The organism is Bacillus cereus group sp. BfR-BA-01380, from assembly GCF_022663535.1.
Taxonomy (GTDB): Bacteria; Bacillota; Bacilli; order Bacillales; family Bacillaceae_G; genus Bacillus_A; species Bacillus_A cereus_BB.
This window is the reverse complement of record NZ_JAKUFS010000033.1, coordinates 1-51,278: the sequence shown is the minus strand read 5'-3', so window position 1 is coordinate 51,278 and position 51,278 is coordinate 1. Positions and strand designations below refer to the sequence as shown.

Genomic DNA, 51,278 nt, shown 5'->3' with positions numbered 1-51,278 from the left:
GCCAGCGTTCATCCTGAGCCAGGATCAAACTCTCCAATAAAGTGTTTGTCTAGCATCATAAATAAAAATTGACGTTTCACGTTGTTTGTTTCGTTCAGTTTTCAAAGAACTCATCTGCCGCTCGAAGCGACCTTAATAATATAACATTTTGTTTTTTCTCTGTCAACAACTTTTTTCATTTCCAAGTTGTTAACCTCGTTGCCGTTCGTGACAACGAATATAAATATACCAGTTCATAAATTAAAATGCAATAGTTTTTTTATATTTTTTTCACCTTATAAAATAGTATAAAAAGAAAAGCTTTGGAGAAAACTCCAAAGCTTAGTCTTGTTTATGTCTCATTGCCGGGAATAATAATATGTCACGAATAGACGGCGCATTCGTTAATAACATAACAAGACGATCAATACCGATTCCTAATCCACCTGTAGGAGGCATACCATACTCAAGCGCTTCAATATAATCATCATCCATCATGTGCGCTTCATCGTTACCTTGTTCACGCTCTTTTAACTGCGCTTCGAAACGTTCTTTTTGATCGATTGGATCATTTAATTCTGTAAATGCATTCGCATGTTCACGAGCGACAATAAATAACTCAAAACGATCTGTAAAGCGTGGATCTTCTTCATTCTTTTTCGCAAGGGGAGAAATTTCCACCGGATGACCATAAATAAATGTAGGTTGAATTAAATGTTCTTCTACTTTTTGCTCGAAGAACTCATTAATAATATGACCAACTTCCATTGTATCTTTAATTTCTACACCATGTTCCTTCGCTAACGCACGAGCTTCTTCTACACTCATCGGTTTCCAGAAGTCTGCTCCTGAATATTCTTTAATTGCATCTACCATGTGAAGCCTTGTCCACTCTGGCTCTAAATTAATTTCATATTCACCATATTGAACTGTTGTTGTACCTAAAACCTCTTTCGCAATATGAGCAACCATGTTTTCCGTTAGCTTCATAATATCCTTATAATCTGCATATGCTTCATATAATTCAATCATCGTAAATTCAGGATTATGGCGAGTTGATACACCTTCATTACGGAATACACGACCAATTTCGTACACTTTCTCTAATCCACCCACAATTAGGCGTTTTAAATGTAGCTCAATTGCAATACGCATATAGAATTCCATATCTAACGCATTATGATGTGTAATAAACGGACGCGCAGATGCTCCGCCTGCAATCGCATGCAACATCGGTGTTTCTACTTCTAAATAACCGTTGTTATCTAAATATCTTCTCATCTCACGAATGATTTTACTACGAGTTACAAACGTTTCACGACTTTCCATACTCGTAATTAAATCTAAATAGCGTTGACGATAACGTTGTTCAACATCTTTTAATCCATGGTATTTATCAGGAAGTGGACGAAGAGATTTTGTTAATAAAGTAAAACTAGTTGCTTTAACCGAAAGTTCTCCAACTTTTGTTTTAAATACTTTCCCTTCAATTCCTACTAAGTCACCTAAATCAGCTGTATTAAATAGTTCATACTGCTCATCACCAACCGTATCTTTACGAACGTAAATTTGAACTTGGCCATGTAAATCTTGAATATGTGCAAAGCCTGCTTTTCCTTTACCGCGCTTTGTCATAATACGACCGGCAATCGAAATAGCAATTTCTTTCTCTTCTAATTCTTCTTTAGAAAGTTCTCCATACAAGTTTAATAATTCTTTCGTTGAATGCGTACGCTCAAAACGTTTACCAAATGGATCGATTCCTTGTTCACGTAAGTTATGTAGCTTCTCGCGACGAACGAGCAATTGGTCATTTAATTCTCCGTGGTTCATGTTATCCATGGTATTGATATCACTCCAGCTCTATTAAAATTTACAATATATACAGTATATCATTTTCTATCCAACTAGAAAAACTGCCAGCAACACGCTGGCAGTTCTTATTTCTTAGACGTAATTATAGGTAGTAAAAACGGGAATGTCAAACACTCCTTCTATCTCTTACTATTATCCAACCTGAATAGATTTTTGTTTCGCTTCTACCTCTTCTACAAACGCCATCAATAAAGAAGCAAGATCCACACGTGTATTACAACCGTTAATTTCATTGCGCACCTTCGCATTACCGCGAACACCCTTTAAGTACCAAGCCGCATGTTTGCGCATTTCTCGAACGGCGACGTCTTCATTTTTTAAATCAATAAGACGATCTAAATGCAACATACATACGTCAATTTTTTCACGTACAGATGGCTCCGGCATTAATTCACCAGTCTCTAAATATTTTACCGTACGGTAAATCATCCATGGATCACCAAGCGCTGCACGACCAATCATTACACCATCTACACCAATTTCATCAAGCATACGTTTAGCATCTTGCGGCGTTTCTACATCACCATTTCCGATAACAGGAATATTAACAGCTTGTTTTACTTGCTTAATAATATTCCAGTCCGCTTTCCCTTCATACATTTGAACACGAGTACGACCGTGAACGACAACAGCCTGACCACCCGCGCGCTCAACTGCCTGAGCGTTTTCAATCGCAAAAATGTGATCTTCATCCCAGCCGATACGCATTTTTACTGTTACCGGCTTCTCAACTGCATCTACTACCGCCGCTACCATTTCGTACACTTTATTCGGATCAAGTAACCACTTTGCACCCGCATCACATTTTGTGATTTTCGGCACCGGGCAGCCCATATTAATATCGATAATATCCGCTGTTGTATTTTTATCTACATATTTTGCAGCTTCTACAAGTGTTTCTTTTTCCCCGCCGAAAATTTGCAAACTTAATGGCTTCTCTCTCTCATCAATATATAGCATATCTAACGTTTTTTGATTGTTAAATAAAATCGCCTTATCACTTACCATTTCCGCACATACTAATCCTGCACCAAATTCTTTTACCGTTAAACGGAACGCAGAGTTACACACTCCTGCCATCGGCGCTAGTACAACCGGATTTTTCATTTCAATGTTTGCAATCTTTAACACTTGATTGCCTCCCTTCACGATCCCTACTTCGGCATTAATTCTTCTATTGAAACGTTTAACGTCTTTGCAACCTCTACAATAAAATCCCGAGACGGAACTCGATTCCCTCTCTCAACTTCACCTAAAACCGATACAGATACCCCTAATTCTTTCGCGAATCCTTCTTGTGTATAGCCCTTTAATTTACGAAAAGCGCGAATGCGTCTTCCCCATTTTTCTGCTTCCATACCGTTACTCCCTCTCGCCTTTTCATTTCGTCTACTTGTGAACGTGAAATGTTTCGGTTAATTTCTTGATTAATCTCCATCAACGGAACGATAACAAAAGCTCTTTCAAACATCCGCGGATGCGGAACAATAAGATTCTCTGCTTCAATATTTTCGTGATTATAAAGCAAAATGTCAAGGTCAATGGTACGAGGTCCCCATTTGATTTCCCTTTTTCTTCCTAGCTCATTCTCCACCTTTTGTGTCACCATCAATAATTCTTGAGGCAATAAATTGGTAGAAATTTTTATAACTAAATTTAAAAAACAGTCTTGTTCTGTAAACCCAACCGGATCTGTTTCATAAACAGATGATACATCCTCAATTTCAATAGCTGGATGCGCACCCAACAGCTCTATCGCTTGTGATAAATACATATAGCGCTCACCCATATTCGAACCTAAAGCAATATAAACTACATTATTCATGAGCGCCCTCTCTCAATCTCAACCGCCACCGCACGGTAATGTCCTGGAATTGGCGGATCTGGTTTAATAACTTTTACAATACAATTCATAATACAATCGTAACGTTCTAATATATCCGCTGCAATATTTTCTGCAATACTTTCCACAAGCTTATACGTTTTCTCTTCTACAACACATCTACATAACTCATATAACTCTCCGTAATTCACGGAATGCTCTAAGTTATCACTCATTCCCGCCCGCTTTAAATCTAGCTCTACAGTTAAATCCACTTTAAATCGCTGCCCTAATTTATTTTCTTCAGGAAATACACCATGATAACCGTAAAACTCCATATCATGAACAAAAATTTTATCCAAACTATTTACCCCCTTAACATAGCGTCCATCATCTTCGCCATGCGGGACATCTCTTTCACATCATGAACGCGTACAATTTCACAACCTTTTTGAATACCAAGACAAACGGTCGCACCAGTTCCTTCTAAGCGTTCTTCTACTGGCAAATCTAACGCATGACCAATAAATGATTTTCGAGAGGTTCCAAGAAGAAGTGGATATCCTAATACTTTCAACTGCTCTAGATTTCGCATTACTTCTAAATTTTGCTCAAATGTTTTTGCAAACCCTATACCTGGATCTAAAATAATATTCTCATCACGTACACCTGCACGTTTCGCAATTGTAATACTTTCATACAAATCAGCAATCATATCCGCCATCAGATTTCGATAATTTGTATTCTCACGGTTATGCATTAGAATAATCGGTACATCGTAATGCGCCGCTACTTTTGCAATTTTCGGTTCTGCTTTCGCTCCCCAAATATCATTAATAATATGCGCGCCAGCTTCAATAGCTTGCTTTGCAACCTCTGCTTTGTACGTATCAATAGATATAGGAACATCTACCGCTTGCGATACAACTTGAATTATTGGTACAACACGTTGTAATTCTTCTTCTTCTGAGACTTTAGCAAAACCAGGGCGAGTAGACTCTCCGCCAATATCAATAATATGCGCGCCGTTCATTACCATCTCTTTCGCATGACGGACAGCTGCTTCCAGTTCATTATAATTACCACCATCAGAGAATGAATCAGGTGTAGCATTCAAAATTCCCATAATGAACGTCTTTTCATTTAAGTTCAATGTATATTTACCGCATTGCACGTTAGACATCTCCTCTCAACAATTCATTTCGGCTCCAAAGCTTTTCACGATACATTTCATATACACGCAAAAGCCTATTTGTAATTAAACCTTCTTTACCTGGAAAATGCGCTTCTCCAATGCACCAAATTGGGACAATTTCCTGAATAGAATTTGTAACAAACACTTCATCAGCTGCTAGTAACTCTTCTTGTAAGAATAACCCCTCTCTTACCTTGAGCCCTAACGTTTCAGCAGCTGCTAGTACAAAAGCACGAGTAATCCCATTTAAAATGCCCGTTTGTAGTGATGGTGTATACAATATGTTATTTTTCACAAAAAAGAGGTTCGAAACAATCCCTTCCGCAACATTCCCTTCTTTTGTAAGAAAAATCCCTTCTTTCGAAGTTGTATTCCCTATCTCACGTTTCCCCAAAATATTATTTAAATAATGATGTGACTTTAAACGAAACTCTCCTTCTGGCGTATTACGCGTTTGTCTTAAAATAACCCCTTCTTTTTCTACTACATCACTAGGCGTCGATAAAGGTTTTATAAAAACAATAACAGAGGGCTCTTCATAAAGATCTGTCTGCAAGCCAATCTCCCCACTACCTGCAGACACGTTAAAACGAACATACGCATTTTGCAAATGATTTCTTACCATCAACTCTTTTAAAATGCTTTTTACATCTTCTTTTGTCATTTCCCATGCAATATGTAATGACGAAAGAGCGGTCATAAGCCGCTCATAATGATCATCTAGTAAGAAAGGGTGCCCGTTGTAAATACGGAACGTTTCAAAGACACCAAGACCATATAAATATCCATGATCATAAGGAGAAATTTTAGCTTCACTCGCCTCTACAAATGAACCGCTCACATAAATTAACATACAAAAGTACTCCGGCTGTAATGACGAATGAAGTTTTGCAGCAATTCCTTACCATGGGAAGTCATAATAGATTCGGGATGGAATTGTACACCTTCAATCGGTAATGTTTTATGACGAAGCGCCATAATTTCTCCTTCCTCTGTCCAAGATGTTACTTCCAAGCACTCTGGTAATGTTTCTTTTTTTACAATTAGAGAATGGTAACGCGTTGCTGTAAATGGATTTGGAATATTAGCAAAGATTGTTTTCTCATCATGATGCATTAAAGACGTTTTCCCATGCATCAAACGCTCCGCACGAACAACATCCCCCCCAAATACTTGAGCGATCGATTGATGTCCTAAACAAACACCAAAAATCGGAATTCCCCCTGCAAAATAACGAATCACATCCATACTGATTCCTGCTTCATTTGGACTACACGGCCCAGGGGAAATCATTAAGAAATCAGGCTGCATTTTTTCAATATCTTCAATTGTAATTTCATCGTTACGCTTGACGATAAGTTCTTGTCCTAGCTCTCCAAGAAATTGCACTAAATTAAACGTAAAGGAATCATAATTATCAATCATTAATATCATTTCTCTCACCTAACCGTTTCTTCGCTACTTTCTTTCGCACGCCACAATGCTATTGCTTTCTTTAACGACTCTTTATACTCATTTTTCGGATTAGAATCAATAACAATTCCCGCTCCTGCCTGTACATACGCTTGTCCATCTTTCGCAAGTAACGTGCGAATGACAATATTTAATTCCATGTCCCCTGAATAGCTAATCCAACCAATTGAACCTGTATAAATACCACGGCGAACTGGTTCTAGCTCTTCAATAATTTCCATCGTACGAATTTTCGGCGCTCCGGTAATCGTCCCACCCGGAAATACAGCCTTCACACCATCAAAAGCATCTTTTCCTTGCTGTAATTCCCCGCGTACATTTGAAACAATGTGCATAACGTGGGAATATTTTTCAATTACCATAAATTCATCCACTTCTACTGTTCCATACTCACAAACACGCCCTAAATCATTTCTCTCTAAATCAACAAGCATAACGTGTTCTGCACGCTCTTTTTCATTTTCAATTAACTCTTTTGCAAGCTTTTGATCTTCTTGTTCATCTTTCCCACGAGAGCGTGTACCTGCAATCGGACGTGTACTTACTTCATTACCTTGCTTTTTAATTAATAACTCTGGTGAAGCACTTACAATTTGAAAATCTCCAAGTTCTAAATAACCCATGTATGGGGAAGGATTAATTTCACGAAGCTTCGTATAAACTTCCAGCGGATGCGTTTGCAATGTTTTTTCTTGTCTTGTAGACAAGTTCACTTGAAATACATCTCCTGCGCTAATATAATCCTGAATTCGCTCAACAGCTTCAACAAACCCTGTTTCTGTAAAAGAAACTGCTTCTTTATTTATATCAGGTCGAATAAACTTCATTGTCACTTCTGGCACATCTTGTAACCAAAGCTCTTTTAATTCATTTAAGTGCCACTTCGCTTGCTTCTCATCATTTGTATAATGCGTAATAATCCATAACATTTGATCTTTCTGATCATAAACAAATACATCATCAAACAATAAGAAAAATATATCTGGTACATTTACATCATCTTCTGCAAGAGAAGGTATTTTCTCAATATAGCGGATACAGTCATAACTGAAATAGCCAATTGCACCACCTTGAAACGGTGGGTATGCATCATTATGTTCCGTTTTCCATTGCTCCATATACTTTTGCATTAGGTGCAATGGATTCCCCTTTTCTATTGTTTCCTCTCCATTTTCCCATGTATGTAGTGTTTCATCTTTCCCACGAACAATTGCTACAGGGTCAAGCCCAACAATACTATAACGCCCCCCGCGGCCACTTTCTAAAATGATATGATGAGGTTTGTTTTGCGAAAGGAACTTATACTGTTTAAAAAAGTCTAACTGATATGGAACTGAAATAGCTAAAGATTTTCGTCGCTGCATATAAACACCTCGTCTTATTTTATCCTGTTCTAACAATCGGTTAAAAACATTGAACCGTCCACAGAAACCCGATTTTGTTCAACTAACACTTATTTTACATGAAGTTTTCTAGTCGTTCACTCTTTTCCTATTTCCAAACGGAAAAAGAAAAAGCATCCCTTTTTTGAGGAATGCTTTCCATATGTTAAACTTATGATTCAAACTGATAAAGTGGTGTACTTAAATAACGCTCACCATTACTTGGAATGATAACAAGTACTTTCTTGCCTTTTCCAAGTTTTTTTGCAACTTCTGTCGCCGCATAAATGACTGCTCCGGATGAAATACCAACTAAAACTCCTTCTTCGCGCGCTACTCTTCTTGCATATTCAAATGCTTGTTCTGCTTTTACTTGAATAACTTCATCGTATACATCTGTATCTAACGTTTCGGGAACAAATCCAGCACCGATACCTTGAATTTTATGAGAACCTGGTTTTCCACCCGATAATACCGGAGAATCAGCAGGCTCTACTGCATAAATTTTAATATCTTTATACTTCTCTTTTAATACTTCACCAGCACCCGTAATTGTTCCACCTGTACCAACACCTGAAATGAATGCATCTAATTGATCACCCATCTGCTCAACAATTTCCGGACCTGTAGTTAAACGATGAATTTCTGGATTTGCGTCATTTTGGAATTGTTGCGGCATAAAGTATCCATGTTCTTTCGATAACTCTGTTGCCTTGCGAATTGCCCCGCCCATTCCTTCTGATCCTGGCGTTAACACTAATTCCGCCCCATAGGCACGCAATAAGTTGCGACGTTCAATACTCATTGTTTCCGGCATAACTAAAATTGCTTTATACCCTTTTGCCGCCGCTACCATCGCTAAACCAATCCCTGTGTTTCCACTTGTCGGCTCAATAATCGTATCGCCTTCTTTTAATGATCCTTGTTTCTCAGCAACTTCAATCATCGCTAAGGCAATACGATCTTTTACACTGCTCCCAGGATTCATGAACTCTAGTTTTAAATAAATATCTGCACTATCCTCTTCTACAATGCGGTTTAATTTAACAATTGGCGTTTTTCCGATTAATTCCGAAATTGATTGTGCCACTCGCATCTCCGTCACTCCTAACACCGAGTATTTTCATTGGATTTATGTACATTTTGTCAAAAAGGAGGTTATTTGTCAATCTATTTAGATGATTAAAAATAGACAAATAACCTTTTTCTTCCTTACAAACCTTCTATTAGTTTTGTTATATCTTCTTTAGAAAAGTTATATCGTTCATTACAAAAATGACAATGTACTTCTGTCTCTTCTTCTTCATCACGTACTTGCGTTAATTCGGTTTTCCCTAAGCTTATTAATACGCCTTCAATACGCTCACGAGAACATGTACAATTAAATTGTACATCCATTGTCTCTAAAATTTTTACATTTTCCTTTCCTAGCAACTCATATAGTAGTTCTTCTGGAGTTAGACCTTGTTCAATAAGCTTAGAAACCGGCGGAATTTTTTGCAGGCGCTCTTCAAGAACTGAAATTGTCTCTTCTTGTGCATCAGGCATAATTTGCAAAATAAATCCACCTGCAGCTAAAATACTATCGTCACCATTAACAAGAACTCCAACACCAACAGAAGAAGGTGTTTGCTCAGAAGCAGCAAAATAATACGTGAAATCTTCCCCTAACTCGCCTGAAACAAGTGGAACTTGACCAATAAACGGCTCACGCATACCAATATCTTTAATAATTGTTAAAAACCCTTCCGTCCCTACAGCTTGATAGACACGCAGTTTTCCTTGCTCTGTCGCTTCAAAATCAACATGCGGATTCGTTACATAACCACGTACATCCCCATTCGCATGTGCATCTACTAAAATTGGGCCAAGAGGACCATTACCCTCTATCTTAATCGTAAGTTTCTGATCCCCTTTAAGCATTGCACCCATCATTGTACCCGCTGTTAAAGAACGGCCTAGTGCCGCAGAAGCAGTTCTCCACGTATCATGACGTCTTTGTGCTTCGCTCACCGTATTTGTTGTGCGTACACTATAAGCGCGAACTTCTCCGTTAAACGCTAACGCCTTTACTAAATGATCTTTCATTTTCATTTATTCACCTTTCTCATATTGTAGATTGGCATTACGCTCATATAACATATATAGACCTTTAAGCGTCAAAAATGGATCGACAATATCGATAACGTTCGATTCCTCTGCAATTAATTTTGCTAATCCACCTGTTGCAATAACAGTTGGTTCTTGTTTAGCTTCTTCTTTCATTCGCTTTACAATACCTTCTACTTGTCCAACATAGCCATATAAAATACCCGCTTGCATCGCACTTACTGTATTCTTTCCAATGATACTACTCGGTCTTGTAATTTCAATACGCGGAAGTTTCGCTGCTCTACTATATAATGCTTCTGCTGAAATCATAATACCAGGTGTAATTACTCCACCCATATAATGCTTATTCTCATTAATATAACAATATGTAGTTGCCGTCCCGAAGTCGACAATAATAAGAGGACTTCCATATAACTGAATACCAGCTACCGCATTTACAATACGATCAGCTCCCACTTCACGTGGATTTTCATACTTAATATTTAAACCAGTTTTAATCCCAGGTCCAACTACAAGAGGTTTAATTTTAAAATATTTCTCGCACATACGCTCTAAAGCAAACATAATAGGCGGTACAACTGAAGAAATAATAATTCCTTTTATATCATGAAAAGCAATTCCTTCATGTTCAAGTAATTGTTTTACGAGCATACCATATTCATCTTCTGTTTTATAACGATCTGTTTCCATACGCCAATGCTGAAGAAGTTTACCATTTTCAAACACACCAAGTACTGCATTTGTATTCCCTACATCCAATACGAAAATCATATTCTCACCACTTATCTTATTTAATGTATATTTGCGCAATATGTACAGAATTTATCCCGCTATTCGCGGGCAGTAATACTCCCACCTCAGAATTCGGCAAAAGCAAAGAAGTTATGTGGGAGATAAACTGCCCGTAAAAGCCCGATTGGTTCAACTAATAATCAGTAGGGGGATAAAGACCCCCCCACTGATTAAAGTTTCACTTTGTAAACTCATCATACCATACTTATACACATGTTCAGCTTTCCTATCCTCATCATTTTACAAAAATCTATTTCCTTTTTTCAATGTTTAAGTCCTGTTATATCACAAAGAAAAAAAGGAGCGACAATTGTCACTCCTTCGGTTCTTCTTTATTTTCTGACGCTTCATCTTCTTTTTTCATTGTGATATTTACCTTTATATCATTTTCAGAAGATGTTTTACGCTCCGGTAATGTACCGTGTTCATATAAATGATTGATTTGCTCTGCATCTAACGTTTCCACTTCAAGTAACGTTTTTGCGATAATATCAAGCTTATCACGTTTTTCAGTAAGAATTTGTTTTGCACGAGCATAACATTCTTTCATAATGTTTTGCATTTCCACATCAATTTCGTGTGCAATTGCATCACTATAGTTTTGCTCGGAATGGAAATCTCTTCCCAAGAACACTTGACCGCCTTGTGAGCTACCAAATTGCATTGGTCCAAGCTTATCACTCATACCAAACTCAGTTACCATGCGTCTAGCTATTCCAGTCGCACGTTGGAAATCATTATGAGCTCCTGTACTTACTTCGCCAAATACAACTTCTTCAGCCACTCGTCCACCAAGTAGACCCGTAATTTTATCAAGCAATTCTGGCTTTGTCATAAAGTAACGATCTTCTTTTGGAAGCATTACTGCATATCCACCAGCTTGACCGCGCGGCACAATTGTTACTTTATGAACAACATCTGCTTCATCAAGTACTACCCCAATTACAGTATGTCCTGCTTCATGGAATGCAACGATATTACGTTCTTTCTCAGAGATAACACGACTTTTCTTAGCTGGACCCGCAATAACGCGATCCGTTGCTTCATCAATATCACTCATATCGATCTTCTTCTTATCTTGTCTCGCCGCTACAAGAGCCGCTTCATTTAATAAGTTTTCAAGATCAGCACCAGAGAACCCTGGTGTACGCGTTGCAATAGCACGTAAATTAACATTTTCATCTAACGGTTTATTGCGCGCATGTACTTTAAGCACTGCCTCACGACCATTTACATCTGGACGATCGACTGTAATTTGACGGTCAAAGCGCCCTGGACGTAATAACGCTGGGTCAAGAATATCAGGTCGGTTTGTTGCAGCAATGATAATAATACCTTCATTTGCTCCGAAACCATCCATTTCTACAAGCAATTGGTTTAGTGTTTGCTCACGCTCATCGTGGCCACCACCAAGCCCTGCTCCACGCTGACGACCTACCGCATCAATTTCATCAATGAAAATGATACAAGGTGCGTTTTTCTTTGCATTTTCAAATAAGTCACGTACGCGAGAAGCACCGACACCGACGAACATCTCTACAAAGTCAGAACCACTAATAGAGAAGAACGGAACGCCAGCCTCACCTGCAACAGCACGTGCGAGTAATGTTTTACCTGTCCCTGGAGGTCCAACTAATAAAACACCCTTTGGAATACGAGCACCGATCTCCGCAAACTTACGAGGGTCTTTTAAGAATTCTACAACCTCAACAAGCTCTTGCTTTTCTTCATCCGCTCCAGCTACGTCTCTAAAACGAACCTTTTTCTTATCATCATTGTATAACTTCGCTTTACTTTTACCGAAGTTCATAACACGGCTACCGCCGCCTTGCGCTTGGTTAAGTAGAAAGAAGAATAAAATGAAGATAATTACAAAAGGAATGATGGAAGTGAAGAATGTTACCCAAGCACTTGTTTCTTCTGCTGGTTGATATTTCACTTCTGTACCTTGTGCTTTGTCATTAATTTTCTTCTGTAATTCTTCAGTGTTAGGTGCATAAGTTACAAACTGTTTATCAGCATATTGTCCTTTTACTTCGAATACACCATTTTTTGGTTGAAGTTGTACATTACGAACCTCACCCTTGTCAAGTTTAGCAATGAATTTATCGTAGCTAATTGGCGTTATGTTTTTCGTTGAACCATTAAACCAGCTCACAATACCAATTACCGCCACAAATATAAGTAAATAAAAGATGGTATTACGGAACATCCGATTCATCCCTAACCTCCTCTCACAGCATACAAACTATAATAGTAAATAGTAACATAGAAAAACTTTCCTATCCAATTCTAATGCTTAATATTATTAATTGGAATATACGCTCGGTTTTAATACACCAACATAAGGAAGGTTACGATATTGTTCCTTATAGTCTAACCCATACCCCACAACAAATTCGTGTGGAACAGTAAACCCAACATAGTCTGCTTTAAGCTCAACCTTTCGGCCAGTTGGCTTATCTAATAACGTTACAATCTTCACAGATTTTGCTTTACGATATTTAAATAAGTCTACTAAGTAGCTTAATGTAAGACCGCTGTCGATAATATCTTCTACGATTAAAATGTCGCGTCCCTCTACAGAAGTATCTAGGTCTTTTAAAATTTTTACTTCACCAGTTGAAACAGTAGAATGACCGTAGCTAGATACAGCCATAAAATCCATTTCAAGATATGTATCTGTTCGCTTTAATAAGTCTGCCATAAATGGCATTGCACCTTTTAGTACACCGATTGCAAGAGGTACTGTGTTTTTATAATCCTCTGCAAGAATTGCACCTAATTCTCTTACTTTTTCTTGTATTTGCTCTTCAGAAATTAATACTTTTTCAATATCTTGATTCATCATTTCATTATCCTCCTGGAAGACTCCTTGCTTTTGTAATGAATAATAATATATGTGTCCTTATCTACTGTTTCTTGCGAAATAGCAAATGCAGATCGTTTCAACAATGGAATCCAAATAATATTCCCACTCGCATCACAAACAATTGGCCAGTCTGCTCTTTTTTCCTTCGGTACTTTTGCCTCGATAAAAATAGACTTTACCTTCTTCGTACCATTCATGCCTTGGAGTGACATTCGATCGCCATCTTCCCTCGAACGAACAATAAGTGGAGATGTTATTCCATTATACTTTGCAACAAACATCATCTCATTCATCATACTAGGTACACAATCGCTAATCTCTACTACAAACTCATCACCATTTACTAATGTCACCTTTCCTGGCACTTGTAAAACATGAGGGAGGAAAGCATTTTTTTCTTCCCTAAACCGAAAACCACATTCTTCGTATGTACGAACGACCTCTAATCCACCGGGAAAGTGAAGCACACCAGAAGGATGAGTTCGTTTGAAAAACTCAATCACCTTGTCAATATGTACAGAAGAAAGCGAAGATGGAATTTTATATTCATAAAGATAGTTTAATATTAGTTGAATCCCTCTCCTTTGTAAAGGTATAGGCATAGATTCAAATGCAGGAATTGATAAGACCACTCTTTTTGTGTCTTTTTCCTTAATTACTTTATTCATTTTTTCGAAAGCCAATTCCTGCAAATACACTTCATCCTCGTGCATAAACTTACTAAAAGCTTGAAAACGCTCATGAACATTTGGATTCTCCTGTTTTAAATGAGGAAGAACATGTTTCCGTAATCGATTCCGTGTATAGGTTTCTTTTGTATTACTAGGGTCAATACGAGGGATAACATCCTTTCTCTTACAATAATCAAGAATCTCTTCTTTCGTTACTGCTAGCAAAGGCCGAATCAAAAAGCCTTTATCGAAAGCGCGTTTCGCAAGAATTCCAGCATAGCCTTTCGAAGTACTTCCACGCACAAGACGCATTAAAACTGTCTCAATTTGATCATCGCCATGATGGCCAAGGGCTACATACTGTGCATTATATTTCCTCATTATTCTTTCCAAAAATGCATATCGACATTCTCTCGCTGCAACTTGTGCACTCATTTGATTTTGTTTTTGATACTGCGTCACATCAATTTGTATTGTTTCACAGATAACATTAAGATTTTCGCACAAATCTTTTACAAATTGTAAATCTTCCTGTGATTCCTCACCGCGAAACATATGGTCAACATGAGCTACTACAATTTGCAATTTTTTCTCTTCACGCACCTCTAACAAATAGAAGAAAAGCGCTAAAGAATCAGGTCCTCCTGATACACCAACAACAACCGTAGAATGCGCTTCTAATAAATTATGCCTTTCTACAAAAGCATCTACCTTTTTAACAAATTCATCTTTCAATGCTGCGATCACCTTTCATTGGGCTAAAACGATAGCATACCTTGATATAATGGTACAACTTTTACAAGCTTTCTGCAAAACAAAGATGTATAAATTTCACAATTTATCTTACATATGAATTTTTTCTTTACATGCAGAAATAAACAAAAGTAAACATACATATATAACAAACAGGCCTCAGGTATATCCCTGGGCCCTGATACTTTTCTCTTTTCAATCAAAAAACAGTAAACTACTAATGTTTTCACCTCTCAAAATTATAAGAAACGAAAAGATACACGTAGGAAATAACTATCCATAATTTTTATCAAGGGAGAATGAAACTCCCTTGATGATGGAAGTTTCACTTTATTGCGCCTGTTTGCTAACAATAGGAATCGTAGCCCATTTTGGCATATTCTTTTTTACTTTTGCTACAACTATTGTCATGTCATCATTGATATATCCATTATCAGTACGAATGACATCCTCCATAATAATATCAGCAATCTCTTGTGGATCTTCCGTTTCTAATTCTTTAATCTTCCGTTTCATCCACACTTCATGATTCTCTACATGTTTTGCACCTTCAAAAATTCCATCGCTCATCATGATTAAAATATCACCAGATTTTAATTGTTCACCAACAACATCTACTTCAAAGTCTTCAATAATCCCCATTGGTAAATTACTCGCTTCTATTTTAAATACCTGATTACCACGCTTTACAAAACTTGGCGTAGAACCAATCTTTAAAAACTTAGCATTTGCATCACGCAAATCAATCATCGCTAAATCTAATGTTGTAAACATTTCTTCCGTTGTCCGCAGCGAGAGAATTGAGTTAATCGATTTAATTGCAATTTCCTCATCAATACCTGATTGCAATATTTTTTGCAACAGCTTCACCGTCTCTTTGCTTTCCATATGTGCCCGTCTTCCATTCCCCATCCCATCACTAATAGCAAGCGCATATTTCCCCACACTTAATTCCATCATGGCATAGGAGTCACCAGATACAAATCCCCCTCCTTTAGCCGCCGTAGCAAGGCCTGTATCTACAGAAAATGTTTTAGCTGAACCAAAAGATACTGTGCTATAACCATTCGGATACGCTGATTGCTCTTCATGTTTCACAACAACTGTCTCGTGTAAAATATCAGACAGCATCGGAGCAATGAGCTTTTCACATTCCCCGTGCTGATTACATGCAGCAGGAATCATCATTTCAATATCTATGTTCCCTCGATCTAAACAATAAATATCAACATGTTCAATCTCTACGCCAAAATCACGAAATGCCTGTAAAATTTGTTCTTCTTGTACTTGGTGATTCTCTCTTTCCTTTTGAATTTCTTTTGAGAAATCTGCCATTACTTTCGAAACACCCATAAGTTGTTCAGCAACAATTCTACGATTATCCCGCATTTGCTTCCTTAACTTCTGTCCTTCATAAAAATGCCCTAATTCATCTTCTATTAAACCTGTTACTTTCGTTCCTCTCACACAGTATTTTTCAAAATCACGGAGCAATTTACGATTACTTTGCAATGTACCTTCCTCTGTTTCGTTCATAAGTTGCTTCATATAATCGTACGTTTTATCAAAATTCACAACCCAACACTGATCCTTCTTAAAGCACGTCTGACATGTCTTAGCGGTAATTGTACTTAAAAACAAATCCGTCTCCGTATCCGTATCCTCATGTTCTACATATCCATATATAGAAAAGCTATTAGACAATGCTTCAAACACATTTGCAAACTGATTAATTTTATTTGCCGTTACATCACGCATTCTTCTTAAATATTGTTGTTGATCATTAGAATGTTCTTGTGTTCCTGGCATATACTTAGAAAGAAGTTCAATGATGAATTTAGGTGTTAATAAAAACAATGTAATCGCCACAACCGACTCTAATAGCGCCATTACAATACTTGTTTGTTTATCTACATATAACGTAATTAAACTTGTCCCAATTAATAAACCTAAACTTACCCCTATTCGTTTCCCTTCTTTTAGTAAGCCGCCTAACAATCCAGAAAACGCCAGTAAACTTAATTGATATAAACTCGCTACATTTGCTAAACTTAAAATCAAACCCGTTACAACACCCACAGTAGAACCTGTTGCCGCCCCCGCCACAAACGCAAACACTAATACTAAATATCTCGTAAAAATATGCTGAACCGATAAATCATAAACAAACCAATCTGTTGTACCCGTTAATACAGATGCTAGCAATATAATTAAGCAAACAATTTCTTCTGTTTCTAATGATTGTTGTTTTCCTTTTCGTTCTATTAGAAGGGGGACACTTTGCAAAAAAATCATTGTTAATACGAAGCTTAACCCCGCTTCAATTGTACTAACAAGCAAATCATACATACCAATGGTTCCTTGTGCGAAATAAACAACGATAAGATGAGCTGTTAATGCGGAAATAAATACTTGGAACGGGACAAGTCCAATCGTCTTTTTTGTAAAACGACTAAAGAAAATATTATAGATGAAGAATGTAAATATAGATGCAAAGGCAAAGAATAGATTTTCTAATGAAACCGAAAACGCACCTGCCATTACAGCGAGGAATGCAAGGGCCATCTTATCGCGTTTCATCACATATACAGCAGCGAAAAACGGCAAAGCAAAAGGTAAAATGTTCGTTAAAATATATGCTCGTCCTAAAAGAAAACCAACTAACGCAACCACAAATCCCCAACGAAAGAAAATTTGTTCCAATTTCATCCTCAATTTGCTTGTCCACTTTTCAGCTGTCATTTGCCCACGACCTATAGCAAGCGCACTAGAATTCGGATTGACAGTATTCCTTCCTGCTCTTGGCATATTTGAACACCACCTGCACATTTTATTACTTGTAATTATAAAATGTACTTCGCGGAGTTTTTGTCAAAATAACAGTTGGCAGCACAATAATTGTTCGACTTTTTATACAAAATAACATCATATATATACAGAGTTACACGTAAATCCCTTAACGGATTATTGAATATTCAAAAAATATTAGTTGTTTTTGTAGAAGAAGCGCATAACTTTACAAATCCTTAACATAAAGTGAAACTTTAATCAGTGGGGGTTTTCTTCATCCCCCACTGATTATTAGTTGAACCAATCGGGCTTTTACGGGCAGTTTATCTCCCACCTAACTTCTTAAGAAAAGCGGAAGCGGCTCGTTCAAAATTGCAGGACGTTAGAGCCCCTGACAGAGAGGCGCTTTTTGCCTCGTCCGAGGGGGCGAAACGGCCGGAGATTCTAGCCGCTAGAGCTGGACAATGCTTTCGCCGAATTTTGAGGTGGGAGTATTACTGCCCGTTAATGCGGGATAAAACGAAACTCCCATCATTTTTTCATCAATCGGGATAACTGCCCACAAATAATGGAACAAAAAAAGATCATGCAAATTATGCATGATCTTTTCAATGATGACCCGTACGGGATTCGAACCCGTGTTACCGCCGTGAAAGGGCGGTGTCTTAACCACTTGACCAACGGGCCGTTAAAATATATAGCGGCGGAGGGGATCGAACCCCCGACCTCACGGGTATGAACCGTACGCTCTAGCCAGCTGAGCTACACCGCCATGTCGTATTTAACGGACAATTAGTATATTATCTTAAATAGCATTCAAAGTCAATATGTTTTTAAATATTTTTTATTGTTTTTTCTATATGCTGTTTTCACCATAAAAAAAGCACCCTGAGTGAACACTCTGGGTGCTTCTCTTTATTTTAAAATAAACAGCAAGTTTTACCCGCGACGAGCGCCACGGCCGCCACGTTTTGACTCCGTATTACGCTTTAAAGAAGTTAAACGATCTTCACTGTCTTTTAAAAAGCGAGCCATCTTTTGCTCAAATGTTTCTTTTTGGTTACGGTTGTCACCGCCACCGCGATTATCTCTGTTAAAAGAACGATTACGCCCAGGACGTCCAGCGCGTTGATTATCGCGTTGATTATCACGTTGTTCACCTTCTGTTTTTTCACGTTCTTTTGCTTTTTTAATAGATAAACCAATTTTACCGTCTTTCTCAACGTTAATAACTTTTACTTCTACTTGATCGCCTACTTTTAAGTGATCATTAATATCTTTCACATAATTATCTGCAACTTCACTAATATGAACAAGACCAGTTAATCCTTCTGGCAGCTCTACAAAAGCCCCAAAATTCGTAATACCTGTTACTTTACCTTGTAACTTGCTGCCTACCTCAATTGACATAAAAAAAACGCTCCTCCTTAGTGGTTAAAAAGCCAAATTTTACTTCATTATATATAATCTTAAAATATAGTGTCAATACAACATCTACTACTTAGAAATGGGAAAGATTATCTCCCCAGGCTTTGAAAAGTAATAATCTCTTCTAGCAATCTCTAAAACATAACCCTCATCATGTAATTTTTGGGTTTCATCTTGCAACTGTTTTCCTTTCGTCGTTAACACATCTGTTTCTTTTTCCAGCTCTTTTACTTTTGCTTCTTGAGCGTTAATCGCACTATTTTGTTTATAGAACGTCACACTGATACTTACAATAACTATAAAAGCAACTGCAAAAAATAAAGCTAATCGACGATAAATGCGCCTTCTACTTTCGTTCGATTGTATTATATGTTCTTTAACAGGCTTTGGATTCTGTTCTAGTACATACTTTTGCTTCAGTTCCCTCATTTTCGAGGTCCCCCTAACTTCTTTGTTATAAGTTCCCAAATTAGGAATATATGCTTCTTCATTTTCTTGAAATATTTCAAAACTCCTGCTTGTCTCTTTATAAAAATTTTAACACGGTTAGGGAGAAGTTTCCATATAACAAGACAAACAAATCGAACAGGGATGAAAATAATTTTCCATACTAAACGTAATATCGCTATAATAACTTTCCATAAACTGGTTCCAATTCCAACGAAAAGACGAAATAAAAATAGCACAAATACTATAATTAAATGAATCAAAATCGTAATTGGCTTAACAATAAATAATTGGACAACACGAACACAAAAATAAAATGTTTGAACAAAAATGTAAATCAAAAGGTTTAATACTTTCATATACAATGACTTTAACAAACTTTGATATGCTGCAAAACCACAAAGTAATGCTAAAAATACATACATACGTAACTCTGCTTCATTTACAAGTAACAATACATAAAACACAACAAGAGCTTGGACAATCCAAAATAAAATATCATAAATAAATACGAGCCAACGCTTTCGCTCCCCGCGCTTCAGAAAACGATGATATGTATCTAAAGCTGCTCCAAGCGAAGCGCCCATCCCAATCATTGAAAGCATTGTATATAATTGAACCGTTAAGCTCATTTAAACAACTTGCTAAAGAACCCTTTAGCTTTCTCCCCTTGATGCTCGTCAATGTAAGCCATCTCATATATTTTCCCTTTAATGGATACAAGCCCTTTTTCAACATCAAGGTTTTTCATTTGTAGATTTTGACCGCGTATCGTTAAAAAGCCCATGACTGTTTCTAACAAAAATTCTTCACTATCAAAACTTTCTACTTGCTTGACTCCTGTAATATCAAGAACGCGTCTTCCTCTCATTACGATATCATGTTCTACAGTAACATTTTGTTGATTAGAAGACGACATTGAATATCCTTTGTTCACGTCCATCCCCCCATGACTTTTACTAGTATCAATGTATGAGGGGACAAAATTATTTAGAACAAGCTATCTTCCGCTTTTACTTCAACTTTCTCTTCGCGAACAACAGTATACAAGTTGGCAGCATCCTCTTTTTTTGTCGTTTCTTTTAATTCATTAATTTTTACCGTAACAACTTTTTGACCAAAACGAATCGTTAATTCATCTTCTACCTTTACAGTTGAGCTTGCTTTCGCAGCTTGACCATTAATCATAATTCGCCCTTGATCTGCAACTTCTTTTGCTAATGTTCTTCTTTTAATAAGACGAGACACTTTTAAAAATTTATCTAAACGCATAACGACTCCCCCTTATTCATTCTCTATTCGCTTTGCCTCTTCCCATAATGCATCAAGCTCTTTTAAAGAAAAATCTTTCATTTCCTTCTCCATACTAGCAACCTTTGCTTCCATATATAAAAAACGGCTTCTAAATTTTTCGTTTGTTTTATGAAGTGCTTCTTCCGGATTGATTTTATAATAGCGAGCAATATTCACAAATGCAAATATTAAATCTCCAAATTCCGCTAGCATTTTCTCTTCATCCATAACCGTCACTTCACGTTGAAATTCTTCCCATTCCTCATCTACTTTTTCCATCATTGGCTTAATATTGTCCCAGTCAAAACCAACCTTTGCTGCTTCTTTTTGAATTTCATAAGCGCGCATTAACTGAGGTAGACTTTTCGGAATACCTGATAAGATAGACTCTTTTACATTTCCTTTTTCTTGTTTCTTAATTTCTTCCCAATTCGTAACAACATCATCAGCGGTCTCTACACTAACATCCCCGAATACGTGAGGATGACGGCGTACCATTTTTTCAGATAGCGTACGAATGACATCATCAATTGAGAACCAACCTTCATCTTCACCAATTTGTGCATGAAGCATAACTTGCAAAAGCACATCGCCAAGCTCTTCAATAAGATGATCGTCATCTTCCTCATCGATAGCCTCTAATACCTCATATGCTTCTTCAATTAAATATTTCTTTAACGTTTGGTGCGTTTGCTTTTTATCCCACGGGCATCCGTTTGGTCCACGTAGCTCCGCAATAATATCACGTAATACAGCAAATTCTTGATACAATGATTGTCGATTTAACACCGGTGACACGTAAACACTCGTTAAATTATTAAGCTCCGCCTCATGATCCAATAAATAAAGCGGTACTCTCTTCACTTGTTCAAATGATGTTCCTGCCGCAGTCACAATACATACTTCGTAATCATCCGGAAGCATTTCCATTAATGTTAGTTTGACCTCAGATGCAATAAATGCATCATACACTTGGCAGAAAATTAAGTGCTGACGAAGCTCTAATTGTCCTCGTTCAAATGATGTCGCATCAATTAACTGAAACCCTTCAATTGGGTCAATTTTCAAACTTGTAAACATTGGGTCTAAAAAGCTTTGCCCACCCTCGATGTGCACATCAATATTCTCTTTTTCTCCTTTTTGAAGCAAAAGCTGTACAGTACGCTCTGCCACAAGCGGATGACCTGGAACTGCATATAAAATATCAGCTTCCTTGGCTTTTTCAATCAATGTGTTAGAAATTGTTTCATACACTTCTTCAAATGTATCATACGCTTCATATATAGCATCAAATGATGTGTATAATACACCTTCTTTCTCGAGTTCCTCTATAACTGGGTGCTCTTTTGTTCGAACATACATATGTGCTGCTTCTTTCACTTTTCGATACACACCCATTGTAAGCTGATCTAACTCACCAGCCCCTAATCCTACAATCGTAATTGTTCTTTTCATAAAACCCACCTCTATCCACTCTTTTTCAGCGAAGTTTGTACTTTTTCATGTTTCACAACCGTCCCAAGTTCCTGCGCTGTAAATACTTGTAGCTTTAAAATTAAAAATGCGTATAGTAAACCACCAACACCGACACATAGTAACGCTTGAATCGCCGCCAATCCTCTATGCGCCTCGTTAGCTTGTAATCCAAACCGCTCAAACATGTACATAAATCCAGCAAGCACTAACACCATACTTAATGCTCCAATTGTCACACCTACAATAGGTTTTTTCTGTATAAGTGGCTCATTAACAACTCGAATCAGTAATACGCTATTCAATATAGCAATACACAACAACGCAATTACAGTTGCAATCGCTGCACCGATTACACCAAAATACGGCGTGAATATATAATTGAGTAATAATTTCACACATGCACCAATTACAACAAACAAAGCTGGTTTTATGGTTTGTCCTAATCCTTGCAAAATAGATGCCGTTGTAATTGCTAATGAACTAAACAGAATAGAAATGGATAAAATTCCCAGAGTAGTAGCGCCGTCGCCATTTTCAAATAGCATAATATTTGTTGGACGAATAATACTCGCGAGTCCTAATGATGCAGCAAGCCCAATTACAAATGTAATTTTAATTGCTAGCTGTACTTTTTTGCGAATGAACACTTGATCTCCTCTCTCTTTTGCAGCCGAAATCATCGGAATTAAAGAAAGTGAAAACGATGTTGTTACGACCGTCCCAAGCTGCATAAGAGGAATGCTGCGATCGTATATCCCCTTTAACGTTTTTGCTATTTCTACCGGCTCTCCATTCTGAACAAGTAAGCTATAAAGTGAAATAGAATCAGCCATTTGTATAAAAATTAACACTAAGTTACTAACACAAATCGCAATCCCTTGCCAAAACAACGTATGAATAATGGCCTTTTTATTGGAAATCCCTTTAAAACTTTGCACAAAAATAGAACAAAAGTCCTTTCGTAAATAAAACAGCAATACAATCACACCAATAAAACTACCTGCTATAGAGCCAAACATAGCACCTGCTCCCACCGTATATAAATCAAACCCTTTTTTTATAAGGAATAATGATAAGAATACGATAATGGATACGCGAATCGTTTGTTCTATTACCTGTGATACAGCTGTTGGTATCATATTTCCAAACCCTTGAAAATAACCTCGTGCTACCGAGAGAAATGGCATTAATAAAAAAGAAAATGCAATAACGCAAATTAGCTTTTCCAAATTAGCATCTCCCATTAAAGATGCAATTGTATGTGCACCAAAAAACAATACGCTACATCCTATGATCCCAATAGCTAATAAAAACCAAAAAGAAATACATATAATGGACTCTGCTTCTTTCCGTTCTCCTCGCTCTAAACGTTCTGCAATCATTTTTGAAATAATGATTGGAAAACCATATGTCGCTAAAATTAAACAAAACCCGTAAAACGGGTAAATTTGCTGATAAATATAAAAACCAATATCACCAGCTATATTTTGATATGGAATACGGTAAAATGCGCTTAATACTTTTGTAACAAAGCTCGCAATTGTTAATATAATCGCTCCGCGCCAAAAAGCGTGGTACTTCTTCGTCTCCATGACCATGCAATCTCCCTTTTTTCTATACTCATCCTACGTATTATATCACAAAGAAAAAAACAGCTTTCGACTTTCAATTTGATCATATAAAAAAGGTAGCAAAATGCTACCTTTTTTATATGATTCCACGGTACATTGCAGTGTATCATGAAGCTTAGCTGCCTGTAAGAGCCCGACTGGCTCAACTAACCATCAGTGAGAAAAACACTCATTGATGGAAGTTTCGCTTTATTGTTCCATTTGTTTTGCTAGAAAGCTCGCTGCTGTTTCCACAGCTTTATGTTCTACATCACTAATGATTGCTTCTTTTGAAAAAATAATAACAGCTCCAATCGGATCACCATTTGCAATAATTGGACCGATTGTATAAGATTGTACCTTTTCAGCCACTCCATCGATAATAGAAATTTCACTTTCATCTGTCATGACAACTGATTTGCGTTCTTCCATTGCTTTCTCAACTAAATCTCCAACGCTTTTATTTAAGTATTCTTTCTTTGACACGCCAGCAACAGCGATAATTGAATCGCGGTCACAAACAAGTACGTTATGCCCTAAGCTATCATACAAAGCATCTGCATATTCTTTAGAAAAATCACCCAATTCACTAATTGGAGAATATTTCTTTAAAATAACTTCTCCATCACGATCAACAAAAATTTCTAACGGGTCACCTTCCCGGATGCGGAGAGTTCTGCGAATTTCTTTCGGGATAACAACCCTTCCTAAATCATCAATTCGACGTACAATTCCAGTTGCTTTCATTCTAATGCTGCCTCACTTTCTACTGATGATAAAAGTGGTGCTTTTACCTGTTCATGTAAAAACCACCAACTATTAAGCATAGTATTTTACACATTAGTTCTTCTATACACGCCGAATTGTATTTTTTATTCTCATTTAAGCATTTATCTCTTCTTTTTTCACATCTTTTAAACCTTTTAATAAATTTTCAGCAATTGTAAGCCACTTCGCTACTTCTATTTCACGCACATTCATCACAATTTTCAAACGGGAACCTTCCATACCAAGACCAATCATACGCCCAAAACTGCTGCCAAGCATAAATAATTTTCCACCATCAATATTTTGACTAGCCTTTTCTGAAAACAGTAGTGTCACTTCTTGTTTCGTTCGCTTAATCAATTCGATTCCCTCTTGCATTGCTAGCACTTTAATATTCGATATTTGTAATAAATATCCAACTTCTTGCGGATAGTCACCGAAGCGATCAATCATCTCTTCTTGTAATTCTTCAATATCCTCAATAGTAGAAACGCCCCTAAATTGCTTATACATCATTATTTTTTGTTTGCTATCAGAAATATACGCATCTGGTAAATATGCATCTACTTCTAGATCAATCTCAACATCAATTACTTGCTCTTCTGCCCCCGTACCTCTCCGCTGTTCAATTGCATCTTTTAACATTTGTGAATATAAATCAAAACCAACGGAATCAATAAAGCCATGCTGCTCTGCACCTAGTAGATTCCCGGCCCCACGGATAGATAAATCACGCATAGCAATTTTAAATCCAGATCCTAGCTCTGTAAATTCTTTAATGGCCTGCAAACGTTTTTCTGCCACCTCAGATAACACTTTATCACGCTTATACGTGAAATATGCATAAGCAACACGATTAGAACGCCCTACCCGACCACGCAACTGATACAACTGCGATAGTCCCATACGATCTGCATCGAATACAATTAACGTATTTACATTCGGAATATCAACACCTGTTTCAATAATCGTTGTACTTACAAGTACATCGTGTTGACCCTCTAAGAAAGAAAGCATAACGGATTCTAATTCACCCTCATTCATCTTTCCATGCGCAAAAGTTACACGTGCATCAGGAACAAGCATTGAAATTTCATCCACTTTCCGCTCAATATCTTCAACGCGATTGTATAAGAAATATACTTGCCCACCTCTTGCAAGTTCACGTTCAATTGCCTCTCTTATTAACGCTGGATTATATTCCACAACATACGTTTGCACCGGAAAACGATTTTCTGGCGGCGTTTCAATAACAGATAAATCACGAACACCTAACATAGACATATGAAGCGTACGCGGAATTGGTGTCGCTGTTAATGTTAGTACATCGATATTAGCTTTTAATTGCTTAATTTTTTCTTTGTGTGTTACACCAAAACGCTGCTCTTCATCAATAATGAGTAATCCTAAATCTTTATATATGACATCCTTTGACAGAAGACGATGTGTACCTATAACAATATCAACAGTACCATCTTTTAATCCCTTAATTGTTTCATTCTGCTGTTTTCTCGTACGGAAGCGACTTAATAACCCAATATTAATTGGATAATCTTGGAACCGCTCTCGAATTGTTTCATAATGCTGCTGTGCTAAAATTGTCGTCGGTACTAAAATCGCAACTTGCTTTTCATCCATAATCGCTTTAAAAGCAGCACGAATTGCTACTTCAGTTTTTCCATATCCAACGTCGCCACAAAGCAGACGATCCATTGGACGACCACGCTCCATATCCTTCTTAATTTCTTCAATTGAGCGTAACTGATCTTCCGTTTCTTGATAAGGGAATGATGATTCAAATTCCTGTTGCTCAGAAGTATCTGGAGTAAATGCGTATCCTTTTGATGCCTCGCGCTCTGCATACAACTTAATTAAATCATCCGCAATATCTTGAACAGATTTTTCTACCTTCGTCTTAACCTTCTTCCAATCATTTCCGCCAAGCTTGTAAATTTTCGGATCTTTCCCTTCAGATCCTACATACTTTTGCACCTGATCAATTTGTTCAATTGGAACGTATAACTTATCATTCCCTTGATATTTGATATGCAAATAATCTTTATGGACACCATTAATTTCTAATGTTTCAATTCCTAAAAATTTACCGATACCATGATTTACGTGAACAACATAATCACCAACTTTTAATTCAGAGTAGCTTTTAATTCTCTCTGCATTCGAAAGTTTTTGCTTACGCTGTGATTTTTTTACCTTTTTATTAAATAATTCTTTTTCGGTAACAATCGCAAGCTTTTGCATTGGCATTTCAAACCCTGCATGTAAGTCACCCACCGCAATTTGAATACGACCCGGAAGCAATACATCTGTTCCTTCAATAATATCTGCTTCAATATCATAATCATTTAAAATGTGCTGCAATTTCTTCGTTCGTTCTTCATTTGCACCTAATACAACCGTTGTAAAACGACTTTTCGCCCATCTATCAATTTCTGTTTTTAACAAATTCATTTGACCGTGAAAGTCTTGCATCGTTTTACATGTCAAATTCACAATATTTTGTGGCTGTGTATGCGGAATATGACGTAAAAACAAAGTTAAGTACAAGAATTTTCGTTTTTTATGGTTCAAAAATTGTGTAAAATTATGAGAAAAAGTTAAATCTTGAACAATTGCCCCTTCTCCAAGAAGCGATATATACCATTCCGCTTCTTCCGTTTCTAAATGCTCTGCTGTTTCCTGAATTCGAGAGACCTCATCTAGAATAACAACACCATTTTCCGGTAAATATTCTATTAGACTAGCAGGTTCCTTGTAAAATAAAGATAAATATTTAAACATCTGCTCAATGGTTTGTCCATTTTTCAATAGTTCCAACTCATATGTAACAGTTTCTAATATTATTGTTTTTAGTTTCTCATCAGATACTTTTTTTAATGTATTAGCTAAACTTGATTCTAACTTCTGAATTCCAGATGCTAGTTCTTCTTTAGAAAATATAAATTCTGTAGCTGGGCCAAATGATATTTTATCCATCTTCTCCTGTGAGCGCTGTTCTTCTATAGTAAAGGAACGGATGGAATCTACTTCGGTATCAAAAAATTCAATACGAATTGGAAATTCTTCCGTTAATGGATAGATGTCTAATATTCCACCGCGAACACTAAACTCTCCAGGAGCTTCTACCATAGATTTACGTTCATATCCCATAGTCGTTAACACGTGCAGCAATTCATCAAGATTGATTTCTTGTCCCATTTTCAATTCAATTTGCTGTTTCTTCCACATCTCTTTTCTCGGTAGAAAACGGCGCAAACCAGCAACAGGAGCCACAATAATTCCACTTTCTCCAGCCGCTAAGCGATTCAACACTTCAATGCGCTGCGCCTTCAATTCCGGGCTCGCAACACCGATTTCTGATGCAATAGATTCATTTACAGGATATAACCAAACATCCCGCTCTCCAATTAATGAAACCAAATCCTCATATACTTTTTGCGCTTGATATAAGTTATGTGTGATAACAAGCTGTGACTGCTTTGTTTTTTTATATAAACTAGCTATTAATAATGAACGAGAAGAGGTTGCCATACCTGAGATAAGCTGTTCTTTTAAACCTTCCTCTAATCCATCTATAATTGATCGTATTTCTTTATTTTCGTAAAATTGCTCTAGTAAACCTATCATTTTTCAAAACTCCTCTCAACATAAAGAGCAAGCTACTATATTTTATGCAAATATTTCGGAAAAAGAAAACAGAAAAATGCTTTGGACAGGCCAAAGCGAAACATTACATCCTATCCCTTATAGCTGTAAACCTCTCATCTTTATATTTAGAGAAGAGAAGGGTGGAAGTTCCCACATGATAAAGGGACAATGTGTTTAACTAACCATTGATAAGAAAAACATGCTCTAATAGAAATTTCATTTTCATTGTAAGAACAGTTCATATTCATAATACTCTGGATGGGATGCGAGCGTTTTTTGACATGATTCACAAATTGTTTTTATATATATATTTCCATTTTCATCAAAATGAATCATTTCTAACCGCTCTTGCTCTGTTAGTTGACCTAGTACAAAGCTGTATACTTTTTCCGCTGTAATACTACCTATCCTATATCCACAATGTCTGCAGTAATAATGTCCGTCCATAAATTCCTCCTAGCCGCACAATTATTACTATTATGGATATAAGTATAAAAAAATATTCCATTTTGGAAATGTTAATTATTGAAAGTATTCATAACTTGTAAAAATGGAGTTTTCAACCATTCTTCACATGCATCTGCACTTTTTTCAATCGCTCGTTTTACCTCAGGCACCTCATCTGCCGTAAAGCGCCCTAATACATAATCAACTACTTTCATGCCATTTTTAGGACGATCAATTCCCATACGAATGCGTTGAAATTCCTGTGTTCCTAAATGCGCAATTGTTGATTTTACACCATTATGTCCACCCGCACTACCTTTCATACGAAGACGTAATTTCCCAACTGGAATATCTAAATCATCATACATCACTATAAAATCTTCAATATCAATTTTATAGTAATCCATAAGTGGACGAATACTTTCTCCAGATAAATTCATATATGTAAGTGGCTTTAATAAAATTACTTTCTCTCCATTTACAAAACCCGCACCGAATAACCCCTTAAATTTCTGCTCATTTAATGGGATATTCCAGCGTTTAGATAATTCATCTATCGCCATGAACCCAATGTTATGCCTTGTTAGTTCATATTCTCTCCCTGGGTTACCAAGTCCTACTATTAATTTCATTGTAACACCACTTTCTTTTTCGATACGAAAAGACGTAACCAGTACTGGTTACGTCTCATTCTATCCAATTAATTAAATAGTACACTTACAGATTCTTCTTCGTAAACACGAATAATTGCTTCTCCAATTAACGGAGCAACAGAAAGTTCCTGTACTTTATCAATTTTCTTTTCTTCTGGCAATACGATAGAGTTTGTTACAACTAACTCTTTAATGTTTGAATTTTGAATACGTTCAATTGCTGGACCAGATAAAACTGGGTGTGTACAGCAAGCATATACTTCAGAAGCACCGTTCTCTACAAGAGCGTTTGCTGCTAATGTAATTGTACCAGCTGTATCAATGATGTCATCAATTAAAATTGCTGTTCTACCTTCGATATTACCTACGATATTCATTACTTCTGCTACGTTTGGACGCGGACGGCGTTTATCGATAATAGCGATTGGCGCTTTTAAGCGATCTGCCATTTTTCGAGCACGTGTTACACCACCATGGTCAGGGGATACGATTACAATATCCTTAAGACCTTTCTTCTCAAAGTAATCAGAAAGAATAGGTACACCCATTAAATGATCAATTGGAATATCGAAAAATCCTTGAATTTGTGGAGCATGTAAATCTAGAGTAATTACACGAGTAGCACCCGCTGTTTCAAGTAAGTTTGCAAAAAGTTTCGCTGTAATCGGCTCACGAGAACGCGCTTTACGATCTTGACGTGCATAACCATAGTAAGGAATAACAATGTTAATTGTTTTCGCAGATGCACGTTTTAATGCATCGATCATAATAAGCAATTCCATAATATGCTCGTTTACTGGAAAGCTTGTAGATTGGATGACAAATACATCGCAACCACGAATACTTTCTTCAATGTTAATTTGAATTTCTCCATCACTAAAGCGTGCAACAGAACATTTTCCTAATTCTACTCCAATGTGCTTTGCAATTTGTTCAGCAAGCCCCTTGTTAGAGTTTAAAGAAAATACTTTCAAATTAGAATTTAGATATTGAGTCGACATCTAGATTAACCCTCCACATTATGAATTTTTCTTATTCAGCAATTGATCAACATAATCTTCTTTGTTTGTTTGACGTGTACGTGCAATTGATAATGCTTTTGCTGGCACATCTTCTGTAATTGTAGAACCTGCCGCAACATAAGCACCATCTCCAACTGTTACAGGAGCAACAAGGTTTGAGTTACAACCAATAAACACACCATCGCCAATCACAGTTTTAAATTTATTCTTGCCATCGTAGTTTACTGTAATAGAACCACAACCAAGATTTACATCTTCTCCCACTTGTGCATCACCGATATAACTTAAGTGAGACGCTTTACTTCTGTTTCCGAAAACAGTCTTTTTAATTTCAACGAAATTTCCAACACGAACTTCATTACCAATAACAGATTGCGGACGGATATGAGCGAACGGCCCAATTGCAACATCAATACCAATCTTACTATCATGAACAGTAGACTGACGAATAGTTGTATTATCGCCCACTTCACTATCACGTATGACTGTGTGCGGTCCAACTTCACAATTTGATCCAATAACAGTATAACCTTCAATAATTGTTCCCGGATAAATAACCGTATCATTACCAATTTTCGCATCACTAGAGATATACGTGTTGTTCGGATCAATAATCGTAACACCATTTACCATATGTTTATGGTTAATACGTTTTTTCATAATGTCTTCCGCTTGCGATAGAGCGACCCTGTCGTTAACTCCTAATGTTTCATCAAAATGCTCTGTTTGATAGGCAGATACAATATGACCTTCATTTTTCAAAATCTCAATTACATCTGGAAGGTAATATTCTCCTTGCACATTTTCATTGGAAACTTTAGAAAGGGAAGCAAATAGCGCTTTATTATCAAAACAATACGTACCTGTATTAATTTCTTTAATAGCTCGCTCTACTTCACTTGTATCTTTATGTTCGACAATTTTTTCAACGTGACCATTTTCATTACGAACAATTCGACCATAACCAGCAGGCTCTTCTATGTAGGCTGTTAATACCGTTGCCTTTGCACCTGCTTCTTCATGCTGCTTTAATAAAGCTTCCATTGTTTCTGCTGTAATAAGAGGTGTATCACCACAAATTACTAATGTTGTTCCTTCCTCGTTCCCCAGTGCATCAGCTGCTTGCATAACGGCATGCGCTGTCCCTAGCTGCTCTGTTTGCAATGCAAATTCACTTGCACTTCCTAATTGATCTTGTACCTTTTCAGCGCCGTGTCCAACAACTGTAACAAGTTTCTGCACTTCTAGCTGAGAGACTTGATCAACTACATGCTGTACCATCGGTTTTCCGCATACAGAATGTAGCACTTTGTACAAACTTGACTTCATACGTGTGCCTTTTCCTGCAGCAAGAATCACTGCAAATCTTTTTGACATATAGACCCTCCATCGCAACCTATTTATCCATTAAAGATATTATCCTAAATAACTATATATTTCAAGAAACACCTTGTAACTATTAAATTTTACCATAACTTTTATGTAATGTTTTAGTATTTCATATCTTTTTATGAAATAAGCTATACGATTCTCTTTTCATGAAAAATTGAGGCAACTATTATAGATAAAAATTGAAAAAATGATATAAAAACCCTTTTTCTTTTTAGAAGAGAGCATCTGGCCGCGCATAGAACCGATCAGGGCCTTTTCCCACCATAAAGTGAAACTTTAATCAGTGGGGGTTTTCTTCATCCCCCACTGATTATCAGCTCTCACCAATCGGGCTTTTACGGGCAGTTTATCTCCCACCTAACTTCTTAAGAAAGGCGGAAGCGGCTCGCTCAGAATCGCAGGACGCCCACGCACAGGGCGGAGAGGCGCTTTCTGCCTCGTCCGAGGGGGCGAAACGACCGGAGATTCTAGCCGCTAGAGCTGGACAACAAAGAAATGTGGAAGTGGCTCGCCCAGAATGTGAGGGGGATGGAGCTTCTGACGTAGAGGTGATTTTTACCTCGTAGGAAGAAGCGAAGCCACCGAACATTCTAGCCACCGGAACTGGACAATGCTTTCGCTGAATTTTGAGGTGGGAGTATTACTGCCCACAAATAGCGGGATAAACGAGTACAGGTCATGCTGTATTCTGCATGGTAGCGACTTATATGTTAAACAACCAAAATCGATTTATATAATATATGAAAACAACAACAAACTCCTGTAAATGCTTACAGGAGTTTGCCAAAATTATAGAGCTCTTCTTTTAGAGCTCTTCTTATTCGAATTTTACGAAGCTCCAGCTTCTTCAAACTCAACTTCTTCTAACTCGCCTAAACGGTGATACTCAGTTAAAACCGCATCTTGAATCTTAGAACGAGTATTAGAATTAATTGGATGAGCAATATCACGGAACTCTCCATCCGGAGTACGTTTACTTGGCATTGCTACAAATAACCCATTATTGCCATCAATTACACGAATATCATGAACAACAAACTCATGGTCTAGTGTAATAGAAGCAATCGCTCGCATGCGGCCTTCTGTGTTTACGCGGCGTAATCTTACGTCAGTCACTTCCATCTTGTGTTCACCACCCTTTTTCTAAATAAGCGATATATTTCTATAAATTCCACAAATGTTCTATTTTTCCTTCAATTTTTAAAAAATTTTTAAGATAAAAATTTCTGTATCAGTGAAATATATAAATAAACATAAGTTACCGCTTACAATTACTTATTTTATAAGAGCAATGACTTCAATTTCAACGGATACATCTTTCGGCAATTTCACTACTTGTACACAAGAACGTGCTGGTTTATTTGTAGAAAAATATGTACTATATACTTCATTTACCGCATCAAAATCATTCATATCTTTTAAAAATACAGTTGTTTTTACCACTGTCTCAAACGATGCTCCCGCTTCTGTTAATACGGCCTTTAAATTTTGAAACACTTGCTCTGTTTGGTCCTTTACATCCCCAGCCACAACTTCACCATTTACTGTTAAAGGAATTTGTCCAGAACTGTAAAACATATTATTTACAATCATACCTTGTGAATATGGACCAATCACCTGTGGCGCCTCATTTGTTTGAACTACTTTCATTGTTCCTCACCCTTTTATATTTTTATCCCGCTTTCACAAACTATCCCTAACAGGGACCTATTGTTTTAGCAGGCGGTAAACGTCCAAAATTGGAAGCTTACCGCCTGCTAAAACTTACTGCTCACGAATAGCGGGATAAAGTACCCAACTAGTAAAAGATTGTTATCAATCCTCACTGATAACAGTTTCATTTTATAAAAAAAGATAAAGCAGTTGCTTTATCTTTTCCCCGCTCTGAAGAGCGGGATCTTCTTTAAAACAATCTATTCAGAAGATTGTTTGTCTTATTCAGCTTCTACAATCATATCGGCAAATGGACTTAAAGAATAATTTCCTTCTTCCACTTGAATCGTCTTTTCTCTCACATCTACTTCAGACAAACGAATTAATGAAACAAAGTTATCTACAAGTCTTTCCTCAATATCACTTGATTCCACTAAAACACCAATGCCAACAACATTTGCATTAAATTCCTCAAGCATACTCATCATACCTTGCACTGTTCCGCCAGCCTTCATAAAATCATCGATGATTAATACATTCGCACCTTCCGGAAGACTACGCTTTGCCAATGTCATAGTTTGAATACGCTTAGAAGATCCTGATACATAATTAATACTTACTGTTGGGCCTTCTGTTACTTTATTATCTTTTCTAGCAATGACAACTGGGACATCTAAATAATTTGCTACTGCATATGCCAAAGGAATCCCTTTCGTTGCAACTGTCATAACAGCGTCAATTGGCTGTCTTGCAAATACAGAAGCAAAAAGTCTCCCTGCACTATTAATGTAGCGCGGATTACTTAAAAGATCCGTCATATATAAATAACCACCCGGAAGAATACGATCAGGATTCTCAAATAATTTACAAAGCTCATTAATAATTTGCTTTGCTTCCTCCTGGCTTATATATGGGATATATTTCACTCCTCCTGCTGCGCCTGGTACCGTTTGTAATGTGCCGACTCCTTGTTGTTCAAACGTTTGTTTAATAATGACTAAATCTTCACTAATAGAAGATTTAGCTGATTGATACCGCTCAGCAAAAAAAGTGAGAGAAACTAACTGACGAGGGTTTTGAAGCAAATAATAAGTCATATCGACTAACCTTGTACTTCGTCTAATTTTCACGCTCTCACCTCAAATTACGAATATTTTAAACAAATCATAACTTATTATACGTCTTTATTCAAGACCTTCTCGCTCTCCTAATAAACGAACTGCGTATACTTGATCACAAAATCCTTTTAAACCGTTATAAATACGGTGCATGCGTGAATCATGACGAACTAAACCAAAAACTGTTGGACCGCTACCGCTCATTAAAACTGCATCTGCACCGAAACGTTTCATCTGAGCTTTAATATGTGCAACTTCAGGATGCATTGAAAATGTTACATCTTCTAATACATTGCCAACAGCATGACAAATTCCCTCATAGTCACCATTTTGAATCGATTCAACCATACAATTTACATCTGGATGTGTTACACGATTTAATCGTAAATTCCCATATACGTCAGCTGTAGATACACCAATATGTGGTTTGGCCAAAATAACCCAGCAAGAAGGAGGTGTCTTAATGTGTTCGATCTTCTCTCCGCGACCTGTTGCAATGGCAGTTCCGCCATATACACAAAACGATACATCTGATCCAATCTCGGCACCTAATTCTGCAAGTTCATCAATTGTAAGCCCGAGATTCCATAATTGATTCAGACCTCTTAATGCTGCAGCTGCATCGCTGCTTCCACCTGCTAAGCCCGCTGCAACCGGAATCGTTTTTTCAATTGCAATAGATACCCCTCTTTTTACCTGAAAGCGTTCCTTTAATAATTTTGCCGCCTGATAAGCTAAATTTCTTTGGTCGTCTGGGACATAACGGTTATGAGATACAATTTCAATCCGGTCTTCAGATAGCTCTGTTAGTTCTAACCGATCTGCTAAATCAATTGTTGTCATAATCATTTTCACTTCATGATAACCGTCCGGTCTTTTCCCTAGTACATCTAACGACAAATTAATTTTTGCTGGTGCTTTAACTAGTAGTTTCAATCTATTCACCTACTCTATGTACTCAATCTTTTATCGTTTATTTTACCATAAATTTATAGTAGAACGATGACACTTTCCTAATTATAACGAAAAGCATCAAGAATGAAACTACTTATACACTGCGAATACAACTTTTTCGCGTGCAAAAAGCCGAGGAGCATCTCCTCGGCTACCGTAGCATAGAAGTATCTTACTGTTACTGGTTTTGTTTCATCAATTGCTGCTCTGCAATTTCAATTGCACGCTTAACCATGTTACCAGCATCTTTCGCACGAATTCCGCCCCATCCTTCTTTTTGCACGACATCATAAAATCCAAGCTCTTTTGCAAGCTCTTCTTTAAATTCACTTGACATGACTCCTCTTCGTCTACTCAACGCAAGTCCCCCTTTATCGCTACGGTACATTTAGTATGTGACACTACGAATTTCTTCAAATCCGGAAAATATATGTAATCAAACAAACCCCATCCTTAAACAGATTGTTCACCTAACATGATTTCATTATCTTGCGCATCATAAAAAGTAAGCTCAACGGTTTCTGTTAATACGTCTGCATAACTATAAGAAACACGCTGAAATGTCTCTTCTTGTTGGTCAAGTTGAACTACAAAAACCGAACGGTATGTTTCTGCCAACACACCAGACCGTTCTATCGTCTTCCTTCTTCCACTATTTGCTTTTAGCATAAGCCTCTGACCAAGATGATGATCCAAAGCACTTTTAATTTCATCTAAACGTTTTGACATATCATGCTACACCTCGCTGTAATTTGGATGGAAAGTATAAAAATACAAGTTATACATATATAGTCTGTACGTTCTTATACTTTTTTATCCAAATCGCAAAAAGCGCGTACATAAAAAGCAAGGCAAATGCTTACCTTGCTCACTCTTCATAATATTGAAAGGGCAATCCTGTTCGTAAAATTCCCTTTGTTTCAATTCCGCCAAGCCCCTTTTCACCGGTTACGGTATTGCGTACTACATCCCAAACATTAACCCCTTCCATAAAAGAAGTAAAGCTCACTTTTGCTACAACATATACTGGATCTAATGCATGAATATTAATACGGGACGGAGAGCTTGCAAAATTTGCTCCCGCTCGAATAAGGGCTTCGAAATGCGATTGACACGCCCCGGCAAAAATAACGGGGTGATCTAATGAAGGATACTTTTTTCGCACTGTACGTACAGCCTGTACAAAATGCTTAGAATGACGATAAGCTGCTAAATCTCCCATTTCTCCCTTTGATTTTGTATAAGCATCATGCCCAGTAATCACTAAGATATCAGGGCGAACATGCTCAATTAAATCTAGAACCTTCTCCTGCATCTCCGTTTCTTTACAATGAATTCCCTGTACAGGTACACCTATTTTCGTATATAAATCTAAGCATTTTCTTAAATATAAAGGATCCCCATCAAGGTGGAGCACTTTACCTGGCATTTGAAAATAATTTACTTCATTTGTATAGCCGCCTGTTGACCGGTATTCTTGGCGCTCTCTCATCAATACATAATCCTGTTGAAATAAGCGATATGCCTTTTCTATTGTTTCTCGTTCCTGTTTCACCCTTTTCGTATAATCCCGTTGATCGACAAGAACTAAATCTTCTATTGGTGCATCTGCTACGAGCCGAAATTCTTCCCCAAACAAAATTGCTATCGTGTCTTTTATTTCTGTTACTCGAAAAAGAAGGTCGCGCTTATAAGACTTTCTCTCCACTAAATCTCCAACGTGTACAGCCATCCTTTTACCTCCAAACTCGTAGGGACATATAACTCACTACGTTCTGTTTTAGCCTATGAACTTACAAGAAAAAGGTGACAAAAAAGGTAGCTCAAAACGAGCTACCTTTTACATTTTATATGAAAATAAAGCATTGCTTAACTTTGCAAATTCTTCAATTGATAATGTTTCGCCTCTTCGTTTCGGATCAATTTCAACTTCTGTTAATATACGTTCAAGTAATACTTTATCCTTTGGAAAACCATTTAAATTATTAGATAAATTATTCATTAATGTTTTACGTCGCTGCGCAAAGCTAGCACGTACGACTTCAAAGAAGAACGCTTCATCTTTTACTTCCACAAGCGGCTTTGGACGTCTTAGTAAACGAATAACTGCTGAATCTACATTTGGCTGTGGTACAAATACTGTACGCGGAACCGTCATCACCGTTTCTGGCTCTGTATAGTATTGAATAGCAATTGACAAGGAACCATAATCTTTTGTTCCTGGGCGAGCCGCTAAGCGATCTGCTACTTCTTTTTGCATCATCACCACAAAACCACGCACTGGTAATTGTTCCTCTAATAACTTAAATAAAATTGGTGTTGTCACATAGTATGGTAAGTTCGCTACCACCATTACATCTTGACCTTCTTCAAACTGCTCTTGAAATACTGTATTTACATCAGCTTTTAAAATATCCTTATTAATTACAGTTACATTATCATAAGGCGCTAATGTCTCTTCTAGAATAGGTAACAGGCGTTGATCAATTTCAAACGCTACAACTTTCTTAGCACGCTTTGCCAACTGCTCTGTTAATGCTCCAATACCAGGCCCAATCTCAATTGCCCCGCTCTCAGATCCAACCTCTGCATAATCTACAATCCGATTTAATACATTTGTATCAATTAAAAAGTTTTGTCCTAAACTCTTTTTAAATGAAAATCCATACTTTTCAACAATATCTTTCGTACGATTTGGCGTTGCGATATCTTTCATTTCTTTTCCTCCTGTAATACTTGCTTATACGCTTTTGCAAAATCCTGCTTTGAAATTTGGAACATTTGCAAACGTTTATGTAACTGCTTTGCATTTGTATAACCGATCTTTAATAGCTTACCCATTCGTTCTCTACGGCTTTTTGCTTTTTCTCCACCAACGAGTCCCGCTTCCACTAAGTCAATCCACTCAATCTCGCTTGTGTACTCTTCCATCTCTCCATGTAAGTTTTCCAAAGCGCGCCGGATAGATTCGTTAGAGGCATGTTCAATTCCAACGCCCTTCTTTCGCTTCGCTAATGCTTCTTCTTTCGGTAAGAATGCGTGCTTACAACCTGGTACTTTCTCAGAAATAATTTTACGAATACGTTCTCCAGGATAATCAGGATCTGTAAAAATAATAACACCTCGTGTTTGTTGCGCCAGTTTTACCTGTTCAATGACATGATCTCCAATTGCCGAACCGTTCGTTTCAATTGTATCTGCATCTACTGCACGTTTAATGGCAACTGTATCATCCTTACCTTCTACAACAATTATTTCTTTAATCTTCATAACTTCCTCCACACTCATTTCACATCTCTAATTAGTAAAACAAAAAAACGCCTACTTTTCCATTATTATTTTCCTAGTTGATACAATTTAAAAAGCAGAGGAGAAAAAGTTCCTCTGCCTACCATATTATTGTAACACTTTAATCTTTACTTGTTTTCTTCCCCAAGCATCTGCCTGTGGTTCTGTTGGCATAAGAACATCAATACGATTCCCTTTAATTGCTCCGCCCGTATCACCAGCAACTGCATATCCGTATCCTTCTACCCATACCTTTGTTCCAAGAGGAATAATCCGCGGATCTACTGCAATTAATTTCATATTTGGATTTGCCCCATAATTATAACCTTCTGCATCACCTAAAATATGCTCTTCTTCTTTTGTTCCAACAGCTACAATACGATTTTTTTCTTCTTGCACGACTTCTTCTTTCTGTAAGTTTCTTAAAACTTCATTTCCATCCTCTTTAATGACTTCAAATACTTTCTTCTTTTTTCCTTCTATTCCCTCTTGAATCACTTTTTCTGTTCCCTTAAGGAGTGAAGAATCCTCTTGTCTCACTTCAGTAAAGGAAATTGGTTCTTCCACTGCATCGCTTACTTTTTCTAATCGAACCACTTTGACCTTCATATTTTGCTGCATCACTTCCTGTAAAGCTGGTTCTACTCTATCCATTTCACTTAGTGATACTTGTCGTTCTTTCAAAAAGTTAGCGACAGTAGTCGAAGTTGACCATACTTGCTGCTCTTGACCGCCAACATGTAATGTAACCGGGAATGCTTTTTGAACCATAATTTTTTGAGTACCTTCTAACGATGTATGCAAACTAGGATATACTTTATCATGTTCACTAATTTCAACATACTCTTCTACTAACAAATCTTTTACTGTTTTTGCTGTTGATTGTACTTGTTTCTCTTTTCCATCCACTATAATCGTAAATGGCTTCGCTTTTTCGACAATTACTTTCATTTCATCCTTAATTTTCGCAGAAAGTGCTGGATATATATGATCTTTTGCTGCCACTTGAATCTTTTCTTCCTGTAACAACTCACTTACAGTATTCGCATGTGTATAAATTTCTTGTTTCTTTCCATCTACTTCAACAGTTATTTTATCTGTTGTTCCCGCATACGTTACTGTCCCAACAGATCCGGAAATAATTAATACACTCGTAAATCTTACTACTAATTTTTTGCTCACTTCTAACCTGGATAATAAATTTTTAGCATTTGCAATCACAATAAAATACCCTCCCTGTCTAGATCAGAATTATTAACTCTCATTCTCCTACTATTTCTAGTAGTGTTACTTATCTGAAGATAAACATAGGTGAAGGAAGAAAGAGAGGAGGAATACCTCCTCTGCTTCACATTATTGAATACCAAATAGTTTTTTTGCATTTTCTGTTGTTTTGATCGCTACTTCTTCATAAGATAGTCCTTTTAATCTTGCAATTTCCTCTGCAACAAGCTTTACATAGCTTGGTTCATTTCGTTTTCCACGAAACGGATGAGGAGTTAAATACGGACAATCTGTTTCGATTAAAAGACGTTCCATTGGAATTTCCATTGCAACTTCTTTTGGTTTCTTTGCATTTTTAAAGGTTACTGGCCCTCCTAATGAAATTAGAAAATTCATCCCCACACACTGCTTCGCAACTTCAACACCACCGCTAAAACAATGCATGATTCCTCCTACTTCAGAGGCATTTTCTTCTTTTAAAATATTTACGATATCTTGCGTTGCATCTCGATTATGTATAATGATTGGTAAATTTACCTTTCTTGCTAGCCTAATTTGTTTACGAAATACTTCTTTTTGCACTTCTTTCGGAGACTTATCCCAATGATAATCTAAGCCCATTTCACCAAGTGCAACGACTTTGGGATGAGCTGCTAACTCTTCCAGCCATTTTAAATGTTCTTCTGTCATATCAATCGCATCAACAGGATGCCAACCAACAGCTGCATAAATAAAATCATATGTTTCTGCCAATTCCATTGCCTTTTTGATGGTCACCTCATCAAAACCAACCACAACTGTATAAGAAACACCCGCTTCTTTCATTCTTGCAATTACTTCCTGTAAATCCTCTTCAAATTGCTCTGCGTTTAAATGTGAATGTGTATCAAACAACATAATAAGAACTCCTTTTATTTGAAATAAATTCTATCATAGGGGAAAATTACTTTCCTAACAGGACAATAACAACCATATTACAATTTTGATACAAAAAAGGGAAATTTAGAAAGATTTTCAACAAGAAAAAAGATGCTTCACAAATGTTACACGTGAAACATCTCTCATTTTGTCGTTATTACTTAATTTTTGTACCATTTGGTAAATTTTGATCGACTGTCGCTAATGACAATTTTCCATTTTCTTCGCCTGCCAAAATCATACCTTGTGATAATTCTCCACGTAACTTTACTGGTTTTAAATTTGTAACACAGATAACTTTTTTCCCTTTTAATTCTTCTGGAGAGTAAAATTTAGCAATTCCAGAAACAACTTGTCGTTTTTCTGTGCCTAAATCAAGTTGGATCTTTAACAGCTTATCTGCTTTTTTTACAGGTTCTGCATCTAGTACTTCTGCTACGCGTAAGTCTACTTTAAAGAAATCATCAATTGAAATTTCTTCTACCTCTGGCGCCGCTTCTTTCTTTTCTTCTACTTTTGGAGCAGATCCTTTCATTTGTTCTTTAATATATTCCACTTCTACTTCTACTTCTAAGCGCGGGAATACAGGTTGTCCTTTCACAACTTTTGTACCAGCTGGAATGCAGCCAATTGTAGAAAGGCTATTCCAAGTTTTATATTCTTCATCTGTAATTCCAATTTGTTCAAAGATTTTCCCTGGTGTTTCTGTCAAGAATGGCATTAACAGAATTGCTATTTGACGAAGTGTTTCTGCAAGATGTGCCATAACAGAAGCCAGCTTCTCGCGATCACTTTCATCTTTTGCTAGTACCCATGGCTGTGTTTCGTCGATATATTTATTGGTACGGCTAACAAGCTGCCAAATTGTACTTAGTGCTACTGAAAACTCCATGTTTTCCATTGCATTTTCCACTTTTTGTAGTGTGTCTTTTGCAAATGTTACTAAAACTTCATCAAACTCTGTTACATTTGCTTTATAGGCTGGAATTTCTCCGTCAAAATATTTATCAATCATTGCTACTGTACGATTTAATAAATTTCCTAAATCATTTGCAAGATCGAAATTAATACGCTCAACAAATCCTTCTGGTGTAAATACACCATCTGATCCAAATGGTACTTCACGAAGTAGATAATAACGAAGTGCATCTAAACCATAACGATTAATTAGCGTGACAGGATCTACTACATTCCCTTTTGATTTACTCATTTTTCCGTCTTTCATTAAAATCCAACCATGCGCAAATACTTTTTTCGGAAGTGGTAAATCAAGAGCCATTAAAATAATTGGCCAATAAATTGTATGGAAACGAACAATTTCTTTTCCTACTAAATGAACATCTGCTGGCCAATATTTTTTATACTTTTCTTCATTCTCCGTTCCGTATCCTAATGCCGTAATATAGTTAGATAATGCATCTACCCATACGTAAATAACATGCTTCGGATTACCCGGTACACGAACACCCCAATCAAAAGAAGTACGAGAAACCGCTAAATCTTCTAATCCAGGTTTAATGAAATTATTAATCATTTCATTTTTACGTGATTCTGGTTGAATGAAGTGTGGATTATCTTCATAGAACTTTAATAGTCGATCTACATATTTCCCCATTCTAAAGAAGTAGGATTCTTCACGAACAAGCTCTACTTGGTGGCCACTATCTGGGCTCTTCCCACCAACTATTTTCCCGTCCTCCATCACTGGATCAACAAGTTGATGCTCTGTATAAAACGTTTCATCTTGTACAGAATACCAACCTTCATATTCATCAAGATAAATATCACCTTGATCAACAAGTTGTTTAAAGATTTTTTCCACAACTTCTTTATGACGGTTTTCTGTTGTACGAATAAAATCGTCATAAGAAATATCCATTTTACTCCACAGTTCTTTAATTCCTGCCACGATGTTATCAACGTATGCCTGTGGTGTAACATTTAATTCTTCTGCTTTTTTTTGAATCTTTTGTCCGTGTTCATCAGTGCCTGTTAAGTAGTACACATCGTATCCTTGCATACGTTTATAGCGCGCCATTGCATCTCCCGCTACTGTCGTATAAGCATGTCCAATGTGAAGCTTTCCACTTGGATAATAAATCGGAGTTGTAATGTAAAAGGTCTTATTTTCCTCTGTCATTATTTTAAACCTCCCAAATGACCTCATATGTATTTATATACAGTATATCAAAAACTTACGTATAAAGACGAGTGTATGTGCTATATCTTTATCATCTATTACTCATATCAATGAAAAATATACATTTCTATATTTCGACACTATCATTAAAATTCTAAGAATAAAATAAATCTTTCTATATATCTATTATTTTTTAGTATATATAATAAACATATAGATCCATTTTAATTTTTCGACATATAAGTCGCTACGGTGCAGAATAAAAAGTGACTGCTACTGGCCGTTTTAAACCTTGTATGTGGCAGGAAAAGGACCTGACCGCTTCTATGCACGGCCAGATGCTCTCGTCTCCCCTAAAAAGAAGGGGTTTTATCTCAATTTTTCAACTTATAAATAGATGCGAAAATCTACAAAACTTTTATAAATTTTATAATTAAAGAATTGACGGAAATGTAAATGATTGGTATCATATGTTCATAGGGTATTTTGTCGAAAAATGGCGAATTGAAATAGACTTGCAGAATATGAGGAGGAAAAACAAATATGAAATCTACTGGTATCGTTCGTAAAGTTGATGAATTAGGACGCGTTGTAATTCCAATTGAATTACGTCGCACACTAGGTATTGCAGAAAAGGATGCTCTTGAAATCTACGTTGATGATGAAAAAATCATCTTAAAAAAATATAAGCCAAACATGACTTGCCAAGTCACTGGTGAAGTTTCTGATAGTAACCTTTCATTAGCTGAAGGTAAAATCATTTTAAGCCCAGAAGGCGCAGAGCAAATCTTAAATGAATTACAACAATTTATCGCAGCAGCAAAATAAAGCTTCTCTTTTAGAGAAGCTTTATTTTTTTTCAACATGATATGCTTGATATACGTCTCTTTTCGACATATTTCGATCCTTTGTAACAATTTTAATTGCTTCTTTAGAAGAAAGACCTTTCTCTTTTATGTAGTATTCGACATGTTCCTCAACCGTTAATGATTCCCACCATGCCTCTTCGCTAATTGCTTCTTCTGTAGAACCTTCTACTAAAACACAAAATTCCCCACGCACTTCATTTTCCTTTGCCCAATGAATGACTTCTTCTAAAGAACCACGAATAAATTCTTCAAATTTCTTCGTAAGCTCACGACATAATACAACGTTTCTATTTCCTAATACATCTTTCATAGAGACTAATGTTTCCCCTAATCGATGCGGTGCCTCATAAAACATCATTGTATTTGGAATATAACGTAGCTTCTCTAACTCTGCTTTACGTTCTTTTTTATGGCGCTGTAAAAAACCATAGAAATAAAAGTGTTTTGTTTCTAATCCCGATGCAATTAACGCTGTAAGTGCAGCGTTTGCTCCAGGAAGAGGCACAACTGGGTACCGCTCTGCTACTGCTTGTACAACAATGTCATAGCCAGGATCTGAGATGCATGGCATACCTGCATCACTGACAAGTGCTACCATTTTCCCTTGCTCTAACATATCTAAAATTTTTTTCCCGCTCACTTCTTTATTATGTTCATGATAACTCATTACTGGTGTTTCAACTTCGAAGTAATTACATAGCTTTTTCGTTTGCCTTGTATCTTCTGCTGCAATAAAATCTGCTTCTTTTAACATGCGAATTGCACGAAATGTCATATCTTCCAAATTTCCAATTGGAGTTGGAACTAAATATAATGTTCCTCTTTCATTCATCTGAAAACTTTTTTGCTGCCACATAATAATCTCCTTTTTGTATATACTCATCTTTTTGTTTCCGTTTTAGCTGCTTGAAACGATATTCTGCCTGCATCGCAGTTCTTTTTTCTTCATAAGTTTCAAAGTATTTTAATATAACAGGACGCCTTGCTCTTGTATAACGTGCTCCTTTCCCGCTATTATGGGCCTTAATTCGCTTCTCTAAATGGTTTGTATATCCTGCATAGTAGCTTCCGTCAGCACATTCAACAACATAAAAATAATGTTTATTCTGCTCCATATAAAATCGCATTCATTTCTTTCGTATATTTATTATTCTCTTCATATACAAAAAGAGGTGGCAAAATTTTCAAATCTGCATTCCCATCTTTAATACCTTCAATTAATAATGTATTAGCTTCTTTACCTGCTTTTGGATATACAAATTGGAGACGTTTTGGCTCAATCTTATATTTTCTCATAAGCGTTACAATATCAAGCAAACGACCAGGTCGATGTACAAAAGCCACTTTTCCTCCTTGCTTAACAAGTTGGCTGCTAACACGCACAACATCTTCTAGTGTGCACATAATTTCATGACGAGCAATTGCTAAATGCTCATTTAAATTTTGCTCAGATGGTTTTGGCGTTTGGAAGTATGGTGGATTGCATGTAACAACATCAAATTGATGTCGTCCCAATTGCTCCGGCATATGCTTCAAATCGCCATGAATAAGCTGTATTCTCTCCTCTAAATCATTATATTGAACACTTCTAACACCCATGTTGTAAATACGCTCTTGTATTTCAACTCCCGTAATCTTCCCTTTCGTACGGGAACTTAATAAAAGCGGAATCACTGCATTACCAGTACATAAATCTAATACATTCCCTTTCTGAATGGGCACCCACGCAAAGTTTGCCAATAACACTGCATCTAATGAAAAATTAAATACTGACGGACTTTGAATAATTTTCATATCTTTTGATAGTAAATAATCTAAACGTTCATCTTCATACAACTGCATATCGTTCTTTCCTTCCTTATCATTCAAACTTTATTTTAGCAAACGTTAAGACAATTTACCTATGTTTACAGCAGTCTAACGTCCATTACTTCTATTTTGGTTATATGTACAAAAAATTACCTTTCCAATTTATTGGAAAGGTAATTTTATTTTTTATTTAAAAATGATAAACAGAATAAGCAATCCCCTTCTTTACGTACACTTCCATAATGCAAATTGCAAATATGAAAACCTTCCTGGTACAGGCGTGCTAGATTATCATATCCTTCACCGATATCTATTTTAGGCTTTATTTCTTTTCGCTTATTCGATTTTTGTTTCTGCTTATTCTGAACTTCTTCAAAACGATTCCGCAAATTTTCATTTTCCATTTTAATATGTTGGTTTTCTTCCAGTAGCTCTGCGAGATGCTGCTTTAACTCTCCCAACTGTTTATAAAGATGTCCAATTTGCTCTTCCATACTGGAAACCGCTGAAAAAATATCCTTTTTCTCCACAAGCACCCACCTCATTAATCTGTGGTTTGACTCGAAACGACCCCTTTATTCATTAATTCATCTAACGTATACTCTACTATCCGTTCCTTGTCTACTAACTCCACTTGAATTAATCTTTCTAAAATATTTAATCCGATTACACGACCAAGACCATGCGGTGTTTGTATCTTCTCATCTAAATCTGGAAGCTGCTCTTTCGCTGCTTCATATTCATCATTTTCATACTTTAAACAACACATCAATCGACCACATAACCCTGAGATCTTCGCAGGATTTAACGATAAATTTTGATCTTTTGCCATTTTTATGGATACAGGTTCAAAATCACCTAAAAAAGTAGAACAGCAAAGCATTCTGCCACATGGACCAATACCACCTAGCATTTTTGCTTCATCACGAACACCAATCTGTCTTAATTCGATTCTTGTCCGAAAAATAGCCGCCAAATCTTTTACAAGCTCGCGAAAATCGATGCGACCGTCCGCCGTAAAATAAAAAATAACCTTATTACGATCAAATGTATATTCCACATCAACAAGTTTCATATCAAGATCATGCTCGATTACTTTCTCCTGACAAACTTGATACGCTTCTTTTGCTGCACGTTTATTTTCCTCAACAATTGTACGGTCATTTTCATTTGCAATCCGAATAACTTTCTTTAGTGGTAGTACAACATCATTTTCATCAACTTGTTTCTTCGTGATGACAACTTTTCCATATTCGATTCCCCGTACTGTTTCCACAATTGCAAACTCATTTTCTGAGATATCAAATTGATTTGGATCAAAGTAATACACTTTTCCGGCCTTCTTAAATCGAACACCTACTACATCATACAAACGGTCATCCCTCCTGCAACCGCAACACTAACTGCTCGAACACAAGCTGCGCATTTACATTAGCGTTGATTCTATTTTTTGCTTCTAATATATTGAAAAGAGCCGATACAATGCGCTTTTGAGAATAGGAAAAAGATTGGAATAACCCTTTTTGGTCTTGAAAAACGAGACGCTCTTCTTCTCCCAATTGAACATATAATAAATCCTTATAAATAAGGAGCAACATATCTAATCCTAGCTGTAGTTGTTCTTTCTCTCCAAAATGCTTCACCCACTTCTCCTGTACAAAAAAAAGAGATGTGGTATCTTTCTCTAGGGCTTCACATAATTTTATCACTAAAGTTCGTGCTTGTGCAAACCATTCATCATTACAAAATGACAGTGCCTCATCAAAACTATTTGTAAGTTCCGCTGCAAGATTCCCTAAGGAAATACTTACTTTTTCACTTTCTAAGCGGTTAACCAAAGCATTTTTCGGAAGTGGCCTAAAGGTAACAATTTGACAGCGCGATAAAATAGTACTTAAAATTTGATGGCTTTGCTCAGTTAATAAAATAGCCGCTGTATCACTACTTGGTTCTTCTAAAAATTTAAGCAGTGTATTTGCAGCATTTGTTGTCATCTTATTGGCATGCTCAATAATATATATTTTTTTAGTTGCTTCTAGACCTGTTTTCGAAAACTCTTCTTGTAATTCATGAATTTGCTGTTTCTTAATGGATAGACCATCTGGTGCAACAATATATACGTTTGGGTGATTGCCCGAATCAATGCGTCGGCAATTCGTACATGTATGGCAAGGTTCTACTCCATTTCGTTGTAAACAAAGAAAGCTTTTCGCCATTTGCGTAGCTGTTTCTAGTTTACCTGTTCCTTTTGGCCCTTCTAACAAATAAGCGTGGGATATACGCTCTTTTGCAATACTATTCATTAACATTTTTACAACAATGGGTTGTATAAGAGACAGTTGCTCCCACGTCTTCGTCATATTCCATACCTCACTTTTTATACTTTCTTCTATTATAACAATTTTTGTTCAATAAGCTGAGTAACTTCTTCTACAACAGCTTCCATTGGTTGATCTGCATTTACAACGACAATGCGATCTGCAAATCGATTTACTAATTGTAAGTATCCTTCACGAACACGTTTATGAAATTCCATGCTTTCTAAATCTAAACGATTCACTTCTCTATTATCATCTTTTCTAATGCGCGCTAAGCCAACCTCTGGTTCAATATCTAAATAGATTGTAATATCCGGCATACAATCTTCTGTCGCAAAACGATTAATTTCAAATACCTTATCAACGCCAAGGCCCCTTGCATATCCTTGATAAGCAAGAGAGCTATCTATAAAACGATCACATATTACAATATAATTGTCCTCTAAGGCTGGCATGACCTTTTCTACTAAATGTTGTCTGCGTGCTGCAGCATATAATAATGCTTCTGTGCGTGCTTCCATCATTGTATGCTCTTTTTTATGTAAAATAGTACGAATTTCTTCTGAAATCGCAATCCCACCCGGTTCACGTGTTGCCACTACTTTTTGTTTCTTCTCCTCAAAGTACGGCAATAATTTTGTAATTAATGTAGATTTTCCTGACCCTTCTGGCCCTTCAATTGTTACAAACAATCCCTTCATCCTTAAAACCTTCTTTCCCTATATATCGTATACAGTAATATTTTTTATATTTCCTTGAAAGCGCGCACCAATCTCTTCTAAAGCGGAAATTTGATTTATGTGCTCTAATGTAATTTCCTCTCCATACATGATCAGTGGAATCCCTGGTGGATACGGTATAATCATCTCAGCCGCAATCATGCCTAACGCCTCGCGTAATGGTACAACTTTTTTCTTATATTTTTCCAACTGCTTATATGTAAATGACAAAGAAGATAAATGATTTTTATAAGGATAATTTATACGCGGCTTACTATCTTCCACATCGTATGAGCATAGTGCATCTTGTAGCTTCTCAATCACTTTTATATACTCTTCATTTACTTGGAGCGGTAAAATAAGTAAAACATTATATGGATCTGCCATTTCAACATAGATACCTATCTCTTCAAATACACGTTGTAATTCATATCCGGAGAGCTTACAGCGTGTTTGCACCGTTACTTTTAATACATCTTGTATTGGATAGTCTAAAACAGCAAGTTGCGGAATACGATTTAATGCCTCGCGAAACCGCTGAGTAAATGCAGCGATTTCCTTACACCCTTCTTCTTTTACTTTCGCTAATACAAAACGAGCTATATCTAGTGAAGTCATTATTGGATAAGATGGACTACTAGATTGCAGTATATTTAAATAAGAAGAAACTTTTTCTTCATCAACGAGCGAACTATTTACATGTAAGTATGAACCCATTGTCATTGCTGGTAATGTTTTATGCGCCGAATGAACAACAATATCAGCTCCATACGCAAGCGCTGATGTTGGGAAAGGTTCCCCAATGCAAAAATGTGCTCCATGTGCCTCATCTACTAAAACTGGAATACCCTTTTTATGTGCTAATGCAATACTCTTTTCTAAATCTACACCCATACCATAATAGTTAGGATGCGTTAAAATAAGAGCCTTCGTTTGTGGATGTTTCCGAATTGCATCTTCAATCGTTTCATACGGGACACCAACTGGTACACCATATTTTTCATCAATCCATGGCTCTAGAAAGACAGGACGTGCCCCAGTCAATTTAAGCCCATTCATAATCGATTTATGAGCGTTTCTTTGTACAAGAACTGTATCGTGTTCATTACAGCACGCCAACAGCATACCTAAATTCCCAACCGTTGAACCATTAATTAAAAAATAACTTTTTTGTACTCCATATAACTCTGCTAATAAACATTGTGCTTCTTCTATACATTCAAATGGACTATGAAGGTCATCAAGTCCAGTAAGTTCTGTTACATCAATAGAAAGTATATCATGAAAATACTTTTGTGCTTCATGGGGAAAGTTCGTTCCATTTTTATGCCCTGGAACATGAAAGGATACAGGCTTCTTACTCGCAAAAGTCTTTACTGCTTCATATAAGGGCATTTTTCTTTGATCCATATTCACTCTTCCTTACTTTTCATTCTCTCTATATTATACAGCGATTTTTACAAAAAAAAATAATAGGCAAATATGCCTATTTTTCTATATAAGTCCATTTTAATTTTCCAACACATAAGTTGCTGCTATGCAGAAAAAAATGACCACTACTTGCTTTCTCCCTTTATTTTAATCCTTGCATGTGGCAGGAAAGGCCCTGACCGTTTCTATGCACATCCAGATGCTCTCGACCACCTAAAAAGAAAAAGGTTTTTATCTCATTTTTTCCATTTGTATTTTTCGCAATTGCTGTAAATAAAACATATACTTTGGATCATTTGTATTTGTTTCTATCATTTCTCGTTCACATGATTCACATATGAAACTCGTATACAAATGAATTCCACTATCCTTTTTATGTTCACACACAATACAAACTTCTTCCTTTGTTGTGACATACCCCATATATTCGCCTATTTATCGTATTCTATCTAACCATTACTATATAAAATTAGACCAACGATAAATAAACTGTTCCTCCCCTCTATATGAAATGACAACATACATCTATAAGCGTTAACAATTTTTTGAAATATATACATCCTTTATACTTTTAGTGTATGAATTATTTCTAGGCGAAGTGTCTGTCTGATGCTTAGTTGAGATTGCTCCCCCTAAATAACGCGCTGGATAAAGTGAAACTTCCATCAGTGGGGAGTTTCTTCATCCCCACTGATGGTTAGTTGAACCAATCGGGCTTTTACGGGCAGTTATCCCCCACCTATCTTCTTTGCTTCTCTCTAAATTTTGAAGTGGGGGTCTTACTGCCCACGAATAGCGGGATAAAAATAAAAAGACGAGTCCACTGACTCGTCTTTCGTTTGCCTGGCAACGTCCTACTCTCACAGGGACAAAGTCCCAACTACCATCGGCGCTAGAGAGCTTAACTTCCGTGTTCGGT

General features: G+C 36.8%; 51 protein-coding genes, 2 tRNA genes and 1 rRNA gene. 1 reads left to right on the top strand and 53 read right to left on the bottom strand.

Translation table 11 applies throughout. The features are described 5' to 3' along the window. Positions 1–321 precede the first annotated feature (321 nt). The 43 genes from lysS to metG form a co-directional block, all read right to left on the bottom strand. The gene (gene lysS / locus MR076_RS22545) at positions 322–1,821 is read right to left on the bottom strand and encodes a lysine--tRNA ligase (protein ID WP_242224330.1); all 1,500 of its coding nucleotides are present in this window, start codon (positions 1,819–1,821) and stop codon (positions 322–324) included. Positions 1,822–1,986: 165 nt separating this feature from the next. Beyond that, positions 1,987–2,985 (bottom strand): tRNA dihydrouridine synthase DusB, encoded by a 999-nt coding sequence (gene dusB / locus MR076_RS22540; RefSeq protein WP_242224328.1) that lies wholly within the window; start codon positions 2,983–2,985, stop codon positions 1,987–1,989. Positions 2,986–3,008: 23 nt separating this feature from the next. Further along, positions 3,009–3,212, bottom strand: coding sequence for a helix-turn-helix domain-containing protein (locus MR076_RS22535; protein WP_242224327.1), 204 nt, complete (start codon positions 3,210–3,212; stop codon positions 3,009–3,011). Beyond that, entirely contained in the window at positions 3,164–3,679 is a 516-nt protein-coding gene (gene folK, locus MR076_RS22530; RefSeq protein ID WP_242224319.1) for a 2-amino-4-hydroxy-6-hydroxymethyldihydropteridine diphosphokinase, read from the bottom strand. Before folK ends, MR076_RS22535 begins: the two co-directional genes overlap by 49 nt. Beyond that, on the bottom strand, positions 3,676–4,038 hold the full coding sequence (gene folB / locus MR076_RS22525) for a dihydroneopterin aldolase (RefSeq protein ID WP_020062127.1): 363 nt from the start codon (positions 4,036–4,038) through the stop codon (positions 3,676–3,678). The genes folK and folB overlap by 4 nt, the downstream gene beginning before the upstream one ends. A 5-nt stretch (positions 4,039–4,043) precedes the next feature. Beyond that, a complete protein-coding gene (folP, locus tag MR076_RS22520) occupies positions 4,044–4,859 on the bottom strand; it encodes a dihydropteroate synthase (RefSeq protein WP_242224317.1) in 816 nt (271 codons plus the stop codon). Continuing rightward, entirely contained in the window at positions 4,852–5,724 is an 873-nt protein-coding gene (gene pabC / locus MR076_RS22515; protein WP_242224315.1) for an aminodeoxychorismate lyase, read from the bottom strand. The genes folP and pabC overlap by 8 nt, the downstream gene beginning before the upstream one ends. Next, positions 5,718–6,305, bottom strand: a complete 588-nt coding sequence (pabA, locus tag MR076_RS22510; protein ID WP_242224313.1) for an aminodeoxychorismate/anthranilate synthase component II — start codon at positions 6,303–6,305, stop codon at positions 5,718–5,720. Before pabA ends, pabC begins: the two co-directional genes overlap by 7 nt. 5 nt (positions 6,306–6,310) lie before the next feature. Next, positions 6,311–7,708 carry an anthranilate synthase component I gene (gene trpE, locus MR076_RS22505; RefSeq protein WP_242224311.1) on the bottom strand — a complete coding sequence of 466 codons (1,398 nt, stop codon included), beginning with the start codon at positions 7,706–7,708 and terminating at the stop codon, positions 6,311–6,313. A 190-nt stretch (positions 7,709–7,898) separates the two neighbouring features. Beyond that, a complete protein-coding gene (gene cysK / locus MR076_RS22500) occupies positions 7,899–8,822 on the bottom strand; it encodes a cysteine synthase A (RefSeq protein WP_242224309.1) in 924 nt (307 codons plus the stop codon). Positions 8,823–8,938: 116 nt separating this feature from the next. Further along, positions 8,939–9,814, bottom strand: coding sequence for an Hsp33 family molecular chaperone HslO (gene hslO, locus MR076_RS22495; protein ID WP_242224308.1), 876 nt, complete (start codon positions 9,812–9,814; stop codon positions 8,939–8,941). A 6-nt stretch (positions 9,815–9,820) separates the two neighbouring features. Beyond that, positions 9,821–10,609: a type III pantothenate kinase gene (locus tag MR076_RS22490; RefSeq protein ID WP_242224304.1), complete on the bottom strand. Its 789-nt coding sequence runs from the start codon at positions 10,607–10,609 to the stop codon at positions 9,821–9,823. 334 nt (positions 10,610–10,943) lie between these two features. Beyond that, positions 10,944–12,851 (bottom strand): ATP-dependent zinc metalloprotease FtsH, encoded by a 1,908-nt coding sequence (ftsH, locus tag MR076_RS22485; protein WP_242224302.1) that lies wholly within the window; start codon positions 12,849–12,851, stop codon positions 10,944–10,946. 87 nt (positions 12,852–12,938) lie between these two features. Beyond that, on the bottom strand, positions 12,939–13,481 hold the full coding sequence (gene hpt / locus MR076_RS22480) for a hypoxanthine phosphoribosyltransferase (RefSeq protein WP_242224300.1): 543 nt from the start codon (positions 13,479–13,481) through the stop codon (positions 12,939–12,941). Then, positions 13,478–14,908, bottom strand: a complete 1,431-nt coding sequence (tilS, locus tag MR076_RS22475; RefSeq protein ID WP_242224298.1) for a tRNA lysidine(34) synthetase TilS — start codon at positions 14,906–14,908, stop codon at positions 13,478–13,480. Before tilS ends, hpt begins: the two co-directional genes overlap by 4 nt. A 348-nt stretch (positions 14,909–15,256) precedes the next feature. Beyond that, positions 15,257–17,734 carry a stage II sporulation protein E gene (gene spoIIE, locus MR076_RS22470; RefSeq protein ID WP_242224297.1) on the bottom strand — a complete coding sequence of 826 codons (2,478 nt, stop codon included), beginning with the start codon at positions 17,732–17,734 and terminating at the stop codon, positions 15,257–15,259. 597 nt (positions 17,735–18,331) lie between these two features. Then, positions 18,332–18,403 (bottom strand) — tRNA-Glu (locus tag MR076_RS22465). Positions 18,404–18,414: 11 nt separating this feature from the next. Continuing rightward, a tRNA-Met gene (locus MR076_RS22460) sits at positions 18,415–18,488 on the bottom strand. A gap of 167 nt (positions 18,489–18,655) precedes the next feature. After that, the gene (locus tag MR076_RS22455; protein ID WP_242224295.1) at positions 18,656–19,126 is read right to left on the bottom strand and encodes a S1 domain-containing RNA-binding protein; all 471 of its coding nucleotides are present in this window, start codon (positions 19,124–19,126) and stop codon (positions 18,656–18,658) included. Positions 19,127–19,213: 87 nt separating this feature from the next. Next, positions 19,214–19,573, bottom strand: a complete 360-nt coding sequence (locus tag MR076_RS22450) for an FtsB family cell division protein (RefSeq protein WP_242224292.1) — start codon at positions 19,571–19,573, stop codon at positions 19,214–19,216. Beyond that, positions 19,570–20,223, bottom strand: coding sequence for a spore cortex biosynthesis protein YabQ (gene yabQ / locus MR076_RS22445; RefSeq protein WP_242224290.1), 654 nt, complete (start codon positions 20,221–20,223; stop codon positions 19,570–19,572). Before yabQ ends, MR076_RS22450 begins: the two co-directional genes overlap by 4 nt. Further along, entirely contained in the window at positions 20,220–20,510 is a 291-nt protein-coding gene (gene yabP / locus MR076_RS22440) for a sporulation protein YabP (protein ID WP_371261891.1), read from the bottom strand. Before yabP ends, yabQ begins: the two co-directional genes overlap by 4 nt. A 71-nt stretch (positions 20,511–20,581) precedes the next feature. After that, complete coding sequence (locus tag MR076_RS22435) at positions 20,582–20,863, bottom strand: RNA-binding S4 domain-containing protein (RefSeq protein WP_090918134.1); 282 nt, start codon at positions 20,861–20,863, stop codon at positions 20,582–20,584. Positions 20,864–20,875: 12 nt separating this feature from the next. Then, positions 20,876–22,339: a bifunctional methyltransferase/pyrophosphohydrolase YabN gene (yabN, locus tag MR076_RS22430; RefSeq protein WP_242224288.1), complete on the bottom strand. Its 1,464-nt coding sequence runs from the start codon at positions 22,337–22,339 to the stop codon at positions 20,876–20,878. An 11-nt stretch (positions 22,340–22,350) separates the two neighbouring features. After that, on the bottom strand, positions 22,351–23,952 hold the full coding sequence (locus MR076_RS22425; RefSeq protein WP_242224279.1) for a putative polysaccharide biosynthesis protein: 1,602 nt from the start codon (positions 23,950–23,952) through the stop codon (positions 22,351–22,353). A gap of 228 nt (positions 23,953–24,180) precedes the next feature. Beyond that, positions 24,181–24,717: a stage V sporulation protein T gene (gene spoVT, locus MR076_RS22420; RefSeq protein ID WP_242224277.1), complete on the bottom strand. Its 537-nt coding sequence runs from the start codon at positions 24,715–24,717 to the stop codon at positions 24,181–24,183. 135 nt (positions 24,718–24,852) lie between these two features. Then, positions 24,853–28,383 (bottom strand): transcription-repair coupling factor, encoded by a 3,531-nt coding sequence (mfd, locus tag MR076_RS22415; protein ID WP_242224276.1) that lies wholly within the window; start codon positions 28,381–28,383, stop codon positions 24,853–24,855. 243 nt (positions 28,384–28,626) lie between these two features. Beyond that, a complete protein-coding gene (locus MR076_RS22410) occupies positions 28,627–28,851 on the bottom strand; it encodes an anti-sigma-F factor Fin family protein (RefSeq protein ID WP_242224274.1) in 225 nt (74 codons plus the stop codon). Between the two features lie 71 nt (positions 28,852–28,922). Continuing rightward, positions 28,923–29,483 carry an aminoacyl-tRNA hydrolase gene (gene pth, locus MR076_RS22405; protein ID WP_242224272.1) on the bottom strand — a complete coding sequence of 187 codons (561 nt, stop codon included), beginning with the start codon at positions 29,481–29,483 and terminating at the stop codon, positions 28,923–28,925. A gap of 68 nt (positions 29,484–29,551) precedes the next feature. Further along, on the bottom strand, positions 29,552–30,505 hold the full coding sequence (locus MR076_RS22400) for a ribose-phosphate diphosphokinase (protein ID WP_242224270.1): 954 nt from the start codon (positions 30,503–30,505) through the stop codon (positions 29,552–29,554). A gap of 18 nt (positions 30,506–30,523) precedes the next feature. Beyond that, a complete protein-coding gene (gene glmU, locus MR076_RS22395; RefSeq protein ID WP_242224268.1) occupies positions 30,524–31,903 on the bottom strand; it encodes a bifunctional UDP-N-acetylglucosamine diphosphorylase/glucosamine-1-phosphate N-acetyltransferase GlmU in 1,380 nt (459 codons plus the stop codon). 843 nt (positions 31,904–32,746) lie between these two features. Next, the gene (gene spoVG / locus MR076_RS22390; protein ID WP_000454042.1) at positions 32,747–33,040 is read right to left on the bottom strand and encodes a septation regulator SpoVG; all 294 of its coding nucleotides are present in this window, start codon (positions 33,038–33,040) and stop codon (positions 32,747–32,749) included. Positions 33,041–33,193: 153 nt separating this feature from the next. Then, on the bottom strand, positions 33,194–33,568 hold the full coding sequence (locus tag MR076_RS22385) for a RidA family protein (RefSeq protein ID WP_242224259.1): 375 nt from the start codon (positions 33,566–33,568) through the stop codon (positions 33,194–33,196). Between the two features lie 284 nt (positions 33,569–33,852). Continuing rightward, positions 33,853–34,701, bottom strand: coding sequence for a pur operon repressor (purR, locus tag MR076_RS22380; protein WP_242224257.1), 849 nt, complete (start codon positions 34,699–34,701; stop codon positions 33,853–33,855). Between the two features lie 54 nt (positions 34,702–34,755). Further along, on the bottom strand, positions 34,756–35,625 hold the full coding sequence (gene ispE / locus MR076_RS22375) for a 4-(cytidine 5'-diphospho)-2-C-methyl-D-erythritol kinase (protein ID WP_242224255.1): 870 nt from the start codon (positions 35,623–35,625) through the stop codon (positions 34,756–34,758). A 196-nt stretch (positions 35,626–35,821) separates the two neighbouring features. Continuing rightward, positions 35,822–36,001 (bottom strand): acid-soluble spore protein SspF, encoded by a 180-nt coding sequence (gene sspF, locus MR076_RS22370; protein WP_242224252.1) that lies wholly within the window; start codon positions 35,999–36,001, stop codon positions 35,822–35,824. Positions 36,002–36,096: 95 nt separating this feature from the next. Further along, positions 36,097–36,372 carry a biofilm formation stimulator Veg gene (veg, locus tag MR076_RS22365; protein ID WP_242224250.1) on the bottom strand — a complete coding sequence of 92 codons (276 nt, stop codon included), beginning with the start codon at positions 36,370–36,372 and terminating at the stop codon, positions 36,097–36,099. Positions 36,373–36,511: 139 nt separating this feature from the next. After that, positions 36,512–37,375: a sporulation peptidase YabG gene (yabG, locus tag MR076_RS22360; protein ID WP_242224248.1), complete on the bottom strand. Its 864-nt coding sequence runs from the start codon at positions 37,373–37,375 to the stop codon at positions 36,512–36,514. Between the two features lie 108 nt (positions 37,376–37,483). Continuing rightward, entirely contained in the window at positions 37,484–38,359 is an 876-nt protein-coding gene (gene rsmA / locus MR076_RS22355; RefSeq protein WP_242224246.1) for a 16S rRNA (adenine(1518)-N(6)/adenine(1519)-N(6))-dimethyltransferase RsmA, read from the bottom strand. Beyond that, positions 38,356–38,913: a ribonuclease M5 gene (gene rnmV, locus MR076_RS22350; protein WP_242224244.1), complete on the bottom strand. Its 558-nt coding sequence runs from the start codon at positions 38,911–38,913 to the stop codon at positions 38,356–38,358. Before rnmV ends, rsmA begins: the two co-directional genes overlap by 4 nt. A gap of 126 nt (positions 38,914–39,039) precedes the next feature. Continuing rightward, positions 39,040–40,152, bottom strand: coding sequence for a G5 and 3D domain-containing protein (locus MR076_RS26625; RefSeq protein WP_242224242.1), 1,113 nt, complete (start codon positions 40,150–40,152; stop codon positions 39,040–39,042). Positions 40,153–40,284: 132 nt separating this feature from the next. Beyond that, positions 40,285–41,052, bottom strand: a complete 768-nt coding sequence (locus tag MR076_RS22340) for a TatD family hydrolase (protein ID WP_242224240.1) — start codon at positions 41,050–41,052, stop codon at positions 40,285–40,287. Between the two features lie 178 nt (positions 41,053–41,230). Continuing rightward, positions 41,231–43,213 carry a methionine--tRNA ligase gene (gene metG, locus MR076_RS22335; protein ID WP_242224239.1) on the bottom strand — a complete coding sequence of 661 codons (1,983 nt, stop codon included), beginning with the start codon at positions 43,211–43,213 and terminating at the stop codon, positions 41,231–41,233. 543 nt (positions 43,214–43,756) lie between these two features. On the opposite strand from metG, the gene MR076_RS22330 reads away from it, so the two are divergent. Further along, the gene (locus MR076_RS22330) at positions 43,757–44,041 is read left to right on the top strand and encodes an AbrB/MazE/SpoVT family DNA-binding domain-containing protein (protein ID WP_020062162.1); all 285 of its coding nucleotides are present in this window, start codon (positions 43,757–43,759) and stop codon (positions 44,039–44,041) included. Between the two features lie 21 nt (positions 44,042–44,062). Here MR076_RS22330 and rsmI read toward each other — a convergent pair whose 3' ends face one another. The 10 genes from rsmI to rrf all read right to left on the bottom strand — a co-directional run. Next, positions 44,063–44,938 (bottom strand): 16S rRNA (cytidine(1402)-2'-O)-methyltransferase, encoded by an 876-nt coding sequence (gene rsmI / locus MR076_RS22325; protein WP_242224238.1) that lies wholly within the window; start codon positions 44,936–44,938, stop codon positions 44,063–44,065. After that, a complete protein-coding gene (locus MR076_RS22320) occupies positions 44,907–45,197 on the bottom strand; it encodes a GIY-YIG nuclease family protein (RefSeq protein ID WP_090918170.1) in 291 nt (96 codons plus the stop codon). The genes rsmI and MR076_RS22320 overlap by 32 nt, the downstream gene beginning before the upstream one ends. Then, positions 45,184–45,924, bottom strand: a complete 741-nt coding sequence (locus MR076_RS22315; RefSeq protein WP_242224237.1) for a tRNA1(Val) (adenine(37)-N6)-methyltransferase — start codon at positions 45,922–45,924, stop codon at positions 45,184–45,186. Before MR076_RS22315 ends, MR076_RS22320 begins: the two co-directional genes overlap by 14 nt. Positions 45,925–46,070: 146 nt before the next feature. Beyond that, complete coding sequence (yabA, locus tag MR076_RS22310; protein WP_242224236.1) at positions 46,071–46,421, bottom strand: DNA replication initiation control protein YabA; 351 nt, start codon at positions 46,419–46,421, stop codon at positions 46,071–46,073. 14 nt (positions 46,422–46,435) lie between these two features. Further along, on the bottom strand, positions 46,436–47,263 hold the full coding sequence (locus MR076_RS22305; RefSeq protein ID WP_242224235.1) for a PSP1 domain-containing protein: 828 nt from the start codon (positions 47,261–47,263) through the stop codon (positions 46,436–46,438). 4 nt (positions 47,264–47,267) lie between these two features. After that, the gene (gene holB, locus MR076_RS22300) at positions 47,268–48,251 is read right to left on the bottom strand and encodes a DNA polymerase III subunit delta' (protein ID WP_242224234.1); all 984 of its coding nucleotides are present in this window, start codon (positions 48,249–48,251) and stop codon (positions 47,268–47,270) included. Between the two features lie 32 nt (positions 48,252–48,283). After that, positions 48,284–48,910 carry a dTMP kinase gene (tmk, locus tag MR076_RS22295; protein ID WP_242224233.1) on the bottom strand — a complete coding sequence of 209 codons (627 nt, stop codon included), beginning with the start codon at positions 48,908–48,910 and terminating at the stop codon, positions 48,284–48,286. 18 nt (positions 48,911–48,928) lie between these two features. Further along, positions 48,929–50,338: an aminotransferase class I/II-fold pyridoxal phosphate-dependent enzyme gene (locus MR076_RS22290; RefSeq protein WP_242224232.1), complete on the bottom strand. Its 1,410-nt coding sequence runs from the start codon at positions 50,336–50,338 to the stop codon at positions 48,929–48,931. Positions 50,339–50,590: 252 nt separating this feature from the next. Then, positions 50,591–50,782: a sigma factor G inhibitor Gin gene (locus tag MR076_RS22285; protein ID WP_242224231.1), complete on the bottom strand. Its 192-nt coding sequence runs from the start codon at positions 50,780–50,782 to the stop codon at positions 50,591–50,593. A gap of 418 nt (positions 50,783–51,200) precedes the next feature. Continuing rightward, a 5S ribosomal RNA gene (gene rrf, locus MR076_RS27000) occupies positions 51,201–51,278 on the bottom strand; the annotation flags it as partial.

Excerpts from the sequence above, each read along its gene's own strand:
- lysS (WP_242224330.1), bottom strand. The coding sequence starts at position 1,821 with ATGGATAACATGAACCACGGAGAATTAAATGACCAATTGCTCGTTCGT.
- MR076_RS22535 (WP_242224327.1), bottom strand. The coding sequence starts at position 3,212 with ATGGAAGCAGAAAAATGGGGAAGACGCATTCGCGCTTTTCGTAAATTA.
- folK (WP_242224319.1), bottom strand. The coding sequence starts at position 3,679 with ATGAATAATGTAGTTTATATTGCTTTAGGTTCGAATATGGGTGAGCGC.
- folP (WP_242224317.1), bottom strand. The coding sequence starts at position 4,859 with ATGTCTAACGTGCAATGCGGTAAATATACATTGAACTTAAATGAAAAG.
- pabC (WP_242224315.1), bottom strand. The coding sequence starts at position 5,724 with ATGTTAATTTATGTGAGCGGTTCATTTGTAGAGGCGAGTGAAGCTAAA.
- pabA (WP_242224313.1), bottom strand. The coding sequence starts at position 6,305 with ATGATATTAATGATTGATAATTATGATTCCTTTACGTTTAATTTAGTG.
- trpE (WP_242224311.1), bottom strand. The coding sequence starts at position 7,708 with ATGCAGCGACGAAAATCTTTAGCTATTTCAGTTCCATATCAGTTAGAC.
- cysK (WP_242224309.1), bottom strand. The coding sequence starts at position 8,822 with ATGCGAGTGGCACAATCAATTTCGGAATTAATCGGAAAAACGCCAATT.
- hslO (WP_242224308.1), bottom strand. The coding sequence starts at position 9,814 with ATGAAAGATCATTTAGTAAAGGCGTTAGCGTTTAACGGAGAAGTTCGC.
- MR076_RS22490 (WP_242224304.1), bottom strand. The coding sequence starts at position 10,609 with ATGATTTTCGTATTGGATGTAGGGAATACAAATGCAGTACTTGGTGTG.
- ftsH (WP_242224302.1), bottom strand. The coding sequence starts at position 12,851 with ATGAATCGGATGTTCCGTAATACCATCTTTTATTTACTTATATTTGTG.
- hpt (WP_242224300.1), bottom strand. The coding sequence starts at position 13,481 with ATGATGAATCAAGATATTGAAAAAGTATTAATTTCTGAAGAGCAAATA.
- spoIIE (WP_242224297.1), bottom strand. The coding sequence starts at position 17,734 with ATGCCAAGAGCAGGAAGGAATACTGTCAATCCGAATTCTAGTGCGCTT.
- MR076_RS22455 (WP_242224295.1), bottom strand. The coding sequence starts at position 19,126 with ATGTCAATTGAGGTAGGCAGCAAGTTACAAGGTAAAGTAACAGGTATT.
- MR076_RS22450 (WP_242224292.1), bottom strand. The coding sequence starts at position 19,573 with ATGAGGGAACTGAAGCAAAAGTATGTACTAGAACAGAATCCAAAGCCT.
- yabQ (WP_242224290.1), bottom strand. The coding sequence starts at position 20,223 with ATGAGCTTAACGGTTCAATTATATACAATGCTTTCAATGATTGGGATG.
- yabP (WP_371261891.1), bottom strand. The coding sequence starts at position 20,510 with ATGTCGTCTTCTAATCAACAAAATGTTACTGTAGAACATGATATCGTA.
- MR076_RS22435 (WP_090918134.1), bottom strand. The coding sequence starts at position 20,863 with ATGCGTTTAGATAAATTTTTAAAAGTGTCTCGTCTTATTAAAAGAAGA.
- yabN (WP_242224288.1), bottom strand. The coding sequence starts at position 22,339 with ATGAAAAGAACAATTACGATTGTAGGATTAGGGGCTGGTGAGTTAGAT.
- MR076_RS22425 (WP_242224279.1), bottom strand. The coding sequence starts at position 23,952 with ATGGAGACGAAGAAGTACCACGCTTTTTGGCGCGGAGCGATTATATTA.
- spoVT (WP_242224277.1), bottom strand. The coding sequence starts at position 24,717 with ATGAAAGCAACTGGAATTGTACGTCGAATTGATGATTTAGGAAGGGTT.
- mfd (WP_242224276.1), bottom strand. The coding sequence starts at position 28,383 with ATGATAGGTTTACTAGAGCAATTTTACGAAAATAAAGAAATACGATCA.
- MR076_RS22410 (WP_242224274.1), bottom strand. The coding sequence starts at position 28,851 with ATGGACGGACATTATTACTGCAGACATTGTGGATATAGGATAGGTAGT.
- pth (WP_242224272.1), bottom strand. The coding sequence starts at position 29,483 with ATGAAATTAATAGTAGGACTTGGTAACCCAGGGAGAGAATATGAACTA.
- MR076_RS22400 (WP_242224270.1), bottom strand. The coding sequence starts at position 30,505 with ATGTCGACTCAATATCTAAATTCTAATTTGAAAGTATTTTCTTTAAAC.
- glmU (WP_242224268.1), bottom strand. The coding sequence starts at position 31,903 with ATGTCAAAAAGATTTGCAGTGATTCTTGCTGCAGGAAAAGGCACACGT.
- spoVG (WP_000454042.1), bottom strand. The coding sequence starts at position 33,040 with ATGGAAGTGACTGACGTAAGATTACGCCGCGTAAACACAGAAGGCCGC.
- MR076_RS22385 (WP_242224259.1), bottom strand. The coding sequence starts at position 33,568 with ATGAAAGTAGTTCAAACAAATGAGGCGCCACAGGTGATTGGTCCATAT.
- veg (WP_242224250.1), bottom strand. The coding sequence starts at position 36,372 with ATGTCAAAACGTTTAGATGAAATTAAAAGTGCTTTGGATCATCATCTT.
- yabG (WP_242224248.1), bottom strand. The coding sequence starts at position 37,375 with ATGGCTGTACACGTTGGAGATTTAGTGGAGAGAAAGTCTTATAAGCGC.
- rsmA (WP_242224246.1), bottom strand. The coding sequence starts at position 38,359 with ATGAAAGATATCGCAACGCCAAATCGTACGAAAGATATTGTTGAAAAG.
- rnmV (WP_242224244.1), bottom strand. The coding sequence starts at position 38,913 with ATGAAGATTAAAGAAATAATTGTTGTAGAAGGTAAGGATGATACAGTT.
- MR076_RS22340 (WP_242224240.1), bottom strand. The coding sequence starts at position 41,052 with ATGTTGTTTGATACACATTCACATTTAAACGCAGAGCAATTTGAAGAG.
- metG (WP_242224239.1), bottom strand. The coding sequence starts at position 43,213 with ATGACAGAGGAAAATAAGACCTTTTACATTACAACTCCGATTTATTAT.
- MR076_RS22330 (WP_020062162.1), top strand. The coding sequence starts at position 43,757 with ATGAAATCTACTGGTATCGTTCGTAAAGTTGATGAATTAGGACGCGTT.
- rsmI (WP_242224238.1), bottom strand. The coding sequence starts at position 44,938 with ATGTGGCAGCAAAAAAGTTTTCAGATGAATGAAAGAGGAACATTATAT.
- MR076_RS22320 (WP_090918170.1), bottom strand. The coding sequence starts at position 45,197 with ATGGAGCAGAATAAACATTATTTTTATGTTGTTGAATGTGCTGACGGA.
- MR076_RS22315 (WP_242224237.1), bottom strand. The coding sequence starts at position 45,924 with ATGCAGTTGTATGAAGATGAACGTTTAGATTATTTACTATCAAAAGAT.
- holB (WP_242224234.1), bottom strand. The coding sequence starts at position 48,251 with ATGACGAAGACGTGGGAGCAACTGTCTCTTATACAACCCATTGTTGTA.
- tmk (WP_242224233.1), bottom strand. The coding sequence starts at position 48,910 with ATGAAGGGATTGTTTGTAACAATTGAAGGGCCAGAAGGGTCAGGAAAA.
- MR076_RS22290 (WP_242224232.1), bottom strand. The coding sequence starts at position 50,338 with ATGGATCAAAGAAAAATGCCCTTATATGAAGCAGTAAAGACTTTTGCG.
- MR076_RS22285 (WP_242224231.1), bottom strand. The coding sequence starts at position 50,782 with ATGGGGTATGTCACAACAAAGGAAGAAGTTTGTATTGTGTGTGAACAT.